This window comes from Nonomuraea solani (assembly GCF_900108335.1).
Lineage (GTDB): Bacteria > Actinomycetota > Actinomycetes > Streptosporangiales > Streptosporangiaceae > Nonomuraea > Nonomuraea solani.
The window spans coordinates 285,786-342,252 of the sequence record NZ_FNVT01000006.1 but is presented as its reverse complement, the minus strand read 5'-3'; the positions used below and the strand labels follow the sequence as shown (position 1 = coordinate 342,252).

Below are 56,467 nucleotides of genomic sequence, written 5' to 3'. Positions count from 1 at the left end.
ACCACGAACGCGGTACGGCACGGCGGCGGCAGCGGCCGGCTCCTTCTCTGGTACGCCGGTCACCGGCTGCACTGCCGGGTCACCGATCGCGGACCGGGGATGCCCGAACAGCTCGCCGACCGGCCGGCGCCACCGGAGAGCCCCAGCGGCCGCGGCCTCTGGCTCGCCCGCCACAACGTCGGCCGGTTCACCGTGCACTCGGACGCCGACGGAACCACGATCACCCTGGAGCATCAGGTGATGCCGGTGGTGTGATCGCCGCACGAACCCGGAAGGATGTAGCCGGTGCGCGCCAGACCCAGGCAGGCCTTGAACGTGATGTCCTGGCCCTCGGCGACATCGCCATAAGAACGCTCGGTGCACCCACCGGCACCGCCCGTGTGCCATTTGTCCGGCTGGTCGCTGTGACGCCGCTGGCCCGGCCGAGGCCGAGGGCCCGCGCGGCCCGGTTGGGGCGGAAGCCCAGCCGGTCGATCGCGGCCAGGACCGCCGAATCCTCAACCCCTGGATTGAATTGTGCTGTCCATCCGCGGTACATGGTCACAGCGGAAAGGACGCCGCCACCTCGTAACCCCCTTGCGGAAGCGGGCCCGCGGTGATCGTGCCGTGGTAGAGCCTCACCCGTTCCGCCATGCCGAGCAGGCCGTGCCCTCCCGGCGCCGCCGCCGGGGTGCCGTGCCCGTCGTCGGTGATGCGCAGGGCCAGGTCGTCCGGGTCGTAGGTGACCACGATCCGGACACGGGCGTCGTCGCCAGCGTGCTTGAGCACGTTCGTCAGCGCCTCCTGCACGATACGGAACGCGCACAGATCCAGGCCCGGCGGCAGCGGCCGCGCCGTACCCTCGACGGTCATGTCGATGGACAGGCCCGCCAGCCGCATCCGCTCGACCAGCGCCGGCAGGCGTTCGAGGCCCGGAGTGGTGGTGTAGAGCTCCTCGTCCTCGCCGGCGGGCTCGACCCGCAGGATCGACAGCAGCCGCCGCATCTCGGTCAGGGCCGCGCTGCTGGTGCGGGCGATGACGTCCAGAGTCTGCCGCGCGGTCTCGGGTTCGGAGAACGCCACATAACGCCCGAGACCGGCCTGTACCGAGATCACCGACATGTGGTGGGCGACCACGTCGTGCAGTTCGCGGGCGATCTGCATGCGCTCCAGCGTCACCGCCCGGTGCGCGGCCGCCTCCTGCTCCTGGTGCAGCCGGTCGGCCAGCTCCGCGAGCTGCCTCGTACGCGTGTCCAGCAGCCGCACGCTCGCGCCGATGCTCACGGCGCAGCCGGCCACCACCAGCGCCTGCCCCAGCGCGGACCAGACGGCCACCCCCGGCGCCAGCGAGGAGGCGTGCGTCCACTCGGCGATCACGGGCACCGAGCAGGCGAACGCGGCGCGCAACGGCCGGTGCGCGGCGACGGTGTAGAGCGCCAGCAGCGGGCCCATGCTGTTGAGCCCGCGGTGGTAGCCGAGCAGGTGGTAGACCACCGCCCCGGACACGCTGACCACCAGCACGAGGTACGGCACACGACGGCGGGCCGCGAGAGGGGCGTTGACCAGCAGGATCAGGGCCAGCGATGGCGGGTCGGCCGGAAGGCGGCCCTGGTCCGGCTCGGCCAGGGCCCACAACCAGCTCGTGACGATCAGGAAAAGGGCCAGTGCGGTGTCGGCGATCGTGGCGTTGATCTTCGACAGCCGCTGGATCGCGGGGGGCGCGCCGTTGAGCATCCGCCAATGTAACTCCGCGTGGTCCCGGCACGCATTCACCCATGAGTGGAGATGGCATACCGCGGAAGTCGCACTTTCAGGGGCGCCGGTGGCGGAAGCACCGGCGCTCCGAACTCAGCAGGGGGTGAGGTAGAGCTTCATCACGCCCGCCAGTGTCCCCCACTGGCCGGCCGGCTGGCCGCAGCCGAACCAGCGCTGCCCGACGAGCTGGTCACCCTCGAAGTAGGCGATGACGACGAGGTTGTCGCCCCCCGGCGGGGGCGGAGGAATGGCCTGGGCCGGGGTCGAGCCGAGGGCGAGTGCGCCGGCGATCAGTGCCGCCGCTAAAACGCCGTGTTTCATTTTCATGCAGTCTCCTCCAGATCTGCTGATTTCCGGAACAGAGCGGGCCCCCACGTCATTATGCGCGGAGTCTGGCTTTGAGCGCCGCAGCCACTACCGCGCTTTTTTCGGCGGCGGTCATCAGCCCGGCGCGGACCCATTCGTCCGCGGTGTTGCTCACCGCGGCCAGGAAGGCGCGCTGGTGCTCGAAGGGCGCCAGGGCCCAGACCGCGTCCAGGTACGTCATCGAGTCCGCCCGCGCGGAATTCGGTACGCCGGAGTCCGCCGTGCCGAAGACGATCTTCGGTTCGACGCGATGGAAATAGGCGTGGTAGCGGTCGGTGTCGCCGAGGTAAAAGGGCACCAGGGGCAGGCCGTGCGTGGTGAAGGTCATCGGGGCGGTGGACGTCATGGTCCGCGCGAGATCCCCGGCGAGCGTGAAGTCCTTGTAGAAGGAGAATTCGCGGAACGTCGTCTCGTTGCTCTTGGCGACCATCGGCACGGGGCCGTACGCGATGCTCTGGGTGGTCGGGATGTCCAGCGCCTTCTCCACCCGCAGGGAGAACGGCATCGAGATCCTGATCTGGTCGCCGCGCTGCCAGGTCCGGTCGATTGTTACGTATTCGCCGGGCTTGGCGTTGACGTGCTGGTCGCCCCCGTTGACCCGGACCGTGAAGCCCTTCTCCACCCAATAGGGCACGCGCAGTTTCACGGCCAGCCGGCCGGTGCCCTCGACGGTGAGCGTCGTCACCCCGGCCGGGTCGGTCGGATAGTTCGTGGTCTGCTTGATGGTGAAGTTCTTCTCCGGCCAGTTCAGTTCGGAGGCCAGATAGAGGTTCACGTAGAGCGCCGAGTCGTCCGCCGACCGGAAATAGATCGAGTCCTGGAACTTCGTGAGGCTTTCCAGGCCGGTTCCGCCGCAGCAGGTGCCGAGGTTGCCGTAACTCCGGGCGGCGCCGGGCCGCATCGGAATGAAGTAGGTGAGCAGCGGATCCGTGGTGCTGTCGATGTTCCGGCGCGAGGCGAGAATCTGGCCGTAGAGGGCCCGCTCGTAATACTGCATGTACTTCGGGTTCGCCGTGTGGAAGAACAGGTGCCTGCTCAGCTTCAGCATGTTGTAGACACAGCAGGTCTCGGCATTGTTGGTGCCCAGGGTGCCGACGATGACGTCGCGGGCGCCGAACAGCTCGCCGTTGTCGGTCGGTCCCGCCGTGCCGCCGTCGGTGAACGTGCGATGGGGCACGACCATGTCCCAGAAGTTCACGGTGGCGTCGAAATAGCGGCGTTCCTGGGTGCGCTCGAAAACGGACAGGTAGCCGATGAACTGGGGAATGTGCTGGTTGGCGTGCTTCCTGTTGAGCGTGTCCTCGTTGTTGACGCTGGCCGTGAGGAGCGCGGTGTTGTCGAAGCACTTGGCCGTCGTCAGATATTCCTCCTTGCCGCTGAGGGCGTGGAGGTCGGCCATCACGGTGTTCATGCCGTTGTACTCGCCCGCGATGTAGATGCCCCACATACGGTCGAGCTGCGCCCGGGGCAGTTTGCCGAGCCGGCTGTGCACCCAGTCGCCCATCTTCAGCGCGATGGCGAGCGCCTGCTCGTTGCCCGCGTACTGGTAGGCGTCGAGCAGCCCACGCATGATCATGTGGCAGGTGTAGTAGGGCGCCCAGATCGTCGGATAGGTGGTGTACTGCTCCAGCAGGATGAACTGCGTCTCGGGGTAGGCGGCCAGGAAGCCGGGGTGGCTCGGGCCGGGGCTTCCGGCGGACTCGGAGATCAGCCGGGCGTCCTTCCCATTGCCCGAGGAGTCGCCCGCGACCTCGCCGCCGTCCTCGTCGAACGCGTACCGGGCGACGTTGCCGCCGTTCGCGTCGTTCGCCAGGGCCGTGATCTCCGCCCCGGACAGCGCGCGGTCGTAGATCTGGAACTCGTCCACCGACGCCCGCAGGTACGGGTCGCCGTACCGCGACTTCCCGATCCAGTTGTCCCCGGTCGTTCCGAGGCTCGACGGCTTGAGGGTCATGGCGGTGTTCGTGCCGGCCGCCGTGCCGTTCACGTACAGGGTTCCGGTGCTTCCCGACAGGGTGACCGCCACGTGCGTCCACTCGCCGGTGGGTAACCGGCCGCTGCCGTTGATGCGCTGCTCGCCGTTGCCGCCGGTGGTGGTGATGGCGAATCTCGGCGCGGAGCCCGCGCTCACGGTCAGGAACATGTTGCTTCTCGTACCGGTGCCGAAGTCGAAGATCCGGGCCCAGGTGGTGATCGCGGCCGGGTTCAGCCACACGGCGATGGTGAAGTCGTCGAGGCCGCTCACGATGCCCGCCGGCAGTGACACGTACTGGGGGCCGTCGAGTTTCGCCGCCTTGCCGGCCCTGCCCGCCACCCTGGCGACCGGGGGCGCGGGAGGCGCGGGCTGCCCGACCCTGGCGGCCAGCGCGTCCTGGCACTCGCCGAGCGCCTTGACCATGTAGTCGACCTTGTCCTTGTAGAACGCGTCGCCGGAGCCCGCGTACGCCAGGGCCAGCGCGCTGAGGAAATGCCCGCTGTAGTGGCCGCGCAGGTTGCCCGTGGCGTCGTCCCAGCTACCGGGCGGCTGGGCGCCCAGCGTGTCCAGCCCGGCGTTGGCCCGGAAGTTGGCCAGCATGCGGTCGGCGGGATAGGCCCGCAGGAAGGTCAGTATCCGGTCGCGGTTGACGCTGAACAGGCTCGCACCCAACGTGACCTGGCTGTTCGCGAACGGCCGCACGGTCCAGGCGCCGGGCACCGGCGGGTCGTGCTGTGGTGGCGGCGCGGTCGCGGCGGCGGCGGTGCCGAGCTGGATGGAGGCGAGTGCGGACGGGGTGGCGGCCGCCAGCACCGCCAGTCGCAGAGCCTCACGCCTGGGAATCATGTTCGACATATCAACGTCCCGTCCGCCGGATGATAGCGCTAACATTCCCGGGCCGAGCGCGCCGGTCAGGCGCACTCGGTCATATTTGGGGAGTGTTGACGATCTCGACGCACCCGTCAAGGCTCAGGATGTCGTCATGAGAGTCAGGCTTTCGTCCTTCACGGAGGCCGCGATGTCGCGGGTCACGCGGTACGGCGCGAGGTCGGGGCCCTCGCCGTCGATGATCTCCTGAGCCGCGAGCCGGCCCAGCTCGGGCGCGAGGTTGACGCCGCTGTGCGAGACGAGGTGGTAGAGGCCGGGGGCGCCGGGGTGCGTGCCCGCCAGCGGCAGGCCGTCCGCCGGCACGGGCCGGACGCCGAGCCGTACGCCGGCCAGCCGGGCGGTGCGCAGCGCGGGCAGAATGCGCTGGCCACCGGCGTGCAACCGGTCCGCCAGGGCGTCGTCGCTCTGTTCGGAGAGCAGCGCGTCGACCGGCCAGGAGATGGAGCAGATCCGGTCTCCCGGGGCGGGACGCAGGTCCACCTGGGGCGTGGCCAGGATCGCGTCGAGCCGGAGACCGGGCACGGGGGTGCTCTCTCCGACCAGCCCGGGGATCTGGCTCATGGGGAGATCGCTGCCGGCCAGCGCCGCGATACGGTCGGCGTCCGGGCCGGTGCAGTTGACCACCAGGTCGGCCTCCCAGCGCCGCGCACCGGTCTCGACCCCGGCGACGGCGTCGCCGCGGCGGATCAGCGCGTGGGCGCGCAGGCCGTACCGGATGTCGGCGCCGAGCGTGGCCGCGCGGTCGAGCAGGCGCTGGACGAAGAGCGGGGCGTCGTACCACGCGCTCTGGTCGTGGACGACGAGCTCGCTCGCCGTGCACGACGCCGGATCGACGGCGGGGGCGAGTTCGCGCAGCTCGGACGGGTCGGCGAGGCGGCAGGGATGCCCCCACGACCTGAGGCGGACGGCCCGCTCGCGCAGCCCCCGCCGGCTCTCCTCGCTGTCGCCCCACTGGATGGCGGGCATGGGGTGCCGCCACGACGGGCCTTCGAGCTCGTCGGCCAGCGTGGCGTGCAGGGCGGAGCTGGCGCGGTTCAGCTCGTAGTAGGTGCGCGGGGTCTTCAGATGGGTGACGTCCATGGAAAAGGTCGCGCTGGAGGTGCCCGCGGCGGGGCCGCCGGCTTCGATGACGACGACCTGGGCCCCTGCGACGGCCAGGTGATAGGCGACGGAGGCACCGAGCACTCCGGCGCCGAGAACGATGACGCGGGACACGTGGATATCTACCCTTCGGGGCTGTTTCAGAGGACCTTGCTGAGGAATGCCCGGGTGCGCTCGTGCCGGGGCTCGCCGAGCAGGGCGGCGGGTGGCCCGGACTCCACGACGACCCCGTCGTCCATGAAGACGATGGTGTCGCACACCTCGCGGGCGAATCCCATCTCGTGGGTGACGATGATCATCGTCATGCCGTCCACGCTGACCAGGTCGCGCATGACGTCGAGGACCTCGCCCACCAGCTCGGGGTCGAGGGCCGAGGTCGGCTCGTCGAACAGCATGAGATCGGGCCGCATCGCCAGGGCGCGGGCGATGGCGACGCGCTGCTGCTGGCCGCCGGAGAGCTGGTCGGGGCGGCTGTTCGCCTTGTCGGCCAGGCCCACGCGGGTCAGCAGGGCGTGGGCGCGTTCTCGTACCTCCGCCTTGGGCTCTTTCTTGACCATGATCGGCGCCATCATGATGTTCTCCAGCGCCGTCATGTGCGGGAAGAGGTTGAAGCGCTGGAAGACCATGCCGATGTCCACCCGCTGGGCGGCGATCGCCTTGTCCGGCAGCTCGTAGACCTTCCCGTCGCGCTCCTCGTAGCCGATCAGGCGGTCGCGGAAGTAGAGGCGGCCGGCGTCGATGCGTTCGAGGTGGTTGACGCAGCGCAGGAAGGTCGACTTGCCGGACCCCGACGGGCCGATCACGGCCAGCACCTCGCCCTCCGCGACCTCCAGGTCGATGCCCTTGAGCACGTCGAGCGTCCCGTAACGCTTGTGCACGCCTTCCGCGCGGATGAGGGCCTTCATCGGCTGAACCTGCGTTCGATGTAGTGCTGTCCGGTGTTCAGGACGGTCGTGGCCACGAGGTACCAGAAACACGCCACCGTGAGCAGGGGGACCTGCTGGAAGTTCCGGGAGTAGATGCCCTGGATCGAGGTCAGCAGCTCCGGTACGGCGATGGCGAACACGAGCGAGGTGGTCTTGAGCATGGAGACCACCTGGTTGCCCGTCGGCGGGATGATGACCCGCATGGCCTGCGGCAGAATGATCTTGCGCAGGGTCTGGAAGCGGGTCAGCCCCAGGGCGTTGGCCGCCTCCGTCTGGCCGGGGTCGACGGAGGTGATGCCGGCCCGCACGATCTCGCCCATGTACGCCGCCTCGTGCAGGCCGAGCCCGAGCACCGCCGCGGTGAGCTGAGTGATGATCATGTTGGTGTCGAACGACACGAACGTCGGCCCCCACGGCACGCCGAGCCCGATCGTCGGCACCACCGCCGACAGGAAATACCAGAACAGCAACTGCACCAGCAGCGGCACACCCCGGAAGATCCAGATGTAGAACGCGCTCAGCGACGACACCACCGGGTTGGGCGACATGCGCAGCACGGCCAGCACGATGCCGCCCGCGATGCCGACGACCATGGCGAGCAGCGTGAGCAGCAGTGTGGTGCCGAGCCCGCTCAGGACCGCGGGCGAGAACAGGTATTCACCGACGACCTCCCACTGCATGCGCGGGTTGGCCAGCCATCCCTGCAGCAGGAAGATCGCCAGGAAACCGAGGACGGCCGCGCCGGCCCAGCGCCCCGGATGACGGAGCGGGACGGCCTGGATGCGCGCCTGCGCGTCCTGGCCGGTGGTCACGACTCGCCGCCGTTGATCATGGCCTTGTCGAGCGCGCCCGACTCCATCTTCCACTTGGCCAGGATCTTGGCATAGGAGCCGTTGTCCATCAGCTTCTGCAGGGCCTGCTGTACGGCCTTCGCCAGGTTCTGGTCCTCCTTGTTGACGAGGATCCCGTACGGGAGGAACCGGTACGGCTCGCCCACCTGCTTCATCCGGCCACCGGACTGGCCGGCCTGGTAGTTGACCGTGGGCGTACCGCCGATGAAGACGTTGGCCCGGCCGGTGGAGACGGCCTGCAGGCAGCCGACCGTGTCGGGGAACACCAGCACCTGGACCGCGGGCTTGCCCGCCCCCGCGCACTTCTTGTTCTGCTGCTCGGCGTCGTCGGCCTGGGCGGTGCCCTGCTCGACGGCCACGGTCTTGCCGCAGAGGTCGTCGAGCGACTTCACCGTCTGCGCGTCCTTCTCCTGCACCAGCAGCGAACTGCTGGTCTTGAAGTAGTCGACGAAGGTGACCTTCTCGCGGCGCTCCGGCTTGTCGAGCATCGCCTGGATGGCCAGGTCATAGCGGCGTGCCTGCACGCCGGCGATGAGGCTGTCGAAGCTGGCCTGGCTGAACGTCACCTCGACGCCGAGCACCTGGCCGACGCCCTTCATCAGCTCGGGTTCCAGGCCGATGACCGACTTGTTGTCGGTGTCCAGGAAGACCAGCGGCGGGTAGTTGTGACCCGCCGCGACGTTGAGCGTGCCACTCTTCTTGATCTTGTCGGGCAGAAGGTCGTGGAGCTCTTGACTCTTCTGCTGTGCCGGGGCGGCAGCCTGGGAGGTGCCACCTCCGGAACAGGCTGTCAGGGACAGGAGTCCCGCCAGGCCGAATGCGGTGGCTGCTTGGGTGAGCCGCATCGCGCAGGACACCCCCTCTCGGGCTTGGTGCTACGTTCCGTAAACACCAATATTGGGGGTCCGTTTCGATACGGCAAGGTGAGCGAGCATGCGCGTTGGTGCACAGACTGTTCATCTCTCCTTATCCTTTTCACGCTTTCACCAGCCAGCAGGGCCTGGCCGATGATCCAGATCGGTGGTGGTCTGGTGATGCTCGGTGCCCGACTGTTAAGTTGAGTCGATGCTCACCCCGGCCCAGTTGCAGGCCATCCGTGAAGTGGTCGCCACCGGTTCGCTCAGGACCGCCGCCAAGCGACTCGGCTTCACTCCGTCGGCCATCTCGCAGCAGGTCTCCTCGCTGGAGCGGACGCTGGGCGTCCAGCTCTTCGAGCGCCTGCCGCGCAGCATCCGGCCCACGGCGGCGGGGGCCGAGCTGGCCCGCAAGGCCGCCCGGCTGCTGGCCGACCTGGAGGCGGCGGAGGAGGAGATGCGCTCCTTCGCCTCCGCCCACCGGGGGCGGCTGCGGCTCGGCAGTTTCTGGTCGGCCGGATTCCGGCTGGTGCCCGCCGTCCTGGCCGAGTTCCTCCGCGACCGGCCCAACGTGGACATCCGGTACGAAGAGGGCGACCCGCACAGGACCATCCCGGCGGTGAACGAGGGGCGGCTCGACCTGGCCGTCGTCTTCGAGTACGGCATGGTGCCGCACAGCCGGCCGAAGGACCTGAACATGACGCTGATCATGGAAGAGCCGCTCTATGTGCTGGTGCCGCCCGGTCATCGGCTGGCGGCCCGCAAGCGCATCCAGTTCGGCGAACTGTCCGCCGAGCGGTGGATCTCCTACACCGAGGGGATGGACGCCTCGCTCAACCTGTCGCACATCTGCGCGGCCAGCGGCTTCGACCCCGACGTGCTGTTCCGTACCAACGACTACAACCTGCCCTTCGAGCTCGTACGCAAGGGGCTGGGGGTGGCGATCGTGCCCGAGCTGGCGATGATCGAGTCGCACGACGTGTGCGTGTTCCGGCTCGGCGACACCTCCCACATCCGCAGGGTGTTCACCGCGTGCCGCGCCACCGACCCGAACCCGCTGCTCGGCCACGCCACCAACATGCTCATCAGCGCCGCCGAAGCCCTGCACCGGCGCACGGACCTCCCCATCGCCGTATAAATCATGCGATTCGGTGTTCTGGGAGCCTTGGGCGTGTGGTCCGCCGACGGCGAGGCGATCGCCGTCGGCGGGCCGCGACTGCGGGCGCTGCTGGCGATGTTGCTGCTGCACGCGGGCCGTCCCGTGGACGTGCGACTGCTCGCCGAGGGCCTGTACGGCCCCGAGGCGCCGGGCGACGCCGCGCACGCCCTGCAGTCCCAGGTGTCCCGGCTGCGGCGCCGGCTCGGGGGCATCGAGTTCGGGGCCGCCGGATACCGGCTTGTTGTCGATCCCGGCGACATCGACGTGCACCGGTTCGAGCGGCTCGCCGGCTCGGGACGGCAGGCGCTCGCCTTGGGAGACCACGGTGGCGCCGCCCGGCTCCTGGGGGAGGCCCTCGACCTGTGGCGGGGGCCGGCGCTGGCCGACGTCATCGACGCGCCCTTCGCCGGGGAGCAGGCGGCCAGGCTGGAGGAGGCGCGGGTCGCCGTACTCGAAGACCTGGCCGAGGCGCGGCTGGCGGGCGGTGAGCACCGGGACCTGGCGGCGGAGCTGCCGCAGATCGTGGCGGCGCATCCGCTGCGGGAACGTCCGCGCGGGCAGCTCATGCGGGCCCTGTACGGGAGCGGCCGCAAGGCCGAGGCGCTCCAGGTCTTCGAAGACGCGCGCCGCACCCTGGCGGAGGAGCTCGGCGTCGATCCCTCGCCGGAGCTGGGCGGCGTGCACCTGGCCCTGCTGCGCGCCGGGCCTTCGCCCGTTGGCGTGAGAGGAGGCGTTCCGGCCCAGCTCACCAGCTTCGTGGGGCGCGACGGCGACCTCGAACGCGTCCGCGCACTGCTCGCCGAGCACCGCCTGGTCACCCTCACCGGGCCGGGCGGCGTCGGCAAGACCCGCCTGGCCATCGAGGCCGCCACACAGGCACCGGCCGAGGCCGCCGGGCAGGAGGGGGGCGGGTCCGGCCGGAGGGAGTGGGGCGAGGTCCGCTTCGTCGATCTGGCGCCGCTCGCCGACGGTGCGGCCGTGCCGCAGGCGCTGATCAACGCGCTGGGCCTGCGCGAGGCCGGGCTGGTGCCCGCGTTGTCCGGTCCGCTCGACCCCGTGGAACGCCTGGTCGCGGGGTTGGCCGAGCGGCGGGTGCTGCTCGTCCTGGACAACTGCGAGCGCGTCGTCACCGAGGTCGCCGCGCTCGTCCGCCGGTTGCTGGCGGCCTGCCCTGACCTGCGGATCCTGGTCACCAGCAGAGAGCGGCTGGGCCTCACCGGAGAGACGCTGCACCCGGTCCCACCACTGTCCCTGGACGGCGGTGGCCCGGCGGCGGTGCGGTTGTTCGCTGATCGGGCCGCTGCTGTGCGGCCTGGGTTCGTGGTCGATGACGCCAATGCCGAGACGGTGCTGCGGGTTTGCCGGGCGCTTGATGGGCTGCCGTTGGCGATCGAGCTCGCGGCCGCGCGGTTGCGGTCGTTGACGCTGGAAGAGGTCGAGGCCCGGCTGGACGACCGGTTCCGGCTGCTGTCGCGGGGGGATCGGTCGGCGGCGCCCCGGCACCGTACACTCCGCTCGGTTGTTGAGTGGAGCTGGGATCTGCTGAGCCGTCCCGAACAGGAGCTGGCCGCCCGGCTGACCGTCTTCAGCGGCGGCGCGGCGCTCCAGGCGGCCGCCCGGGTGTGCGGTCCTTCCGAGGGCGAGGCCGTCGAACTGCTCGCCGATCTCGTCGACAAGTCCCTGGTGGAGGCGGGTGCGGGACGGTACCGCATGCTGGAGACCGTTCACGAGTTCTGCGCCGAACGGCTGGACGGTGGCGAGCGGGAACAGGTGCGGGCGGCCCACGCGGCGTACTTCCTCGACCTGGCCCAGACCGCCGAGCCGCACCTGCGCGGCCCTGACCAGGTGGAATGGCTGGCCCGCCTCGACGCCGAACGCGGCAACCTGCACGCGGCCCTCCACTGGGCGGCGGCGGCCGACCCCGTGCTCGCCCTTCGCCTGCTCGCCGCCCTGTCGTGGCAGGGGCAACTACGGGGATTGCCCGGCGAGCGGATCGCGGTGGCTGCCCGGCTGCTCGGGACGATCGGCGACGAGCCGCCCGCCGGGCTCGACGAGGAGTACGTGCTGTGCCTGGCGCATGCCGCAGTCGCCGACAACACGCACGACCGGCGGCTGCGCGACCACCTGGAGCGGCTCGCCGATCGGCGGTTGCGCTACCCGTTCCTGCGGGTGCTGCGATTCATGATGAACGGCCCCAGTGGGGGTGGGGAGGTCCTTGCCGATCCGTGGTCCCGGGCGTTCGCCCTCCTGGAGTCAGGGGTTGCGAGTCTTCTCGATGGTGAGCGGGCCGCCGCCGGGCGGGCGTTCCGCGCCGCGCTGGAGGGGTTCCGCGCGACCGGAGACCGGTGGGGCATCCTCACCGCCCTGGAGCAACTGGCCGGGGTCGCGGACGAGAGGGATCTGGAGCGGTTGGCCGGGGTCGCGGATGGGATGGACCTGGGGCCGGTGATCGGGGTCGCGGATGAGACGGGGGCCGCCGCGCTGCTGGCTGAGGCCATTGACCTGGCGGGACGGCTGGGCGCGGTGGAGGACCTGACCAGGCTGCTCGTCAGCAACGCCGACAGGCTGGTCAATGCCAACGGGCTGCCCGACGCCGACGGGGTGGCTGGCGCCGACGGGTTGGCCGACGTCAGCAGGGACGTCAGCAGGGTGGCCGACGTCGGGTGGCTGATTGCCGCGCGCGCCGAGTATGAGCGGGCCGCCGAGTTCGCCCGCCGTACCGGAACGCCCGAAACCCAGGCCGGCGCCCTGCGCGGGCTCGCGGACGTCGCGCGCCTGCGTGGCGAGTTGCCGGTCGCCCGCGAGCTGTACGAGCGGGCGCTGCGCGGCTGCGGACGGGCGTCGATGGGCGCCGCGCTGACCCGCCGCCGGATCCTCATCGGACTCGGCCGGATCGCGGAGGCCGAGCGGGACACCGATGAGGCCCGCGCCCACTACCGGCAGGCCCGCGCCATCGCGCACGAATACGGAGACCGCCCAGCCGCCTCCGAGGCCACCGAGTTCCTGGCCGCGCTTGAGGTCGACGGCCGGTGAGAGTGACCACCTGGCTCGGTTGGATGCCGATGGCCGGTGAAGGGGCGGTGTGCGGGTGGTGAGTGGGTGGTGAGCGGGCTCCGTCACGCTCGTGGTCATCGCCTCACACATACGGGAGACCGAAATGACGGACCTGAAGGGCAAGACCGCGCTGGTGACCGGCGCCTCGAAGGGGATGGGCCGGGCCATCGCTCAGCGGCTGGCCGGTGACGGTGCGCTGGTGGCGGTGCACTATGGCCGTGACGCCGAGGCGGCCAAGGAGACGGTGGCCGCGATCGAGCAGGCCGGTGGTGAAGCGTTTCCGGTCCGGGCGGAATTCGGTACGGACGGCGACGTGCGGACGTTGCTCACCGGCCTGACCGCGGGCCTGCAAGGGCTGTCGCTGGACATCCTGGTCAACAACGCGGCCTGCGGAAACCAGGAAACGGTGCGGGCCGGGTCGGTCGATCGGCTGACCCCCGAGCAGTTCGACGAGGTGTTCGCGATCAACGTGAAGGCGCCCCTGTTCCTCGTCCAGGCGGCACTGCCGCTGATGGCCGACGGCGGGCGCGTCGTCAACATCTCCTCGCTCGCCACGCGGGTCGCCCTGCCGTACCAGATCGCGTACGCGATGACCAAGGGCGCCCTGGAGGTCATGAGCCGCACGCTGGCGAACGCGCTCGGCGCCCGCGGCATCACGGTGAACACGGTCAGCCCCGGCGCCACCGACACCGACGTGACCGACACCCTGCGCGACCCCGAGATCAGGACCGTCCTGACGGGGCTGACCGCGCTCGGCAGGATCGGCCGGCCGGCCGACATCGCCGACGCCGTCGCGTTCCTCGCCTCCGACGACGCCCGCTGGGTCACCGGCAACGTGATCGACGCCACCGGCGGCGCGTACCTCGGCCCCATGTGGGCCCGATAGCCGAGGATTGTGACTCCAACCGTTGGTTTGGGTGACGTATTCGGTACGGACCGAATACGGTGGCTTGCGGACTATCGGTCAAGCCCGTAAGCCACCGGGAGCTTTCTTTGCGCACCGCAGCGGCCATCCTCTCCTTCGTGCTCGCTTTCACACTCATGCCTTCCCAACCGGCCACCGCCGCGTCGCTACCGGGTGGGAAGGCCACTTATGTCGTCTCACAAGGTCATCTGAAGGCCTCCTCCCAGCAGAACTGGGTGCGCCTGGGCAGCTACCGCTTCGCCGCGAACGGCACGGTGACCGCCTCCCTCCATCTGTGGTGGCAACGTAATCCCCAGGCCAGGCAGCGCACCGGCACCGTCCCCGACACGGGCTGCACGACCAAGGCGGGCGGTGTCCAGAAGCGGCCCCGTACCTGCGAGGTCCTCACCGCCGGGGGCTACACCGGCGCTCCCGACGAGACCCGCACCGGGACGTACACCGTGTCGGGCGGCGTGCTGAGCATCCGCTGGAAGATCGCCCAGACCTGGACGGAGCAGTGGTACGTCAAGCCGTCCTCCGACGGCAAGCTGGCCCGCCTCGACCTGAAGCAGAGCTCGCTGGCCACCCACGGCTACGCCTACGGCAGCAACGCCGCGCTCGGCACCCGGCGCGCGATGAGTTCGGTGAAGGCGTTCCCCGGCTCGCTGCGGCAGGACCTGACGAGCTGGGCGAGCGGCACGATCGTCAACTCCGCCAACCAGCCGTTCGGCCACTCCGCCTTCCGCTCCTGCGCCACCAGCACCTCGTGCCTGACCTACCTGCAGCCGTCCTCGAACGGCGCCTGCCAGAAGTCCGGCGGATGCCCGAAATACGGTGGCGGGACGAAGGCCAACATCAGCTCCATCCAGTACTACCTCACGACGATCTCCAAGACCGACCGCCGCGACACCCTGTGGCACTGGTGCACCTGCCTGGCGATGGAGCGCGGTGAGTTCTGCTACACCGGCAACTCGCACGTCAAGCCGCTCATGCAGATCATCGACGACTCGGGCGCCTTCCGCGGCTGGGTCGGCGCGGAAGCCTCCTTCTCGACCGGCTCCCGGGCGACGGACATGATGGCGGTGCTCCGCATCACCGACTTCCGCTGATCGGCGCGAGGCCCCGGCCAAAACCCCACCGAACCGAGCAGGAACCGAGAAGCGCCGGTCACAGGGCCACGGCTACCGTTATGGCCATGGACATCACGATTCACACCAGCGTTCTCCCGCACGAAGACCCGGACGCATCCCTGGGCTTCTACCGCGACATCCTCGGCTTCGAGGTACGCAGCGACGTCGGGCACGGCCAGATGCGCTGGATCACGGTCGGCCCCGTCGGTCAGCCCGGCACGTCCATCCTGCTGGCGCCGCCGGCGGCCGACCCCGGGATTACCGAGGACGAGCGCCGTACCATCGCCGAGATGATGGCCAAGGGCACCTACGGCTGGATCCTGCTGGCCACCCGGAACCTCGACGACACCTTCGAGAAGGTGCAGGCCGGCAACGCCGAGGTCGTCCAGGAGCCGACCGAGCAGCCGTACGGCGTGCGCGACTGCGCCTTCCGCGACCCCGCGGGCAACCTGATCCGCATCCAGGAAGTCCGCTGAGCGGCCGGTCGTAGAAGGGAGTCCTGTCATGTGTCACCCCTCATGGGGGCACGCACGTGCCGCCGCACAGCGCCTGAGCGACCTCGCGCGGCTGCGCCGCGTCCGCGACCGGATCGACCGGGAGTACGCGGAGCCGCTGAACGTCGAGGCGCTCGCCCGCGGCGCCAACATGTCGGCCGGGCACCTCAGCCGCCAGTTCCGGCTCGCCTACGGCGAGTCGCCGTACAGCTATCTGATGACGCGGCGGATCGAGCGCGCGATGGCGCTGCTGCGCCGTGGCGATCTCAGCGTCACCGACGTCTGCTTCGCCGTCGGCTGTTCGTCGCTGGGCACGTTCAGCACCCGCTTCACCGAACTGGTCGGCATGCCGCCCAGCACGTACCAGCGCATGGTGGCGGGCGCCACGGCGGGCATGCCGTCGTGCGTCACCAAGCAGGTCGCCAGACCGGTCAGGAATCGAGAAGCGCAGGTCATAGAGCCGCAACTAACGTCTTTGTCATGACCTCCATCGCATCCGTCACCCTCGAAGTGGCCGACGTCACGGCCGCCCAGCGCTTCTACACCGCCTTCGGCCTGGACACCCAGGTGCTCCTGCGGGCCTCGGAGGCGCCGACGACCGGCTTCCGCGGGTTCTCGATGTCGCTGACGGTGTCCCAGCCGGCCGACGTCCAGGCCCTCGTCGGCGCCGCCCTCGACGCCGGCGCCACGCCGCTGAAGCCCGTCACCAAGTCGTTCTGGGGAGTCGGCGGCGTCGTCCAGGCTCCCGACGGGACGATCTGGAAGGTCGCGACGTCGGCCAAGAAGGACACCGGCCCGGCGACCGGCAAGATCGACGACATCGTGCTCCTGCTGGGGGCCGCGGACGTGGCCGCGAGCAGGCGGTTCTACGTCGAGCGCGGCCTCGCCGTGGCGAAGAGCTTCGGCCGCAAGTACGTCGAGTTCGCCACACCGTCGAGCCCCGTCAAGCTGGCTCTGTACGGCCGCCGCGCCCTCGCCAAGGACGTCGGCGTCCCCATCGAGGGCACCGGCTCGCACCGCCTCGTGCTCGGCGGCGACGCCGGGCCGTTCACCGACCCGGACGGCTTCGCCTGGGAGGCCGCGTCACTGGCCCCCACGGCAGCCTGATCTACCTGAAAGGAAAACAGCCATGAACAACTCCACCGAGAAGAACTCCACCGAGAAGTACGACGGTTTCACCGACGAGGAACGCGACGCGATGAAGGAGCGCGCCAAGGAGCTGAAGAAGACCGCGCGGCGCGGCGCCAAGGCGGACCCGGAGGCCGAGGTGCTCGAGAAGATCGCCGAGATGCCCGACGACGACCGCGTCCTCGCCGAGACGATCCACGCCATCGTCAAGGCCAGCGCGCCCGCCCTCACCTCGAAGCTCTGGTACGGGCAGCCCGCCTACGCCAAGGACGGCAAGATCGTCTGCTTCTTCCAGGGCAAGTACAAGTTCAAGGCGAGATACGCCACGCTCGGCTTCAACGACCCGGCGAACCTGGACGACGGCACCATGTGGCCGACCGCCTTCGCGCTGACGAAGCTGACCGCCGACGACGAGGCGCGGATCGGCGAGCTGCTGAAGAAGGCGGCGAGCTGAGGCCCGCCGCCCGGCACGCTCCGCTGGTCAGTTGCGCGCCTGGTCGAGAGGCTCGGCGCTCTGGCGCTCATCGCGCCGGGACTTGACCAGGCTGGCCACCGTCGTGACCGCCAGCACGGTGACGATGACGGCCAGCGAGACCCAGTTGTTGATCTCGGGGACCCAGGTGACGTGCTCGCCGCCGTTGATGAACGGCAGTTCGTTCTCGTGCAGGGCGTGCAGCACGAGCTTCACGCCGATGAAGCCGAGAATGACGGCCAGGCCGTAGGTGAGGTAGACGAGTTTCTCCACCAGGCCGCCGAGCAGGAAGTAAAGCTGTCGCAGCCCCATCAGCGCGAACGCGTTGGCCGCGAAGACCAGGTAGGCGTCCTGGGTGATGCCGAAGATGGCGGGGATCGAGTCGACGGCGAAGACCAGGTCCGCGCCGCCGATGGCGATGATGACGATGAACATCGGGGTCAGCAGGCGGCGGCCGTCCTGCTTGATGGTCAGCCGTGAGCCGTGATAGTCGTCGGTGACCGGGAACATCTTGCGCACCAGCCGTACGACGCCGCCGTTGGGGTCGTAGTCCTCTTCCTCGTTGTTGTTGAAGGCGAACTTCCACGCGGTGTAGATGAGGATGCCGCCGAAGAGCCAGAAGATCCAGCTGAAGTTCTGTACGGCCTGCGCGCCCACGCCGATGAAGATCCCGCGCATGACCAGCGCCATCATGATCCCGATGAGCAGCACCCGGTGCTGGTGGATCGCGGGCACGGCGAAGTTCGCCATGATCAGCATGAAGATGAACAGGTTGTCCACGCTCAGCGTGTACTCGGTGATGTAGCCGGTGATGTACGAGGCCGCGTGGTCATCGCCGCCGAAGATCCACACGCCCGCGCCGAAAGCGATGGCGCAGCCGATGTAGAAGGCGATCCACCGGGCCGACTCGGCGATCGTGACCTTGTGGGGTCTCCTGTTGACGATGACCAGATCGAGGAGAACGAGACCCAGCAGGGTGGCGATGGTCGCCGCCCACAGCCAGGCGGGCACAGACATGGGTGGGGGCATGAAAGCTCCTCCGACTTGGCGTTGACACGTCCGTCGGAGGTCTTCTCCGCCCGCGAATCACGCGGACCGACCGCACCGGGCCCCGAGGCGGGTCCGTGATGACGACGCGGCCGCGAAGGAGTACTCCCCTCCACTTCGCCTGTGATCGTACATACTGAACGCACCATCCGAAAACCCCCCAATGTGGAAGGGAATGCCCATGGTCGCAGGTGCGGAGGACGTCATCACCTTGGACGCCGGGCAGGCCGGCGAACTCGGACTGTCCGAAACCGACCGAGTGCTCCTCACTGAGACCGGGCTGCCGAGGGTCGCGGGCGGGCCCTTCTGGGCCGACATTCCGGACGGGCCGCTCGGGCTGTTCACCGTTCTTCCGCTGGACGGAGACAACCGGGCCCTGATCCTGGGCGGCACCGGGCCGGACGGCGACATGCTGTACTTCCTCGATGTGCGCGAGGGCGTCGTCGTGCTCCTCTCTCAGGGGGAGCGGCCCGAGTTCGAGATCGTGAACACCTCGCTGACGGCCTTCGCCGAGTTCGTCCGCCGGCTGGGCGCGTACACGCGCTCGGAGCGTCCCGCCGACGACAAGGCCCGCCTCGCGGAGATCGCCGCCGGGCTGGAGCGGCTCGACCCCGAGGCGTTCCGGCATCCGCACTGCTGGTGGGCGCTGGTGGTCGCGCACCACCGGCGGGAGGCGGCCAGGCGGGAACGGGCGCTCGCGCCCGCGCGGTCGCGGCGCGAGGCCTTCTACCGGGCCCTCGACCGCTTGGACGAGAAGGGGCGGCGGCTCGTCACGGACAAGGAGTTCGCCTCCGAGACGGGCGAATACGGCCTGCTGACCCTGCCGGACGACGTCCCGGACGCGTTCTCGGCCGACGGAGCCCTGCTCCGGGACGTGGACGTCCGCTGGCGGGGCGGCCTCGAGTCGGAGATCCAGTCGGCCTTCGCCTGGGAGGGGCTCGTGGTCCACGTCCCCGAGGACGAACCGGAGGACGACGACGAGAGCTTCGACGCCGCGATGGAGCGGCTGATGGCGGCGGCCAACGGCCCTCAGGAGCCGGGCGAGGGCATCGTGACCTGCCTGGCGGCCGCGGAGACCTCCGACCTGTGCCGGATCCTGCGGGCCTTCGAGCGCCTGGCCGCCAAGGGGTACGTCGCCGAGCCCGCCCTCTGGCCCACCACGTCGGGATGCTGGGAGCGGGTGGCCGAACGGACCGCGGACGGGGAGCCGCCGAGGGCCGTCTTCTGGAACACGCAGAGCCACGACAGCGCCTTCGACACCAAGGGCGACCTGGTCGGCGAGCTGTACCTCGGGTGGGCGGGCGACCCGGAGGAGATCGCCGCGGTCCTGGCCGGGACGGAGCTCGTGGTGAAGACGCCCGAGGACGAGGGGACGACCTTCATCCTCGCTCGCGGCTGATCCACTCGTCGGTACGGCGGGCGGCGGGTGCGCGGGCCGAGGCCGGGACGCGCGGTCAGCGTCCCGGCCGGCTACGGCGACCAGGAGCGGGCCGTGATCTACGACTTCCTGAGCCGTTCCGTCTCGATGACCTCGCTGGAGACCGGGAAAGTGCGGCGCTGAGGGTTGAGTACGGGGATACTCAGCCGCTTCGCTCGCCGCCGGTTCACTCTGAACGGAGCAGGCAACCGAGGGGAGCGGGCTCCATGACCGGCAACGAGACGTACAAGGCGGTCGCCGACGCGAAACGGGCGGAGATCCTCGCCGACACCGATTCGCCCTTCACCATCGAGGTGCAGTTCCTGGGCGGATTGTCGGATGCGCAGAAGGCGGCGTTCAAGGGCGCGGCCGATCGCTGGGCGCAGGTCATCGTGGGCGACCTGCCCGACATGCTGATGCCCGGCGTCAGGCCGATCGACGACCTCCGGATCCTCGCGTGGGGCATGCGCGTCGACGGTCCCCAAGGGGTGCTCGGCGCCGCCAAACCGCTGGTGATGCGCCCGGCGTCGGCGCGGCCGAGCTCACTGCTCCCGGCGCTGAGCTACATGTACTTCGACGTCGGTGACCTGGACACGATGGAGGCCAACGGCTCGCTCCGGCACGTCATCACCCACGAGATGGGTCACGCGCTGGGCCTCGGCGCCACCGTCTGGCAGCTCAAGAACCTCATGCGGGGTTTCGACACCGACAATCCCGTCTTCACCGGGGCCACGGCCATCGAGGAGTACCGGCGGCTGCGCGGCTCGGAGGTGGCCGAGCCGGTGCCGCTGGCCAACGTGGGGCAGGCGGGGAGCAGGAACTCGCACTGGCGGGAGAGCGTGTTCGACACCGAGCTGATGACGCCGCGGGCCGACCCGGAGCCGCCGCTCAGCCGGTTGACCGTGGCCGCCCTGCAGGACCTCGGGTATCAGGTCGACTTCGAGGCCGCCGATCCGTACGTGCTGCCCGAAGAGCCGCCGGACGCGGACAAGGCGACCTTCACCTGCGCCGTGGACCATTAGACGGCGCCGCGCCCTCGCCGAACACGGCTGCCACCCGTGACCCGAGCGCCGCCTCGGCGCGCTCGTCGCCGTTCAGGCCGAGTACGTGGTCGGCGAGGTCGCCGGCTCGGCGGGCGGTGACGAGGTCGCGGACCCGCGCCCAGGCCGTCGGGGAATCGGGGATCACGGTCATGAGCGGGACCCTAAAGATCGACTCCGACAAATCCGGGAGCGGCGGATGTGCGGTGATGTCCAGCCAGGTGATGGCGGGAACGGACGATCTCCGTTGCCGTGTGTGCGGGGGTGTTGCGGGCCGCCACTGGACGATCTCGGACAAAACCCCCTGGCTGGTCAACGTGTGGGGCCATAAGCAGGGCTTCAGGAAGGTCCAACGGACCCAGGTCCCTCACGGAGGCACTCATCATGCATATTCGCTCAAGGCGCGGCATCACGTACGCCGCTCTCGCCGGCGTGCTGGCGCTCGGCGGAACGGGGCTCACCATTGGAGCCGCGACGGCGCAGCTTGATAACGACGACCCGGATCTCACCATGGTCGCGGAGGCGGCGGCGAAGAAGGGCGACGCCCTCACGTCCGCCGCCGCCAAGCCCGATCCGGCGGAGGACAGTGAGTCGGAGGAGATCACCGTCGCGGACGAGGCGGACGACCCTGAGGAGGGGGAAGAGTCCACCGAATCCGACGAGTCCTCGGAGAACACTGAGACCACTGACGACGAGAGCGGCACTGAGGACGAGACCAGCACCGAGGACGACTCCAGCACCGAGGACGACTCCAGCACCGAGGACGACTCCGGCACCGAGACCGACGAGAAGGCCGACGACGAGAAGACGGGCGACACCGAGGAGGCCGAGTCCACGGACGACGCCGACAAGACCGTCGCCGAGGTCGAGGCCGACGAGGTCGAGGAGGGTCCCGGCGAGACGGAGACCGGCGAGGAGCAGGCCACGACCGAGCTCACCGAGGAGCAGGCCCGCTGCCCGTTCACCACGATCTACAAGGGCAGCGTCAAGCAGATGCTGATCAAGCGTGAGGGTGGCGCGCGGACGAAGGCGTACAACGCCGGCGAGAAGACCAAGAAGGGCAAGAACCGCAACATCGTCACCATCGGGATCGGCTTCAACATGAGCCGCGGCGACGCCAGGACCATCGTCAACCGCATCCTGAGCGAGACCAGCCCGCAGTCGGAGCAGGCCGACATCAAGTCCGGCCGGGCGTTCGACGACCTCAAGGCCGGGGTGACGGAGCTGACGGAGGAGCAGGTGGCGATGCTGTTCGAGGTCTCCTACGACGAGGCCAAGGAACTGGTCACGCGCCGGGGCATCGAGAGCTTCGACAAGCTGCCGCGCGCCGTGCAGGCCGCGTTGATCGACGTGGCGTTCATGCGGCCGGGCAACATCAACGACATCGCCGACGAGGTCAACCTGGCCACGCAGGCGGCCATGGCCAAGAAGCAGTCGCTGAGCAGCGCGAACTACGGACCGGCCGCCAAGCGGCTGGAGACGTTCGGCAAGATCGCCGCGAAGCGGGGCCAGGCCGGCAACAAGATCCGGTTCGAGCAGGACGCCGCGATGCTGCGCAACAAGTGCTGAACACGTACTGAGCGCTGATGGAAGTAGTCGGGGTCGTGCCCGGGTTTCTCTGGAACCCGGGCACGACCCTTTTCCATGGGCGCCGTGGTGAAGGACACCGCCAGGAAAGGCCGGCGTACTGATTCCGGCGAGGGGCGGGGCGGAGTGCCGTCCATTGAATGACCAGTGAGCCCCCGTGTGGTCAACACATTGGGGCGATGGACAACGTCCCCATCTGGATGGTCATTGATGAGCCCCGTAATCAGGAATGGCACGAAACATTCCGACGCGCTTCGGCAACCCGGGCGGCTCCAGAAAAGAGCGAACCCGCCGATCGCGTCACCATGAGAAGGGGAAAACAGTGAGAGCACCTTCGAAGCTTCGTCTTACGGTCGCCGGGCTCGCGGTCGGCGGTGTGCTGGTCGGGAGCGGCCTCACCGGCGGGGCGGCGCACGCACAGACGGCGGACCCGTTCGGGTTCGGCGGTGGGTCGGGCAGCTCGTTCGACTTCGGCGGCTCGTCAGGCGGCGGCTCGTTCGACTTCGGGCTCACTCAGCCGCGGCAGACGGACCCGGGCACCGGCTCCAGTGGTTCCGGGCTCGGCGACTTCTTCAAGGATCTGGGCAAGGACCTGGGCAAGGAGCTCGGCAACCGGGCCCTTGACTCGCTGCTCAACCGCAACCGGGGCGGCGGCAACAACACCAACACGACCCAGCCGAACACGGGCGACGGCACCGTACAGTCCGGTGACCCGAGCCTGACCCAGCAGCTTCCCAGCACGACCAGCGCGGGCAGGCGCATCCCCGAGTCGATCGAGCGGGTCCTGCGGGACGCCGGGGTCAATTTCGTGGACTGGCTGGTCAAGCGGCAGCCGGGCAGCAAGCGCGACGGGTTCGGCTCGTTCAAGTCGCCCGAGAGGTACTTCCGGGCCGAGCTGCAGCGGCAGAACTGCCGGGTGCCCGGCTACGTCCGCCTGTTCGGTACGACGGTCGGCAGGGGCCGGTTCACGCCCTCGAACTTCATCGGCGGCGACAACCTGGGCAGGACCCTCGTTCTCGGCCGGAACTCGTTCCTGGCCCCGTTCGGCGACAAGCTGAAGAGGTTCAGCACGGTCAACTTCGTGTTCCTGTCGAAGAAGGGCGCTGAGGTCCTCCGTCCGCAGCCCCGCGTCGCCAGGAACTCGGTTCTGGAGGACCGCGTGCGGTACTCCACGGACTTCCTGAAGAGGGGCGTCAAGTACACCGTGATCGTCCGTTACACCAACACCTGCAACGAGCCGGTCGTGGACGTTCTCGGCAAGGTCAGGCGTCGATAGTTCCGGCTTTTCCGGATCGCCGCGCGTGGGTGGCCCCCGACCTCGGGGGTCACCCATTGGCGTGTGATTTAGGGACGGCAACCGTCTGGTCACAGTCAATTCCGAAACACAAAGATTCCGTCCACCGGCCGGGTGCCGACGAATAGGGGCCGACAGTTCATCTCGTCAGGGGGCATGATGATCCACCAAGACACCACCACCCGAGGCAGGCGGGAACGGCCGGTCCCGTCAGGACCACTTCAGGAGTTCGCCCAGGGTCTGCGCGACCTGCGATGGGCGGCGGGCAATCCGAGCTACCGGGCCATGGAGCGCAAGGCGGGCTACTCGTCGTCGGCGCTGTCCGCGGCCGCGTCGGGGGACAGGCTGCCGAGCCTGGCGGTCACGAAGGCGTACGTGGGGGCGTGCGGCGGTGACCAGGACGCGTGGGCCGGAAAGTGGAACACGCTGAGGGCGGAGCTGGACAACAAGACCAACGACGACGAGGCGTTCGCGGGACCGGCGGCGCCCGCGCACCGCCCACAGCGGGTGCGGGCACGGGCACGGCTGAACCGCCGTGTCATCAAGCTCTCGGCGCTCCTCGTCGCGCTCGGCGTGACCGGGCTGGCCACGGCCGGCGCGTTCCGCCAGGACGTGCTGTTCCGGTTCCTGTCGACCAAGGACGGCGAGACGAAGCAGACGACGCAGACCGCACAGACCGCACAAACGACCCGTCCCACGTTCACCGCTGTCGCCGGGCCGAGCTGCCCGCGCGACACGATGCGGAGCGTCCGCATCGACGCCATGCCGGGCCGGGACGGCTGGAAGGACGCCGGCGCCTCCGGCTGGACCGGCGCGGGGTGCGGCGACAGCTTCCTGTTCTCGGAGCTGAAGGCGGGCACGCGGGGGGCGGCGCGTCCGCGCAACGCCTTCCAGTGGCGCTTCACCACGGGACTGCGCGGCCCGCACCAGTGCACGCTGACGGTGTACGTGCCGAAGTCGGGGCTGGCCGGGCAGCGCGTCTGGTACACGGTGAGCGACGGCTTCGACGAGGAGGCGCGCACGGTCGGGGAGTTCACCCTCGACCAGCGCATGCGGCAGGGCCAGTGGGTTCCGGCTCCGGTTCCCCTGATCATCACCAGCGGCCTGGTCATCGTGGAGATCACCGACACCGGCCGCGGCAACACCACAGGCAACCAGGCCATGGCAGCCGGCCCGGCCCGGCTGTCGTGCCCTTGACCACGGACCGATGACCACGGACCGATGACCACGGACCGATGACCACGGACCGATGACCACGGACTGATGACCACGGGCCGACGACCACGGGCCGAAACAAATCGCTGGGGGGCACGATGACGAGTAGAGAGACGATCCGGGAATTACCGCGTGGCAGCAGGTCCCGGGGGCGGCACGCGCGCGCGGCGGCGCCCGATCCGGTGAAGGAGTTCGCCCGCGGGCTGCGCGAGCTGCGGGCGGCGGCGGGCAATCCCAGTCACCGCGCGATGAAGCGCAGGACGGGACATCCGGCCGCCGAGCTGGCGGCGGCGGCGTCGGGGGACGCGCTGCCCAGCCTGGAGGCCACGCAGGCGTACGTGACCGCGTGCGGCGGCGACCAGATCGAGTGGACCAGGAAATGGCACGTGGTCAACACCCTGCTGCGGGTACGGCAGAGCGACCGCGTCTACGAGACCGTGGAGTATCCACGCGTCGGACCGGCCCCGGAACCGCCACCCGCGGCCAGAAGGCGTACCTCCATCAAGACGTGGGTGATCGTCGGGGTGCTCGCGCAGATCGCGGTGCCGGCGGCGCTGCTGATCTACCAGAACCGGGCCCCCATGGCCGTGTCGGTCGCGGGCCGTCAGGAGGTGTCCGCCACCACGTCGGCGTCCGCGCGCCCGGTGCCGCGCGGCACGAAGGCCGCCGCCGTGAAGCCCGCCTTCATCGCGGTCGCCGGCCCCGGCTGCCCGCGTGACGCCAAAAGGAGCGTCCGCATCGACGGGCTGCCGGGCCGGGACGGATGGAAGGACGCCAGCGTCCCCGGCTGGACGGGCGCTGGCTGCGGCGACGGCTTCCTGTTCTCCGAGCTGACCTACGACGCGACCAAGACCACCCATCCGAGCAACAGCTTCCAGTGGCGCTTCACGACCGGACTGGACGGCCGGCACCAGTGCTACGTGGGCGTGTACATCCCCAAGACCGGCTTCGCCGGCCAGCGGGTCTGGTACACCGTCATCGACGGCTTCGACCAGGACGCCCGCACGGTCGCGGAGTTCACCCTCGACCAGCGGATGCGCCAGGGCAAATGGGTCGCGGGCCCGGCTCCCGTCACGATCACCAGCGGCCTGGCGATGGTGGAGATCACCGACACCGGCAAGGGGAACACGACGGGCGACCTGGCCATGGTGGCCGGCCCGGTACGGCTCGCCTGCCTTTGAGACCGCCTCTGATACGTGGCGGATACATGACCGAGCGCCCGCCGATACCCGGCGAAGACCGGGCGGACGGATAAGGGCTCCAAAGTGGCCACGGCGCCGCGAAAGGCGGCGCCGTCCACGGAAGGAGTCTCGATGCGTGTGCTGACCCACGGTCTGCTCGGCCTGGCGGTGCTGACCGGCTGCGGAGGATCCCCGCCCCCCGCGGCCGTCAGCGCTCCTTCGGACAAGGCGCGCGAACGCGAGACCGTCATCGCCACCTGCATGAAGCAGAAGGGCTTCACCTACACCCCCTCGGTGAGCCCGCCCAGGAAGCCCGAGGCGAACCCCGCCGACTACGCGGCGATGAAGGCGGACAGAAGTAAGAACGGCTTCGGCATCTTCTCCGCCATCGTCTATCCGAAGCCGCCGGAGACACAGGCGCCGGACCCGAACCAGGCGGCGATCGAGGGCCTGTCCGGCGCCAAGCGGGACGCCTACGTCAAGACCATGAACGAGTGCAGGGTCACCGCTCTCCAGCAGGTGAACGGCCTGAAGGTCACCTCGGTCGCCGACTACCAGGACCAGATGAGCACCGAGATCGAGAACATCGACAAGACCCTCGACGGCGACCCCAGGCTGCTGGAGCTCGCCGCGCCGTTCGCCGAGTGCCTGAAGTCCAAGGGCGAGCGGGTGACCTCCGCGAAGCCGGTCGCGCTGAGCGCCCGCGGCATGGTGGTGTGGAGCGAGCAGGCGGACAAGCTCGGCAAGCCGGGCACCGTGACGGCGGCGGAGGCCCGGCCGTACCTCGCCAAGGAGATCACGTCGGCGCTGGCCGACCTGGAGTGCGGCAAGGACTTCTACGCCGCCTTCCTGCCCCTGCAGCAGCGCCTCACCAACGAGGCCAGGGTGAAGTACGGGTTCCAGGAGCGGTGACCCGCACCCCTCGCTGCAAGCTGCTGCTCGTCCTGGCCGTGGTCCTGGTGATCGCGGGGACCGGCTGGGGCGTGGGCACCCTGCTGCGCTCCCCGGCCGACGAGGCGGCGGCCCGCAAACCGCCCAAGCCGTCGCTGGTCACCGTCGCGGTCGAGCGGCGCAGGCTGGTCTCCACCGTCGTGGTCAGCGGCACCCTGGAGTACGGCTCGCCGCACCCGGTGTCGCCGGCCGGCGTGGTCGGCGGCGGCGAGACCGCTCAGCGCGCCACCCGCGCTCCCCGCCGGGGCACCCTCGCGGAGGGCGCGGTGCTGATGGAGGTGAACGGGCGCCCGGTGTTCGTCTTCGCCGGCAAGGTGCCGATGCACCGCGGCATCGTCGCCGGGGCCAAGGGCGCCGACGTCGAGCAGTTGCAGAAGGCGCTGCGCAGGCTCGGCCACCGTGCGCCCGCGACCGGCGTGTTCGACCCGGCGACCGCCGCCGCGGTGACGCGCTTCTACGCCGAGCGCGGTTACGAGGCGCAGCAGCCCACGTTGGAGCTGCGGCAACAGCGCGACGAGCTGCGCCGGGCCGTACGGACCGCGCAGGACGTGCTCGCGACCGAGCGCAAGGCCCTTGACCAGGGCAGGGACGTGCTGCCGCTGAAGGTCAAGCTGGCCGGCGCCCGGCAGGATCTGACGGAGGCCGAGCGGGCGCTGAAGAGCGCGCGGGCACAGGAGCTCACCACCGAGGACGAGGCCAAGATCGACGCCGCCGAAAGTGCCGTACGCGCCGCCGAGGAGAAACTGCTGGCGGCCCGGCAGGAGCAGACTCAGGCCACCCCCACTCCCACTCCCAGCCCGGCCGATACCCGCCTTTCTGAACTCCGGATCGACAACGCCGAAGCGGAGCTGGCCGCCGCCAGGTCGGCGCTGGAGCGCGTACACGAGGAGGCCGCGACCGCGCGGGCCGCGCGGCTGACCGAGCTGGCCAGGAACGTCCGGGTGGCGCGCGAGGCGGTCGTCACCGCCGAGCAGACGCTCCGGCAGGCCAGGCGACTCTCGCCCGTCAAGCTGAAGGTGGCCAACGCCCGGGCCGACCTGGCCGCCGCGCGGGCGCTGCTGGCCGAGTTCGAAAGGACCTACGGCACCACCGTCCCGCCGGGGGAGATCGTCTTCCTGCCCAGGCTGCCCGTCCGCCTGCACAAGGCGAAGATCAAGGCGGGCGAGCTCGTGGATGAATCGGTCGCCACGGTGACCGGCTCCACGTTCGTGGTGGCGGGCTCGGTGGACGTGGCCGAGGCCGAGCGGCTGAAGACGGGGCTGGACGCGAGCATCGAGACCGAGGCCGGCAAGACCGTCCGCGGCACGGTGACCTCACTGGGCGGACGAGACGCCAAGGGCGCCGTGCCGGTGACGATCACTCCCGCCTCGATGAAGGGGCTCAAGAGGCTCGCCGGCGCGCCCGTCACGGTCCGCGTGACCATCGGCGCCACCGGTCGCGAGGTGCTCGTGGTCCCCGCCGCGGCGGTCGTCACCGCCGCCGACGGCAAGGCCCGGGTGCAGGTGGAGACCGCGCCCGACCAGGTCAAAGAGGTCGAGGTACGCACCGGCCTGTCCGCCGACGGAGCCGTGGAGGTGACCGGCGACCTCGACCCGGGCGACCTGGTGGTGATCAACAGTGCCTGAGCCGGTCATCGTGCTCGACGAGCTGACCAAGGAGTTCCCCGCCGACCCGCCCGTCAGGGCTCTGTCCGCAGTCAGCCTAAGAGTTGAAAAATCGGATTATGTGGCTGTCGTCGGCCCGTCGGGGTCCGGGAAGTCCACCCTGCTCAACACGCTCGGCCTGCTCGACCGGCCGACCAGCGGCGGCTACCGCCTCGACGGCATCGAGACCGTCTCACTGAAGGACGGCGCGCGGACCACCATCCGCGGCAGCCGCATCGGTTTCGTCTTCCAGTCCTTCCACCTGCTGCCGCACCGTAGCGTGCTGGAGAACGTCATGCTGGCCGAGGTCTACGGCCCGGCACCGCGCGCGGGCCGCCGCGAGCGCGCGACGCGAGCCCTGGAGCGGGTACGCCTGTCGCACCGGCTGGACTTCCCGCCCGGCAGCCTGTCCGGCGGCGAACGGCAGCGCGCCGCCATCGCCCGCGCCCTCATGGGCGACCCGTCGCTGCTGCTGTGCGACGAGCCCACCGGCAACCTCGACAGCAGGAACACCGAAGCCGTGCTCGACCTGTTCGACGACCTGCGCGCCCAGGGGATGACCATCGTCGTCATCACCCACGAGACCGACGTGAGCGACCGGGCCGGGCGCCGGGTGCGGATCACCGACGGCGTCCTCACGGAGGAGTAGACGTGCACCCTCGCGACCTGCTGACCGAGGCCGTGGCGGGGCTGCTGGCCCGCCCGGTGCGCTCGGCGCTGACCACGCTCGGCACCGTGCTGGGCATCACCACGCTCGTGGTCACGCTGGGCGTCGCCGCGACGGCGGGCAACCAGATCGTCGGCCGCTTCGACGAGCTCACCGCCACCTCCGTCACGGTCGAGGTCCCTGAGCACCCCTTTCCCCTGGTCGGCTGGGCCGACGTCGGCCGGGTGACCCGGCTGCGCGGGGTGGTCTCGGCCGCCGCGATCGCCGAGTCGAAACAGAGCGCCAACCTCGTCGTCCGCTCCAACGACATCGTGGACCCGACCCGGGTCACCGACCAGACGCTGACCGTGCTCTCCAGCAGCCCCGGCCTGCCCGCCGCGGTCAAAGGCCGGATGATCGAGGGCCGCTACTTCGACGCCGGGCACATCGCCCGCGGCGACAAGGTCGTCGTCCTGGGCCGGCACGCGGCCGAACTCCTGGGCGTCACCCGGCTGGCCCGGGCGCCGGCCGTCTTCATCGGCACCCAGGCGTACACCGTCATCGGCGTGCTCGGCGACCCGCAACGCGAGAAGAGCCTCACGAGCGCGGTCATGCTGCCACCGGCCGTCGGCGAGCGCTACGGCCTGAGCACCGTGACCCGGGTCCTGGTCAACACCGGTCTCGGCGCCGCCGAACTGATCGCGAAGCAGGCGCCGGCCGCGCTCAGCCCCGGCAACGAGGCGCTGCTCCAGGTCATCTCGCCGCCCAGCCCCACCCGGGCGCGCGACGCGGTGGAGGGCGACGTCAACGCCCTGTTCCTGATCCTCGGCCTGGTCTCCCTGGTCGTCGGGGCGGTCGGCATCGCCAACGTGACGCTGGTGACCGTGATGGAGCGCGTCGCCGAGATCGGCCTGCGCCGCGCCCTCGGCGCCGCCCGCCGGCACATCGCCGCGCAGTTCCTGCTGGAGTCCACGCTCACCGGGCTGACCGGCGGCGTCATCGGTGCCTCCGGCGGGATCGTGGTGATCGTCGCGGTCTGCGCCGTCAAGCAGTGGACGCCGGTCATGGATGTACGGTTGGCCGTCATGGCACCCGCCGCCGGTGCGGTCGTCGGGCTGCTCGCGGGGCTGTATCCGGCCCTGCGTGCCGCCCGCATGGAACCGGTCAACGCACTTCGATAGATATGGCGCCACATGAATCCGGCATCGCTGCGATGGAAGATCGCCGCCCTCGTCACCCTCGCCGCCACCGTCGTCGCCGCCGTGGTCGGCCTCCTGGTGCACCGGGCGACCTGGCAGCGCGCGCTGGACCTGGGGGAGAGCCGCGCCGAAGTCGCCCTCGACCGGTCACTGGCCGGCGGCACGGACGTGGTGAGCGTCGGGTCACTCCCTGACGCCCTGGCCGCCCAGGTGCGGCCCGGCGGCGGGCGAGTGGTCTGGTACGGGCTCGACCACCGGGACGAGCCGTGGGTATGGGCGGTCCAGCCCCGGGGCGGCCAGGCGGTGAGCGTACAGATCTCGATGGGGTCCGACCTGCTCGGCCTGCACGCGCTGGACCGCGACATGATCAAGGCCGCCCTGCTCGCCCTGGCCGGGGTGGTGCCGCTGTCGATGCTGGCGGCCGAGCTCCCCAACCGGCGGCTGCGGCGCATGGCCCGCGTCGCCCGCCGGATCGCCGACGGCGACCTGGCCGCTCGTACCGACGCGCGGGGCCGGGACGAGATCGCCGAGATCGGCGCCGGGCTCAACTCCATGGCCGCCGGCCTGCAACGACGGCTGCTGGCGGAGCAGCGGTTCACGGCCGACGTCGCGCACGACCTGCGTACCCCGCTGATGGGCCTGCTCACCGCCGGCCAGTTGCTGCCAGAAGGGGAGGCCACCGACCTGGTCCGCGACCGGATCGGCGTGCTGCGGGGCCTGGTCGACGACCTGCTGGAGATCTCCCACCTGGACGCGCCCGGCGGGGAGCCGGACCTTCAGCCGGTGCCGCTGGCCGGCCTGGTGCGGGAGTCGCTGCGCCGCGTCGACGTTTCCGCCGAGCTGCGTGCCGACGAGGACACGACGGCCGTCACCGACGCCCGCCGCCTGGAGCGGATCGTCGCCAACCTGCTCCTCAACGCCCGCACCCACGGCGCCGCCCCGATCACGATCACCGTGCGCCCTGGTCGGATCGTCATCCGCGACCACGGGCCGGGTCTCCCACCCGACCTCCTAACGCTCCTGAACGAGGGAGAGGCGCAGCGCTTCCGCACCGGCCGGGCCGAGCGCGGCGGCGGCCACGGGCTCGGCCTGACCATCGTGCTCGGCCACGCCCGCGTCATCGGCGCGACCCTGCGGTTCGCCAACCCGGCCGACGGCGGCGCGAGCGTCACCGTCACCCTGCCAGACCGGTGACACCCTTTCCCGCCGGCAGCCGGTACGGCTCGCCGCAGAAGTAGCGGTTGAGCGCGTCGACGGCGGCCAGCAGCATCGTCCCCACCTTCGGGTCGTTGCGCTGCACGTTGATCGACAGCGTCATCCGCCGCGCGCCGGACGCGTCGGCGAAGCTGAAGGTCATGTAGCCGGGGATGGAACCGGTGGCGCCCCACGTCTCCCCGCACGTCAGCCCGGCCGACTCCAGCCCGAGCCCGTACCGGGGAAAGATCGGGGCCTGCGGCGTCGGCACGCCGGTGCGCATCTGCGCCAGGAGGTCCGGGCCGACGAGCCGGCCGGAGAAGAGCGCCCGGTAGAACCGGTTCATGTCGCGGGCGTCCGACACCACCCCGTACGCCGCCCACGCGAACGACGGGTTCAGCCGGGTGATCGGCCTGAGCGCGCCCGGCGTGCCCGGGTCGGCGCCGGCGGGGAGGTGGTAGCCGGTCGCGTGCGGGCCGCGGATGTCCTGCCGGGTCAGGGGCAGGTGGGAGCGCGTCATCCCGGCCGGTCGGAAGATTCGATTCTTCAGCTCGGTGCCCAGGTCGTGGCCCGTCACCTTCTCCACCAGCAGCCCGAGCAGGATGTAGCCGGTGTTGGAGTAGGCGAAGCGGCCCTGCTGGGGGCGGGGCAGGCGTTCGGCCTCGGCGATGAGCCGCCGCGGGGTGTAGGTGCGGTCGCGGTAGTGCTCGGGGTCGGCGAACTCGGGGGCTCGCACGTAGTCGGCCAGGCCGCCGGTGTGGTTCAGCAACGCGCGGACGGTGATCTGGTCGCCCTCCGCGACCAGGCCGGGCAGGCGGTTCTCGATCGGCTCGTCCAGGCTCGTCTTTCCCTCCCGTACGAGCTGCAGGACCACCACGGACACCATGCTCTTGGTGAGGCTGGCGACCCGGAAGCGGGCCTCGCGCGGCACCGGCGCCCGGGTGCCCAGGTCGGCGACGCCGCTGGTGCCGATCCACGTCCCGCGCTCGTCGTCGATCCGCGCCAGCACCCCGGGCGCGCCGGCGGCCACGGTCGCGTCGAGCGCCTGCCGCACGCCGGGCGGCTCGCCGTGCCCCGCCTGCGCGTTCACCTGAACGGGGGACAGCAGCCCTGCGGCGATGAGGGCGACGGTCGCGATTCTGCGGCCGTTGAGCTGCGACATGCGGTCTCCTAACGATGAATGATCTCCATCATCGGGAGGCCGATGGCCGCTCTCGTCCTCATTCGGGACGAACTCCGTCGTGCGTGGTAGTCGCACCTGGGTACGACTCAGGTCTGATCCAGCGGTGCACGACGATCTTGCCGCCCGGCCCCGGGTACGCCATCAGCAGCAGCCGCTGGGTGGGGCGACCCAGACCGGGCGCCGTACAGGAGGAGCAGGAGGAGGGCGGAGGCGGCGAGCGCGGCGCCGTACCACAGCGGGGAGAGGCCGAAGAGGATCTCGCCGTTCTTGCCCGGGGTGAACAGCCCGCCCGGGTACAGGCCCAGCCGCTCCTCCGTCATCTCGGGGATGAGCAGCCAGTCCGGTTCGGGGATCGAGGTGAGCGCGGTGACGACGCCCGCCACGGCGGCCAGGGTCAGGGCTGCCATGGTGGCGCGCAGCAGCCGCCGGGTCCTGCGGACGACGGCGACGAGGATCAGGACGGCCGGGGCGCCGACCCCGACGAGCAGGTCCACGGCGAACCAGAGCAGGGCCGCCGGGTGACTCACGTACCCGTGGAAGAACTCGTCGACCGCGCCCCTGGGACCGATCCACACGGGCATCCCACCCGCGAGATTGACGGCCGCGGGGATCAGCGGAAGCGCCACGACCACGGCGGCGAGCGGCCACGGGCGCGCCGCCGCGACCTGGACGGGACGCGCCGGAGCCGGTACGGGCACCGGACCGCCCAGGTCGTGCGCGGAACGCGCCATCCACACCATCCCGAAGACGCCCACGAAGCCCAGGCCCACCACCACCAACAGCCTGTAGTCGATATCCCCGCCGCCGAAGGAGAAGGTCGAACCTCCTCCCGGCGACAGCAGCCACACCACTGACGCGGCCATGCCCATCCGCACCGTGCCCCGGGACCAGCGCGGGTCCCTGGCCTGACCGATCAGGACCGGCACCACCCACAGCAGGAGGACGGTGTTGCCGAGCCAGTACGGGGAGAGGTTCTCCGCGACCGGCCAGCTCCCGGCGCCCCAGGCGAGGGTGGAGGCCGTCTGCATGGCGGCGTTCGCCAGCCCCGCCACGAGCCCGGCCACCCGCAGCCACCGGGGCAGGACCCCGGCGAGGACCACGAAGAACAGCCAGACGATGGCGAAGCCGACCAGGTCGCCCGGCAGGCCGAACCACCACTGGTACGGGATCGGCAGCCGGATCAGCAGCGAGCAGGCGACGCTGATGTACAGAGCCGCCCGTAACAGCCGGACCGGCCGGGCGTTGACCGCCGCCGGGCCGGCCGGCCGCCCGCGCAGCATCTGCCAGTAGCCCCAGCCCAGCAGGATCCCGCCCGCGACGATGAGGAGCTCGATCCACCAGGTGAAGGGCAGGAGGTCCGCGCCCCATCCTCGGGTGACGATCTCGCGCAGCAGCGTGGGGTCGCCGGTGGTGAGCGCGAGAACGCCGGACCCGACGACCACGGTCACATAGACGGCGGCGAGCAGAGCGGCGATTCTGCCGAAACGATGACGGCGCACTGGGACGTCCTCGGGAAAGGGAGCCGGACAAAGGCGCCCAACCTTAGCGACGCACCGCGGAAACGATCAAGCCTCGTCATCAGATCAATATTCATTGCGTTATGGCGGGCGACGCGGAAAAGCCCTGGGAATCGCCGGGGAAAGAGATTTTCCTCAACCGGCGGCGGCGGTCGGTGGCGCGCCGCTGCCCTCCAGGCGGGTGGTGATCGCGATGCGGTTGTGGGTGTTGATCACTGTCACGATCCAGATCAACGCCGCGAGCTGGGTCTCGTCGAAAAGGCAGGCCGCCTCGGCGTACACCGAGTTCGGCACCTGACCCGCGAAGACCAGGGTGATCGCCTCCGTCAGCGCCAGCGCGGCCCTTTCCTTGCGGTCGAGCACCTTGCTGTTCCGCCAGGCCCGTACGTCGCGGATGCGCTGCTCGCTCTGGCCCATGGCCCGCGCGGCCGCGGTGTGCTGGACCAGTGAAAGGGAACAGCCGTTGATCTGCGACGTGCGAATTCTGATCAGCTGCAGTAATTCCGGCTCGATGTCGGCGGCCTCCGCCGCGGACTGAGCGGCGTCGTTCAGGGCGATCATTGCGGTGGAGACATCCGGGGTCACTTCTTTGATCGCGAGCCGGGTGACGATCGAGGCTTCAGGCATGTGGTGACTCTCCTTCTGGACCGTGGCGAATCCGCACCTCTGGACGGGATGGGATACGGATGATCGCCGATCCCGGTTCGATCGGACGGCCCGGCGCCGGTGGCGGCTGCTCGCCGGGGTCGCGGCCGTCGCGGCAGTCGCGGCAGTGGCCGCGGCCGCGACCGCCTGGGCGACCGGTCGAACCGATCCGCCCCCGCGTCCGTGTCGCTGATCGCCCAGTCCGCGTTACCCGCCGCCACCGGCCACGACGCTGGTTCCCTCGTGCCGGCTCCGGCCGACGGCGGTCTCGAACCGCCAGCGGCCGGAGCCGACGTGGAATTCGGCGGCCGTCTCCCGCGAGCGGACCGGCAGGAGGGCGGCGTCGTCGCACACCGGCGTCCGGCCGCCGAACGTGGGCACGTGGACGGTCGCCGTCGCGCCCACCGGCACGCCGACGTCGAGGACGAACCGGTCGTCGTGGCGCTCCCACGCGACGTGGACGTCCCCGTACGGGACGCGCGTCGTGTAGGTCATCGAGCGCAGCTCGTCCCGTACGACCGGGGCGATGACGAGCTCCCGGTAGCCGACGGAGTCGTCGGCCTGGTCCACCCCGCCGACGTACCGGCTCAGCCAGGTCTCGACGGCGCCGAGCATGAAGTGGTTCTGCGACAGGCCCCGGGTCGGCCCGTCCCACGCCTCGGCCAGTGAGGTGGCCCCGGCCAGCACCTGGTGGCCGTAGCTCGGCGGGGTCGTCTGGGTGATCAGCTCGTGGACGACGTCGTGCCGGCCGGCCGTGGACAGCACGCGCAGCAGGGCCGGCAGGGCGATCTCGCCGACGGTCACGTGATGGCCGGCCGCCCTGATCCCGTCGATCAGCCGCTCGAGGGCCGGCTGACGGAGTTCCGGGGCGAGGCCGAGGTCCAGGGCGAAGGTGTCGCACGCCTGGCTGCCGCTGCCGTAGCGGCCGGTCCCCGGGTCGAAGAAGCGGTCGTGGAAGGCGGCGGCGATCCGGGCCGCGAGAGCGCGGTAGCGCCGTGCGTCGCCGTCGGCGCCGAGGGCGGTGGCGATCTTCGACAGGGTGTCCGCCGCGCGGTGGTAGCCCCAGGTGGCGGCCATCGCGACGGGGGTGGACTCGTCGATGGCGATCCAGTCGCCGAGCCCGTGCTCCAGGGTGTCGCCGGTGGCCCGGCCGGCGAGATGCTCCAGGTAGCGCCGCATGGCGGGGTACGCGCGGCGGGCGGTGCCGAGGTCGCCGTACTCCTTGTACAGCAGCCAGGGGAGCATGATGATCGCGCTGCCCCAGTTCGGGTCGTCGCGGAAGCGGTCCTCGAAGATCACGTACTCGGGCGCGATGTTCGGCACCAGGCCGGTCTCCGTCTGCGCCTCTGCCATGTTGCGGACCAGCTCGCGGCAGTAGGCGGCGACGTCGTAGCCGCGCGCCACGGCGTCGAAGACCAGGTGGGTCTCCTCCAGCCAGCACAGCTTCTCCCGGTGCGGGCAGTCGGTGAGAACGCTGAACATGTTGCCCTGCACCGCCCGGTCCACGATGCGGTGGATCTGGTCGATCAGCGGGTGGGAGGTGTGCAGGCGGCCGATCGGCTCGTTCGCGGCGCGCAGGACGAGCGCCCGTACGCACCGCGCGGCGGCGTCGTCGGGCAGGCCGGTGATCTCCAGGTAGCGGAACCCGTGGTAGGTGAAGCTCGGGTGCCACCGCTGCCGGCCGGCGCGGGTGACGTAGGTGTCGGCGATGGGTGTGCCCGTGGTGTGCTCGTCCTGCATGACCCGCCCGGCCGGGGTGAGCTGCTCGCCCGGCCGGATCCGGATGGTACGCCCGGCCTCCAGATCGACGTCGAGCAGCGGCCAGCCGGCGATGTTGGTGCCCACGTCGAAGACCAGCACACCGGGGGCGGGCCGGGTGACCTCGCGGGTGGGCAACTCGTCGATGACGCGGATCGGGGGGCAGGCGCGGGCGGTGAGCCGTACCGCCGGCCGGTCCGCCGTCACGACCGGCCGCCACCCCGATCGGTCGTGGCCGGGCAGGTCCCAGCCGGGTGATTCCAGCCGGGCGTCGTGGTCCTCGCCGCCGTACCAGTGCGCGGCCAGCGTCGGGCCGGGCGCGGTACGCCAGGCGGGGTCGCTGACCACGCGGGTCCGCGTACCGTCAGGGGCTTCGAGTTCGAGCTGGACGAGCGCCGCCGGGAGCGCCCGGGTGCCCGCGAACTTGGTGTAGCGGCCCGGCACGTCCTCGACGTGCGCGATGCCGGGGCCGAGCCGTACCCCGATGGCGTTGGCGCCCGGGCGGAGCAGCGCGGTGACGTCGGCGGTGGTGTAGACGACCCGCTGGGCGAAGTCGGTGTTCGGCGGCTCCAGCACCGCGTCGGTGACCGGCAGGCCGTTGATGGTGGCGGTCCAGACGCCCACGCCGGTGATGTAGAGCCGGGCCCGCGCCACCGGGGCGGCCACGGAGAAGTCCCGCGCGAACAACGGCAGCGCCGGCTCCGGCCCGGCCCCTGCCTCCGACCAGCACGGATGGGTGATCCACGCCGCCGACCACTCGGCGGGGTCGAGCAGCCCGAGTTCGAAGCGCGCGGGAACGCTCCATGGTCCCGGGTGTTCCTCGTCGCCCCAGCAGCGCACGCGCCAGTGCGCCCGCGCGCGTGAGCGCAGAGGTACGCCCCCGTACGGGACCCGCTGCTCCGGCCCCGCCAGTCGGCCGGTGTCCCACAGGTCGGCCCGTCCCCGCTCCAGCAGGGCGCCGGAGCTCGCGACCTGGATCTGGTACGCGCACTGACGTGCTCCACGCCGATCCGAGGCCAGGTGCCAGCTCAGGTGAGGTCGGTCGTCGTCGATACCGAGCGGGTCGGGCAGATCGGCCGTACGGGTGCGGATGACGTGAAGCGAGTCAGTGTCGGTCATGAAACTCCTTATTTGACCGCGCCGGAGAGCAGTCCGCTGACGATGCGTTTCTGGGCGACGAGATAGACCGCCACGAGCGGCAGGCTGACGACGATCACGTCCGCGAAGATGAGCTGCCAGTTCGTCCGGTACAGGTTTCCGCTGACGAAGCCGAACAGCCCCAGGGGAAGGGTCTGGCGTTCACTGCCGTGGAGCAGGAAGAAGGCGTAGAAGAAGTCGTTCCAGATCTGCAGGGCGAGGAAGACGCCGGCGGTGAGCAGCACCGGGCGCAGCGACGGCAGGACGATGCGCAGAAAGACCCCCAGCGTGGAGCACCCGTCGAGCCGCGCGGCCTCCTCCATCTCGTACGGGATCCCGCGCACGAACCCGGTCATCAGGAAGATCGCCAGACTCATGTGGACGCCCGCGTAGAACAGCACCGCCCCCAGCCGCGAGCCGTCCAGCCCGGCGGCCTTGAGCACCTGGAGCGTGGTGACGATCGCCGGCGGCAGCAGGATCCCGCTGATCGCCAGGTAGTACAGCGCACGAAGGCCCCGTTGCCGCGCGCGGCCGAACACCCAGGCGGCCATCGCCCCGAAGAACAGCAGCAGCGCCAGGGCGGGCACGGTGACCAGGCAACTGTTGACGAAGCCCCGCACCGCCGCGCCGTCCGCGAAGATCGTCTCCAGGTTCTCCGCCACGTGCCAGGTCCTCGGCGGTGCCAGGGAGAGCCGCTGCGCCTCCGCGTAGGGTTTGGCGGCCGTCACCAGGACCAGCCAGAGCGGAACGCCGACGGACACCGCCGCGTACGTCCAGAGCGCGGCCTGCCGGAGGAGGTTCACCAGGACACCTCACGGCGGCGCAGGTAGACGACGAGGGGCACGGCGACCACGGCCACCGTCAGGAACAGCACCAGGCTCATGGCCGTGGCCTGGCCGAACGCGCCCGTCCCGAACTGCTGGAAGACGTAGACGTTCAGGACCTCGGTCGCCCGGCCCGGCCCGCCGCGCGTGGTGGCGAGGACGATGTCGAAGGTGTTCAGCGCGCCGATCAGCGTCAGCGTGACGTTCACGGTGACGGCGGGCGCCAGCAGCCGGAACGTGACGTGGCGGAACGCCTGCCAGGCGGACGCGCCGTCGATCCGGGCGGCCTGCAGGATCTCTCGCGGCACGGCGGCCAGGCCGGCGATGTAGATGAGCACGGTCAGCCCGGCCCATTTCCACGCGTGCACCAGGGCGACCACGCCGAGGGTCCAGTCCACCGAGCCCAGCCATTCGACCCGCGTCCCGAGCAGCCGGTTGAGCAGCCCGTCGTAGGCGAGGACGGCCTGGAAGACGTACCCGACGGCGAGCGGCGCGAGCAGGACCGGGAGGAACAGCAGGACGCGCAGGACCCGGTTGCCGCGCGTCGGGCGTTCGAGGCCCAGGGCCAGCAGCAGCCCGACGACGTTCTGCGCCAGCGTCACCACCGCCGCGTAGACCACGGTGCGCCGCAGGTCGGCCCAGAGCGTGCCGTCGCCGGCGAGGTCACGGAAGTTGTCCAGGCCGGCGAACTCGATCGCCGTGCGGAACGCGCTCCAGCCGGTGAAGGCGTAGCCGAAGTTCAGCAGGTTCGGCAGCAGGAAGAACGCGCCGAACAGCCCGAGGGGGACAACGAGCAGCGCGAGATCCCCTCGCCGTCCGCGCCCCCCGGCCACCGCCCTCGGAACCATCGCCTTCAGCAGCATCGCCCTCAGAACCCCTCGACGCCGATGAGCTTCGCGTTCTTCTCGAATTCGGCCTGCATCGTGCGGGCCACGTCCGCCGCGCTGGCCCGGCCCGCGACCAGCTCGCCGACCAGCGCCGGGAAGTCGCCGAAGCTCGCCGCGGCCTGCATGTCCACGCTCGGGATCGAGCCGGCGGCGTACGCGTCGGCGACCGTGCGCTGCAGCGCCGACATGCCGGGCGGGTCGGCGATCCCCTCGATGACCGACGGCTCCTTCGCGACGTCCAGGTAGGCCCGATAGCCCGTCGTGGTGGCGTACGTGACGTAGTCGCGGGCGGCCCGCTCACTGGCCGGGTCGCCGGTCTTCGGCAACATCACCGAGGCGTTGTTCGACGACTGCCACATGACCTTGGCGGAGGCGGTGGGCCAGGGCACGAACCCGATGCTCCGGTCGACCTCCGCGGCGCCGGCCGTCTCCGCCAGCGCCGAGAGCATCCACGACGCCTGCGCGACCATGGCGGCCCTGCCCTCCAGCAGCGCGGACTGCTGGTCGGCGTAGGTGGCGGTCTTGTGGTCGGCGTTGGCGTACCCGCTGTCGATGTAGGACTTGAAGGTGCTCAGCGCGCTCACGACCGCCGGGTCCTGCCACGACGCCGCCCGGGTGTTGATCTTCTCGACGAGCCCGGCCGCGACGGGGTCGGTGAACAGCTCGTAGACCGGCACCTGCATCGTCCAGGCGTCGCCGCCCGCGATCGACATCGGCGTCACCCCGGCGGCCTTGAGCTTCTTCGACGCCGCCAGCAGTTCGGCGTAGCTTTTCGGCGGCGTTATCTTGTTTTCGGCGAAGACGTTCCGGTTGTAGAAAAGACCGAAAATCGAGGGAAAGCCGACGGTCGCGATGTAGGTCCTGCCATCCGCCGCGCCGGATTCGGCGGCCAGCCGGTGCTTGGCCTTCTTGACGAAGTCCATGCCGGACAGGTCCTGCAAATTCACCCGCGGTACGAGCTGGGCGAAGAACTTCTTGGCGGGCTGCCAGTAGAGGACGTCGGGACGCTCACCGGCGGTCCATTTCGTGAGGGTGTTGGTCTCGAAGGGGTCGGGGATCGTGACGATCTCCGCCTCGACGCCGCCCTGCTCGCCGAAGGCGGCGATCCCGTCCTTGACCGACTGCGGCGTCTGCTGGGAGATCCAGAACGTCAGCGGCGCGGGCTCGGCGCTTCCACAACCGGACGCTCCGATGGTCAGTAACGTTGTCAGGATGATGAGCGATAAACGGTTCTTCGATGACATGGGGGCTCCCCTGAAATCAGTGGCCCGCAGCAGGCATTTCGCGAAATTTTCGCGGGACCGTTCGCCTTGAGACTAGGCGGACCTCCGGCGTGCGAAGTAGCATCCCGTCGTCCTCGATTAGCACAGAATTCGCCTGTGGATTGAGCGGAGTGGTGGCTTTGTCGCCCATCGGAGAGGTCGGCTTCCCGGTCGACACCGGTGAGGGTTGCAGCTTCTTCGGCGACCACGCCCTCGCGGTGGCGGGGCGTTTCCGGCACGACGGCGCGGTGCCCTTGCACGGGCACGGGTGCGTGGAGATCGTCACGGTGATCGGCGGCGAAGGCTGCCACGTGTCCCCGCTGGGAAGCCAGCGCCTGGTGCCCGGTGACGTCGTCGTGCTCCGGCCGGGGGCCTGGCACAGATACGAGGACTGCCGGGCGCTGGAGGTCTTCAACCTGCGCCTCGACCCGGCCCTGCTGCGCCAGGAGCTGAGCTGGGCCTGGGAGGATCCGCTGCTCGGCTACCTCCTGCGCGACGGCCCGTACGCGCCGAAGAAGCACGGCATGCTGGTCTTCCGGCTCGACGAGGACCCGCTGGAGCGCTGCGCCGGCCGCATGGACGCCCTGGCGAAACTGCGCGGGGAGCCCCTCCTGCGCTACCGGGGCGACGTCATCGGCCAGTTGACGCTCGTCCTCAGCGAGATGGCCCGCGCCGCCGACGACGCCCGCGACCCTCGGGAGCTGCTGTCGACCAGCCACTGCCACCCCACGGCGATGCAGGCCATGCGGCTGCTGGAGTCCCGTCTCGGCTATCCGTGGACCCTGGCGGTGCTGGCCGAGACACTCCACCTGACCCCGAACTACCTCATCCGGATCTTCAAGTCGGCCACCGGCCTGCCGCCCATGACCTACCTGACGCGCTACCGCGTGGAGACGGCGGCCATCCTGCTGATCAACACGCACGACTCCGTGGCCGAGATCGCCGCCACCGTCGGCTGGCCGGACCAGAACTACTTCGCGCGGCGCTTCCGGGCGCACTTCGGGTCGACCCCGTCGGCGTACCGCGCCCGCAGCATCCGCAACGGAACGCCTTGAACGCGAGAGATTGCTCGTGTTCTTGGTACGCTGTCAGACGTGACGACCGAAAGCGCGCCCGTGACCGCCGGCCGGCCCCGAAGGATCGCCTGGGGCGCCTGCGCGCTGTTCCTGGCCGCCTTCGCGATCTTCGAGAGCCTCAAGTACGGCCTGCCGACCACGGCCGCCGCCGTGGCGTTCTTCGTGCTCCCCGACCTCGCCAGGCTCGCCGGGGTCCGCCCGCCCGGCCCGCTCCACCAGGCCGTGCACCGCGTGTGGATCCCGCTCGCGGTGCTGGTCGGCTACACCTTCGGGCCGATCGTGTGGCCGCCACTGTTCACGGCGGGTCTCGGCTGGCTCACCCGTATCGCCCTCGAACGCACGCTCGGCCGCCGGCCCGCCGCCACGTGAATCAGGCCACCTTGGACGACGGCGCGGCCCAGGTGTTGCAGGAGCCCGGGTCACCGGTCTTGAAACCGGCCCGCATCCACCGCTGGACGGTGGCGGTCTTTCCCCACTCGGGAGTCTGGCCCGGCCAGTCGCCGTAGGAGAGCGCCACGAGCTTGTCCCACTCGGCCTTGGTCCTGCCCTTGATCGGCCAGACGCTCTGCATGAAGACGCCGCCCAGGCACTCCATCTGCAGGTGGTGGCGCCGGCTCTGCTCATAGTGCTCGGCCTTGCTGCCGGCCCTGAGGTCCTCGCCGGCGTCGTAAATGCCGACCAGTTTCTGGACGTGATAGCCGTACATCGACGAGGCCAGGCTGAAGAGATTGAGGTCGGAAGGGTCGGTGAGCCATGAACTGCCGAGCTGGAAGGTCAGCATGCGGTCCCAGTCGCAATACCACGCCTGGGAATCCGCCAGGCTGACCTCGGTGTCGCCGCAATAGTTCTTGGGCATGCGCTTCACGTACCGGACCTTGACCGGCTCATAAGGCAGGCCGGCCTTCTTCAGGTGCGGCCCCCACGCGTTCTCCAGGCAGCGCAGGACCTCGGTGATATAGGTGCGGGCCTGGCTCTGGTTCTGGGGCTCGACCGGCAGCTCGTCGCAGGTCGTGAGGGGCAGCCGGCCCGATTCGTACAGCGCGTTCTTGGTGAGCACGGGGTTCTTCACCGGATATGCCGAAGCGTGCGCGGCCGTCGTTGCGGCGAAAGGCGTGATGAGGGCGCAGGCGAGCGCCGCGATCTTTACGGGTTTCACGTCGGGCGACATTAGGGCTTCCGGGTTGAAAGCGCCAGCTCAATCAATAACGTAATTCGAACAATGAGGGCGCTCGGGGTTCAGGAGCAGGCGGCGTCCATCGGTTGCGGGTCGGATTTCCGCGCGGGGCTCGCCACCATGACGACGTAGTAGCCGCCCTCCTGCACGATGTCCGGCGCCGAGGCCGGCGCCGTGCCGACGCCGCCGGGACGGACGATCAGGGCTGTCTGCCGGCGAGCCGCCGCAGGATCGTGTTGAGGCCCGCCGTGTCCGGCACCGCGCGGAAGAACTCGGCGTCGGCCCGCTCCACCTCCTCGACGGCCCGGCGGATCAGCTCAGCGCCCCGGTCGGTGACGCGCAGCAGGCGGGCCCGGCTGTCCACGGGGTCGAACGCGCGGACGAGCAGCCCTTTCTCCTCCAGCTTGCGCACGACTTGAGAGGTCATCTTGACGTCCGTGTCGGCGAACGTGGCGACGGCGAGCTGGTTGGGCAGCTCGCCCTGCCGGTTCAGCCAGTCGGTGCAGGCCAGCAGCACGAACTGCACGTGCGTCAGATCGAACGGCGCCAGCGCGGCGGCGACGGCCCGCTGCCAGCGCAGCGTGGCCCGCCAGAGCAGCAGCCCCGGGCTGTCGTCGGGCCCGAGGGGCATCTCAGGACTCCTCGGCCAGCTTGACCAGGGCGGCCATGGCCTCGGGGACGTCAGAGGTGACCGCCGGGCCGATCTGCTCGGCGCCCGGGCCGGTGATCTCGACGCGGTGGACGACGCGGGTGCCGGTTTCGGTCTCCGTCAGCCGGTGGATGAAGCGCAGGGTCATTCCCGCGACGACGGTCTCGTCGGTGAACAGCTCGTTGGTGACCAGCTCGACGATGCGGAACCGGACGGTGTGCTGGCCCGCGGGGGTCATGGTGCCCTCGGTGCCCACCTCGAAGGGGCCCTCCAGGTCGACCTGGAGCAGGCCGGTGTCCCAGGCGGTCCAGTCGTTGACGGCGGCGTAGCGGGCCCAGACGGCGGCGGCGGGGGCGGTGGTGTCGAGGGCGTGTTCGTAGGCGTACATCTCGCGCTCCTTCACGATTAATCTGTGCGCAGATTATCTGCGCGCAGTCTATCTCGGCAGGCGCGTCGCCCGACATCCTTCGGCCGGTCGCAGAAACGCGGGTCAGGAGCTGAAGAGATTGAGCAGTGCGGTGCCGCGCTCGGTCCGGGAGACGTAGATCTCCCTGCCCTCGCGCCGCCGGTTGACCAGTCCCGCCGATTCGAGGCGGTTGCAGTGGTAGGTGATCACGCTGGGATGACACTTGATGCGCCGGGCCAGCACGCCCATCGACAGCGGCTGGTCGACGCTGATCAGGATGGTCGCCCGCGCGTCGCCGAAGAGGAAACCGAGCTGTTCCTCGGTGGCCCGGGGTGTCGTCGGGTGGGGTAAGGAGTAGCCGATCCACACGAAGTCCGGGCCGTCCAGATGGGCCATGATCGCGTTCGGCCCGGCCAGCATCGGCATCAGCACCAGGCCCTTGCCTTCGATGGAGTACTCCTGCGGTTCGTAGTCGGGCAGGCTCCACGTGCCCTCGCGGAAGGTGCAGTCGACGTGCAGGTCGTCGAGCACGACGTCGAGCGCGCCGCGGGCGCTGGCCACCGCGACCCGCTCGACCTCGCGATCGAACAGGGCGCGGGCCTGCTGCCACTCCGGATGCATGGCCGACCACGCCTGCTCCACGAGATCGGCGTAGCCGTGCACCCAGCGGCGGGGGGCCTTCAGCGCGGGCTGCCAGTGGGGCGGCGGCTGCCCGTTCGACATGGACTGCAGCTCGTGTCGTAACGTGTCGGCCGGCAGGTCGCGCAGCATTTCGAGCTGCGTCGGAACGTCCAGATCCCGGCTGACGTCACCGGGGAGCAGGAAGTCGGGCAGCACGCTGGAGCCGGGTGAGGCCAGCGACTGCACCACCATTTCGTCGGGTGACAGCACGGCGGAGCGCAGCCGTCGCCGCCATCGCTCGGGCGCGCCCCTTTCCCTGCCCGACAGCGCGTCGCTGATCAGCGCCAGCATGGACAGTCCTGGGGCCAGCGACACCTTCACGGGAACCCGATCAAGCCGCTCGATGACCAGGTGCGTGCGCATGGGTGCGTCTCCCTTTCATGATTCAGTTGGCAAGAAGCAGTGATGCTAGCCCTGTCGGGTCGCGCCCGCAGGCTCGCATTCAGATCACCTGGTCAGGCTGGCACGCAGATGATCGCGTACGGCCGGAGTCAGCACCTGGCCCGTGCGGTCCGCCATGAGCGTCATGTGGTACGCGACGAGCGCCAGGTCGCTGTCGGGCTCGGCGAGCACGGCCAGGCAGGCCCCGTCACTGATCGACATGGTGATCAGCATCATGCCGTTCCCCATCTCCACCACGCTCTGGACGACCTCACCCCCGCTGAGCGCCCTGGCCGCGGCCCACGACAGGCCCACCAGCCCGGCCGTGATCGCGGCCAGGTGGTCGGCCCGGGCGACGGGAAAGCCCGAGGACGCCGCCAGCGGCAGGCCGTCGCAGGAGAAGACGACGGCGTGCGCGATCCCCGGGACCATGCCGACGAACTCGCTGATCAGCCAGTCGACCTCGTACGCCATGTAGCTCAGGTCGTTCATGTGCCCTGGCCTCGGTTCGTCGGGTCGGACGTGGTCTTACCCATGCTGATGTCGTCGCGAGCCGACCGGTAGCCCTGCTGGAAGCTGGCCAGGCGGCTGCGGACCCGGTCCGCCGAGACGGGCGGCATCGGCGTGACGTCACCGGTCGCGGCGGGGCCGGCGGACGCGGCGGCGGGGCCGGGCGTGGAGGCCGCGCCGGGCACCAGGTTGGCCTTGGGGACCCGCTTGGGCAGCCCGGTGGAGGTCACGCCGTCGCGTACCGGCTCCGCGGCGGCCTTGGCCGCGTGCCATCCGGCGTCGGCCGAGCCCCAGCTCGCCGCGCCCTGCTCGAACCAGGCCGACTCGATCGAGGCGTAGATCGGCAGGTACTCGTCGGAGCCCGCCTTGGCGGCGGGGATGGGGCCGGTGGCCGCGGACGCGGTCTCGGGGAAGTCGTAGCCGGACGGCCGCTGCTGCGGCTCGCTCAGGTTGCGGCGCCTGGGGAGGAAGGTGTCGTCGCCGGGCAGGTTCTGCCGGTTCCTCGGTGGCGTCCACGTGTCGGCGGAGCCGTACGAGCCGCTGTCGGCGTACCCGTACGGGCTGGGCTCCGCGGTGCGCGGGACGGACGGCCAGTCGGACGGCTCGGGGGCGCGCGGCGCCGGCTGGGCGGTGCGCGGCACGGACGGCCAGTCGCCGGATTCCGCCCCGCGCTCGGGCGCGAGCCAGGAGCCGGACGGGCTGGACGGATACGACGGGTGCCCCGGGCCCATCTGGTACGAGCCCCACTGCGGCGGCGGGGCTTGGAAGGCGTCGGGGGAGCCACCGGCGTAGGCGGGCGCCTGCGTGGCGAGCAGCGTCTCGGGCATCAGGACCATCGCGGTGAGCCCACCGGACTCGTGCGGGCGCAACTGCACCCGGACGCCGTGGCGGTGCGCCAGACGGGCGACCACGAACAGGCCCATCCGCCGGGACACCGAGACGTCCACGGTGGGGGCGTTCATGAGGCGGTCGTTGGCGTGGGCCAGCTCCTCCTGCGTCATGCCGATGCCGGCGTCACTGATGGCCAGCATCACGCCGCCGCCGTCGATCCGGCTGCCCGACACCGTCACCTGGGCCTCCCGCGGCGAGAACGACAGCGCGTTCTCCACCAGCTCGGCCAGCAGGTGGATGATGTCGTTGACGGCCTGCCCGGCCACGGAGACGGCGTCGGGCACCTGGAGCACGACGCGCTCGTAGTTCTCGACCTCCGACAGCGAGGCGCGCACGACGTCCACGAGCTGGACGGGCTTGCTCCAGCGGCGGGGCGGCTCCTGGCCGGCGAGGACCAGCAGGTTCTCGCTGTTGCGCCGCATGCGGGTGGCCAGGTGGTCCAGCTTGAACAGGTTGCCGAGCCGCTGCTCGTCCTGCTCGCCCTGCTCCAGGCCGTCGATCAGGGTGATCTGCCGCTCCACCAGCGTCTGGCTGCGGCGCGACAGGTTCACGAACATGGCGTTGACGTTGCTGCGCAGGTGGGCCTCTTCGCCCGCCAGCCGGACCGCCTCGCGGTGGACCTCGTCGAACGCCCGCGCCACTTCACCGATCTCGTCCTTGGAGGAGATGGCGATCGGCGGAACCTGGAGCTGCTTGGCGTCGACCTCGCTGGTACGGAGCTGCTGCACGAGCTCGGGCAGGCTCTGGCTGGCGATCATGAGCGCGTCCCCGCGCAGCCGCCTGAGCGGCCGGACGAGCGAGCGGGCCATGACCGCGGTGATGCCGAGGACGAGGAGCAGCAGCGCGGCGACGACGATGATGTTCAGCGTGGCCGCGGACCGGTCGCTCGACTGGATGTCGGCGCTCCGGGTGCCGACCTGCTCCAGCAGCGACCGCTGCACGGTGTGCAGCCGGTTGACGGTGTCGCTGATGGCGTTGAACCACAGGGTGACGTCGTTGGAGGTCGAGGCGTCGAGCCGCCGGAGGGGCAGACCGGCGTTGGCGAGGAAGACGGCCCGGTTGATGTAGAACTCGCCCCGGCCGACCTCCACGCTGGTGACCGTGTTGTCGTGGAACTGCCGCTGCGCCAGCGTGGCCACGGCGCGGAACGCGGCGCGCTCACTGGCGCGGTTGGAGCGCGCGTCGAGGAACGCCTTGAGCTCGGGCTCTTCGAACGCCCCCTTGACGAGCGCGATCGTCAGCAGCCCGCGGAGCTTGGCGGCCTCCTCCTCGGAGCGGGCGACGGCCCGCAGCGCCGCGCTGGTGGCGATCAGTTGCTCGTCCGTCGAGCCCTGCGCCACCTCGTCGTACAACTGCAGCATGTCGTCGATGACTTCGGAGTACTTCTCCATCGTCGGCAGCGGCGGCAGTTGCGAGGCGTTCCCGGACACGGTGTCGCGCAGCGAGGCGAGCTGGGTCAGCCGGGTGCGGACGATGGCCAGCTTCCTGCGGCCCAGGTCGGACAGCGAGTCCTCGGCCTGCGTGGCGGCCGCGGTCGTGCGCTGCACGCTGGCGTCGACGATCTTCCGCTGGTCCGTGAGCCGCTCAAGCTGCGTCGGCGCCCGGTTGGAGGCGACGAAGTGCGCGGAGAGGTCACGTTCGAGCGCCACCTCGCGAGACAGCTCGCCGAGCTGCGCCACGAGGGAGCCCACGTTGCTGATGCGCTGGTTCTGCTCCGCGCTGCTGATCGAGATGCCGACCCGCATCGCGCCGAGGATCACGGCGACCAGGGTCGGAATGGCGATGAGCGTGATGAGGCGGGTGCGCACGCGCCAGTTCCGCAGCGCCATCCGGTTCCCGTGCGTGGGAACCGGCTCCGCCGGCTTCTCGTCGGCCTCGAACCGTTCCTGCTGAACGGGAACGCTGGCACGACCAACTTGGGTCATCTTTGTCCTTACCGATGGCAGACATCTCCCGACGGCCCGCCTCGGGAGACTTCACACCGCTGACTGAACGCTCCGGCGCCGCTGAAATGAACGCGGGCAAGCTCCGGCGCAATTCGACCACAAACCTCATTAATTGGCCAACAGTCCGGAGGTACTAAAGAAATAAACCTTTTCAGATCTCTCCAATCGTCACGCACGGTGACCAAAAGGTTCGTCCCCGGGGTCGCCGGTCCATTAGGCGGTATGCGGGCCGTTCCGCCTGGTGACGAAATACATTTGCAGAGAAATGCAAGAGAACGTCGTCCATCGCGCTTCAGCATCGTCCTCACCTTCGGTACTCTTCACGCTCGTTGCCGCGATACCGACCACCACCGGCATCCTCTGTTAGGAGAACCCTCAAATGACCCGCAAAGTGCGGCGCCGCACCCTCATGCTCGGCATCGCAGCCACGCTGTTAATCGCCGGCTGCAGTGGAAACGGCGGGTCCGCCGCCTCATCGGGTGGCAATGGCTTGGAGAAGCCCACCATCAAGGTCGGCGCCATGCCGATTCCCGACCCCGCCTCCCTGCACATCGCCATCGCCAAAGGCTTTTTCAAGGATGAGGGCCTGACGGTCGAGGCGATCCCCATCACCGGTGGTGCGGCGGCCGGCCCGCAGATCGAGAGCGGTGCGCTGGACATCTCCCAGACCAACTATGTCTCGACCTTCCTGGCGGTGAGCCAGGGAAAGAAGTTCAAGCTCGTCGCGGACATGTACCAGGCGGGGCCGAACGCGTACAACATCATGGTCCCGAAGGATTCGCCGATCAAGACGGTGGCGGACCTCAAGGACAAGACCATCCTGGTGAACAACTTCAGGAACATCGCCACGCTCGCAGTCGAGACGCAGCTGAAGGTGGCGGGTCTCACCGAGAAGGACGTGAAGTACGCCGAGAAGCCTTTCCCTGAAATGGGCAACGCGCTCCAGACCGGGCAGGCCGACGCCGCCTGGATCACCGAGCCGTTCATCACCGCCACCCAGAGCAAGCTGGGCTTCCGCAAGATCGCCGACACCATGACGGGCCAGACCGAGGACCTGCCGATCGCGGGCTGGATGGCCAGTGACGACTGGGTCCAGAAGTATCCGAAGACGCTGGCCGCCTTCCAGCGGGCCATCGCCAAGGCGCAGGAACTCGCCTCGAACGACCGCAAGGAGATCGAGGCGATGCTGCCCAAGTACACGAGGATCGACGCGAAGACCGCCTCGGTCATCACCCTGGGCACCTACCCGAGCGCGCTGAGCGCCAACAGGCTGCAGAAGGTGGCCGACCTCATGCTCGAGTACAAGTACCTGAAGAGCCCGATCGACGTGAAGTCGGTCATCGCGGCGCAGACGGACGGCTGAGCGAATGCCGTCATCTGACAACCTCCTCTGGGAGGCGGTTTCCGGCATTTCCCGCTTCGCCGCCCTGTTGACCATGGCGGAGCTGGGCGTGGCCGACCAGCTCGCGGACGGGCCGCTCGACGCGGAAGAGCTCGCCGCCAGGTGCGGCGCGCACACCCCGGCGCTCCGCCGGGTGCTGCGCGAGCTGGAGAGCATCGGCGTCGTCCGTGCCGCCGGCGCCGGCCGCTATGAACTCACCGGTGAGGGCGCGGCGCTCCGCTCGGACGCGCCCGGCTCGATCCGCTCCGGGCTGCGCATGCTGGGCGAGGAGAGCTTCTGGTACGCGATGGGCAAACTCCCGGAAACGGTACGCCACGGCAAGTCCGCATTTATCGCGAAATATGGCGAGCTGTACGACCACCTGGCCGGAAATCCCGAGATCAGCCGCATTTTCGACGACTACATGACCACCAGGGCCGAGGTGTTCACGAGCGGCCTGGTCGCGCGCCACGACTTCACCGGCGTCGGCACCATGGTGGACGTCGCCGGCGGCAAAGGCTCGATCCTGGCCACCGTCCTGCGCGCCAACCCCGGCATGCGGGGCATCCTCTTCGACCTCGACCACGTGGTGGGCCACGCCGGGGAACTGTTCGCGGCGGAGGGCCTGGCCGACCGGTGCGAGACGGTGGCCGGGAGCTTCTTCGACTCGGTGCCCGCGGGCGGCGACGTCTACCTGCTGGCCAGCGTCCTGCACAACTGGGGCCAGGACGACGCCGTACGGATCCTGCGGAATGTCCGGGCCGCGATGAACCCCGGCGGGCGCGTCCTGGTCCTGGAGGTGGTCCTGCCCGACGACGCGGAGCCGCACCTGGGCAAGGACCTGGACCTGCGGATGCTGGCCATCTTCAACGGCGGCTCGGAGCGGAGCCGGCGGGAGTACGCCGAGCTCTTCGCCCAGGCCGACCTGGAACTGCGCGAGGTCACGGAGCTGGGCGCGGGCGCGAGCCTTCTCCAGGCTACCGCCCGATCATCGTGAGCAGGGCGGCGTGCGTCTCCTGATCGGCCGCCGCGACCAGCCCGCCCGCGCCCGTGTGCGGTGGCCGGCCACGCAGGTCGGTCACCACGCATCCGGCCGCCTGGCACAGGGCGATGCCGCTGGAGAAGTGCACGCTGTCGCGCAGGTGGCCGTCGGTCACGTAGGCGGCCCGCCGGCCGGCTGCGACCCAGGCCAGCGCCAGGGTGGTGGACACGACGCGCGGCCGGAACCGTTCGGCGAACGCCGGGCCGGCGAGCAGGTGGGCCGCACGGAAGCCCGGCGCGTTCGGGAACGGCAGATCGAGGTTGACGTCCACCAGCCGTGACTCGGGCGACGGCGTGAGGTCCACGTCGCCGTCGCCCTCGCGGAGGCAGGCGCGCTCACCGTCCGTCCAGAACACCTCACCGGCGAACGGATCGGCGGTCGCCGCCACGGTGACGCCGTTCCCGGTCCGCAGGGCGACGTTCACCGCGACCAGCATGTTCCGTACGGCGTAGTTCAGCGTGCCGCACAAGGGATCGACCAGCCACATCCGGTCGATCCCCGCCGCACCCGTGCGCCCGCTCTCCTCACCGGTCACGGCGTCCGCCGGCCGGGCGGCCCGGATGACGTCGAGGATGACCTTCTCCGCCTCGACGTCGGCGGTCGTGGCGAAGTCACCGGCGGACTTCTCGAACCGTGCCAGCGAGGTCCCGTACAGGTCGCGCACCACGGAGGCCCCCGCCCGGGCCGCCCGCACCGCCAGCTCCGCGTCAGTGATCACGCGAGCAGAATAGCCACCGGCCAAGGTGGTAGCCCGCGCCGGCGTGGTGCGAGCACCCAGGAGCGGCTCTGGGAAGACCTCATTCAGAGGGGGAGGACCGCCGACAGGGCGGTCAGCGCGGCTTGCAGAATAACGATGCTGACGACCGGGCGAAGGAGCAGGAGTTTCCAGTGAAGGGCTCGAATGGCCCCCTGGGAAATGTCGTGTTCATTCGCGACCGGGTTCAGCAGGAATGTGCCGGAGCCGGGCCGCCGCCAGAGTGCCGCGAGCAGCAGGAATGCCGCGCCGACGGCACACGCCTGCGCCATCAGGTTCAGCACCGTCGCGATCCGGCCGATGGCCGGCACCTCGCGAGCGGCCAGGAACAAAGCGCCGGTGCCGGCCAGTAAGAGCGCGGCGACAATGTCCGCGTACAGAATCTTGCGACGATTCGGCTCGGCCACCTCGCGACCGTAGCACGCGTCAGGTCAATGGTGGTCGGCGTAATGATGGGCGAGCAGGTCGCCGCCCCAATCATGGCGCAGGTCGCGCCACACGGAATGGATGTGGTTGGCGTCGTCCTGGGTGTTGTCGTATTCCAGCAGGAACGTGGGCCCGACGACGCAGTAGTAATGGCCCTCGCCGCGCCGGTCGGAACCCGTCCAGGCGAAGGTCACCTTGTCGAGGCCGGCGTCGAGGGCGTGCCGCCAGCAGGTCTCGCCGTACCAGCCGGGGGCGCGGTCGAAGTAGCGGCGGACAAGCCGTTCGAGCAACTCCCGCGACGACGCCGGCATGTCGGCGTGGGACAGCCCGCGCGGGATGCGGTCGAGGTCGGCCACGGGGTCGTTGCGGGTGAGGACATCGTCGGGGGCCACCTCGCCGGTGATCGCGATCGATCGCTGGTGCGGCGCGAGGTCGGCGAGCAGGGCCCGGCCCATCTCCTCCTCCTCGACGAGCAGTCGCAGGCCCCGCTGCGGCCCGGACAGGACCAGGGCCGGTTCGGCGCCCAGGAAGCTCGGCGTGACGGTGATCGCGTCGCCCACGACCGTGATGTGCACCGCGAGGTGGTGGCCGTTGACCCGCCACGCCCACGGGTCCGCGCCGCCCGGCTCGCCGAACACGCGGAACCAGTAGCGGTCGCCGTCGATCTCGTCGACGCCGGTCACCAGGCGGCGCCGGACGCGTTCGAGCTCGATGACGCCTCTCGCGGTGCGCGCGCCGGTCGCGCCGCAGCCGAGTTCGAGCAGGGCGAACGCCAGATCCTGCTGCGGAGAGGTCATCTCGACCAGCGGTAACCCCGGGCGGGCGCCGGGGAGATAGGACCACTCGGTGCGTTCGGGAGAGCCGAACGGCGCCGTCGCGGCCGCTCTCCGCTCGGTGTCGAGGGAGCCGAGAAAGCGCAGCACCGCCTGCCGCATCACCTGAACGTCATGGGGACTCATGCCTACCATCATGCGGGCAGCCGGATGGTGCCGATCCGCTTGAGGGTGCGCAGCACGGGCCCTGTCTCCATGGTCTGGACGGCGTCCAGGGTGCTCACCCGCTCGGTCAGATAGCGGTAGAGGTCGGCGTTGTCCCGGCAGATGACCTCGGCCATGAGGTTCGTGGCGCCGGTGGTGACGCCGACGAACGAGACCTCGGGATGGGTGGCCATCGTTTCCGCGACCTGGACCAGGCGCGACGGCCGTACTGACATCCAGAGCCTGGCCTGCGCCCGAAACCCCAGGGCGCGAGGGTCGAACTCCAGCTGGATCAGCAGCGCGCCGGAGCCGCGCAGGTGGTCGAGCCGCCGCCGGACCGTCGATTCCGACCAGCCGGTCGCGACGGCGAGATCGGCGTGGCTGGTACGGCCGTCGGCGGCCAGCGCCGCCAGCAGCGCGTGATCGGCCGCGCCGGCGGTGACCCGGCTCTCGGGGGCGGGGGTGTACCTGAGCAGGGCGGCGCGCTCTTCCTCCAGGGCGGCCAGGCCGGCCCAGCCGCCGGGGATGGCGAAGCCGTGCAGGAGCGAATGCGCGCTCATCCCCAGCACCTTGCCGGTTCGCGGCAGTCTGTCCAGGAGTGACGCCTCGCCGGTTTCGAGGCGGGCCTGGGTGAAGCAGGAGATCTCGGTGCCGCCGGAGAGCAGGTGCACGTAGAACGTGTCGGCGCGCCGGGCCAGCGCGCCGCCGAGCGTTTCCGACGCATCTGGGGTCGTCCGCAAGCGGATGGTCCACGAGGTGTAGCCGAGCCGCGCCCCGTCGACGCCGCCCACCACGCGGATCGCCCCGGCGGAGCGCAGTTTCCGGTAGCGGCGCGCGACCGTTTGCTCGGACACGTCGAGCACCTTGGCGATCTGGCTGAACGGCGCCCGGCCGTCCAGTTGGAGGGCGTGCACCAACGCTCGTTCGATCGGATCCACCGCACAAGAGTAGCGAGGTGGCGGAATCCGTCACTCGATGCGTAATCGCTGGCAGGCCCATGCCGGTGCGGGTGAACCTTTTCCGAAACGAGTGGAAGGCGGAGAAATGATTCTGGTGACAGGTGCCAGTGGCAATGTCGGAGGCCAGGTGCTGGCCCGGCTTCTGGAGCGCGGCATCCCCGTACGGGCGATGACCCGCAGTCCGGAGACCGCGAACCTGCCCGAGGGCGCCGAGGTGGTGCGCGGCGACCTCGCCGATCCGGCCGGCCTGGAGGCGTGCCTGGACGGGGTGGAGACGGTCTTCCTCATGTGGCCGTTCCACGACGCCGAGCCGATGGCGGCGATCATGGACGTGGTCGAACGGCACGCCCGCCGGGTGGTGCTGATGTCGTCCGGCGCCGTACAGGACGGGCTGCCCCCCGACCGGCACACCGGCCGGGTGGGCCGCTCGCACGCCGAGGTCGAACGGCTCCTCGCCGCGTCCGGCCTGGCCTGGACCGTGCTACGGCCGAGCACGTTCGCCGCGAACGCGCTGTGGTGGGCGGACCAGATCCGCGCCGGCGACACGGTCGCCGGGCCCTTCGGCGCGGTACGGATGGCGATGCTGCACGAGGCCGACATCGCCGCCGTCGCGGTGTGCGCGCTGACCGAGGACGGCCACGACCAGGCGTGCTACCTGCTGACCGGGCCACAGGCGCTGACCCAGGTCGAGCAGGTGCACGTCATCGGCCAGGCGCTCGGCCGGCCGCTGCGGTGGCGGGAGCTGTCCCGCGAGGCGGCGAGGCGGCGGTTCGCGGCCGACGACTCCTTCGCGGACGTGCTGCTCGACGGCTACGCGAAGATGCTCGACGGGCCTTCGCCCGCCCTCACCAAGACCGTGGAGATGGTGACCGGAAGCCCGGCGCGCACCTTCCACCAGTGGGTGCTCGACCACGCCGGCGAGTTCGCCCCGCAGGGGGTCGTCCATCCGTGCTAATTAGGACCGGCCGGGTGAGTGACCTGTCGCGCCGGTGGCTGCTCGGCCCGCGGGCACAAGGCGGCGGGCCGCCACCGGTGGCGCCGCCCGCCGCGCCCAGCTCTCCGAGGCCCTGCGGGCGATCACGGGGCTGACTCCAGCGCCGTCAGGTCCCGTTCGGCGTAGAGCCGGTGCTCCCACTCCTCGTTGAGGACGATGCTGAGACACTCCGCGAAGGGGAAATCCTCCATCTGAGGCCAGCCGGGCTCGTCGCGCGTCACCTGGGAGGCGAGCCGCTCGTCGGTGAGCGACTCCATGACCTCGCGGACCATCGCCTGGCGCTCGCGCCGGACCGCGAGCACCTCGTCGAGCGCCGGCCGTGCCTCGCGGTCCCACGGGATGCCGTCCCACCCGGGCGCCTCGTCCCACGGCAGGTCCAGCGGGTGCCAGGGCGAGGCGTTGCCGAGGATCATCCGGCCCACCCAGGCGGCACCGGCGAAGTTGAGGTGCCGCAGGGTCTGGATGAAGGACCATTCGTCGTCGACGCCCTGGTGGAGCGCCTCTTCGGGGAACGTCCGCGCCCGCTCGACGGTGCCCGCCCACAGCCGCTCCAGGGTCGCCCACGCGGTGCGGAACCCGTCGGCGTCCTTGGGGCGCATCGTCGCCCGCTCGGGCATGCGGCGGTCCAGCTCGGCCTCGACGAGAGGCGCGATGTCGACACCGTTGACGACGACGTTGCGCAGCTCGCCGCTGATCTCGACGTCGACCAGCTCCACGCCGCGCAGACGGCTCCGGTGGAAGGAGGCGCCGCGGATCCGCGCGCCGGTGAAATCGACTGACCGCAGGTGAGCGTCGCTGAGCGACACGTGGTCGAAGGTGGCGCCCTGGAGGTTCGCCCGCTCGAAGCGCGCTCCGGCGAGATCTTGGTCACGGAAGTCGGTCATGGGCCTCACGGTACGACCGGCCTCCGACATTTCCCGTGGAAGAGCGCGTCATAGACTCGCCCGCATGCTGATCGTGGAACGCGCCGCCGCGGACGAACGCCCGAACGGTGCCGCGGGGCGTGCCTGGCAGCCGAAGGCGATCAGCAGGACCGCCCCCATGACGACGCCGAGCGCGCGGTGATCCACATGAGGTTGGACGCGCCCGGCGTTGTCATGGTTCGGTGGATGATCGACTCGTCAGCCGGTCGATGGCCTCGTGCGCGGTCAGGTCGGCGCCCAGGCGGTAGGCGCGGTCGTAGCCGGCGCGGCCGAGCCGTTCCACGAGAGCCTCCGAGAGCGCTCGCAGCTCGACGTCGCCCTGGTCGAAGGTGCCACGGATGGCCCGGCTCAGGCCGAGCGCGGTCGCCGCGCCCGCCGGATCGTCCTCCAGGAACAGCAGCCGGGCCAGGAGCTGGGCGGCCGACGGCGGGTCCATGTTCGCCCGCGCCGCCTGGAGGGCTTGGGGCAGCAGCTCGCGGGCACCCGCGGTGTCCCCGGCGGTGAGGAGGTTCGCCATCCTGGCGGGGGCCACCAGGTGCCGGGTCGTCTCGGCCGGGAGGGGCAGTCGGCGGGCGAGCGTCTCCAGCCGGTCGAGCGCGTGGCCGGCGCGTTCGACCTCGCCGGAGCGGCGGTA

General features: G+C 70.3%; 54 protein-coding genes (2 of these 54 only partly in view). 26 read left to right on the top strand and 28 right to left on the bottom strand.

Annotated features, from left to right (window positions below; translation table 11 throughout):
* Window positions 1-255, top strand: partial view of an ATP-binding protein gene (locus C4V41_RS24400; RefSeq protein ID WP_103958232.1) — the 3' portion only. It extends 135 nt beyond the left edge of the window; the window shows 255 of its 390 coding nt (coding positions 136-390); the start codon falls outside the window, past its left edge; the stop codon is at window positions 253-255.
* 285 nt (window positions 256-540) lie between these two features.
* Here C4V41_RS24400 and C4V41_RS24395 read toward each other — a convergent pair whose 3' ends face one another.
* From C4V41_RS24395 to C4V41_RS24365, 7 genes are all read right to left on the bottom strand, one after another.
* Window positions 541-1,713 (bottom strand): sensor histidine kinase, encoded by a 1,173-nt coding sequence (locus C4V41_RS24395; RefSeq protein WP_103958231.1) that lies wholly within the window; start codon window positions 1,711-1,713, stop codon window positions 541-543.
* Window positions 1,714-1,827: 114 nt separating this feature from the next.
* Window positions 1,828-2,061 (bottom strand): hypothetical protein, encoded by a 234-nt coding sequence (locus C4V41_RS24390; protein WP_103958230.1) that lies wholly within the window; start codon window positions 2,059-2,061, stop codon window positions 1,828-1,830.
* 52 nt (window positions 2,062-2,113) lie between these two features.
* On the bottom strand, window positions 2,114-4,921 hold the full coding sequence (locus tag C4V41_RS24385) for a beta-L-arabinofuranosidase domain-containing protein (protein WP_200824189.1): 2,808 nt from the start codon (window positions 4,919-4,921) through the stop codon (window positions 2,114-2,116).
* 123 nt (window positions 4,922-5,044) lie between these two features.
* A complete protein-coding gene (locus C4V41_RS24380) occupies window positions 5,045-6,178 on the bottom strand; it encodes an NAD(P)/FAD-dependent oxidoreductase (RefSeq protein WP_160150377.1) in 1,134 nt (377 codons plus the stop codon).
* 26 nt (window positions 6,179-6,204) lie between these two features.
* On the bottom strand, window positions 6,205-6,969 hold the full coding sequence (locus C4V41_RS24375) for an amino acid ABC transporter ATP-binding protein (RefSeq protein WP_103958227.1): 765 nt from the start codon (window positions 6,967-6,969) through the stop codon (window positions 6,205-6,207).
* Window positions 6,966-7,802, bottom strand: a complete 837-nt coding sequence (locus C4V41_RS24370) for an amino acid ABC transporter permease (RefSeq protein WP_103958226.1) — start codon at window positions 7,800-7,802, stop codon at window positions 6,966-6,968. The genes C4V41_RS24375 and C4V41_RS24370 overlap by 4 nt, the downstream gene beginning before the upstream one ends.
* Window positions 7,799-8,686, bottom strand: a complete 888-nt coding sequence (locus C4V41_RS24365; RefSeq protein WP_146103766.1) for an ABC transporter substrate-binding protein — start codon at window positions 8,684-8,686, stop codon at window positions 7,799-7,801. The genes C4V41_RS24370 and C4V41_RS24365 overlap by 4 nt, the downstream gene beginning before the upstream one ends.
* 220 nt (window positions 8,687-8,906) lie before the next feature.
* Here C4V41_RS24365 and C4V41_RS24360 point away from each other — a divergent pair, with 220 nt between their 5' ends.
* From C4V41_RS24360 to C4V41_RS24325, 8 genes are all read left to right on the top strand, one after another.
* Window positions 8,907-9,833 carry a LysR family transcriptional regulator gene (locus C4V41_RS24360; RefSeq protein WP_103958224.1) on the top strand — a complete coding sequence of 309 codons (927 nt, stop codon included), beginning with the start codon at window positions 8,907-8,909 and terminating at the stop codon, window positions 9,831-9,833.
* A gap of 3 nt (window positions 9,834-9,836) precedes the next feature.
* Window positions 9,837-12,887, top strand: coding sequence for a BTAD domain-containing putative transcriptional regulator (locus C4V41_RS24355; protein WP_146103765.1), 3,051 nt, complete (start codon window positions 9,837-9,839; stop codon window positions 12,885-12,887).
* 124 nt (window positions 12,888-13,011) lie between these two features.
* Window positions 13,012-13,794: an SDR family NAD(P)-dependent oxidoreductase gene (locus C4V41_RS24350; protein WP_103958222.1), complete on the top strand. Its 783-nt coding sequence runs from the start codon at window positions 13,012-13,014 to the stop codon at window positions 13,792-13,794.
* 137 nt (window positions 13,795-13,931) lie between these two features.
* Entirely contained in the window at window positions 13,932-14,921 is a 990-nt protein-coding gene (locus C4V41_RS24345) for a hypothetical protein (protein WP_146103764.1), read from the top strand.
* 86 nt (window positions 14,922-15,007) lie between these two features.
* Window positions 15,008-15,418, top strand: coding sequence for a VOC family protein (locus tag C4V41_RS24340; protein ID WP_103958397.1), 411 nt, complete (start codon window positions 15,008-15,010; stop codon window positions 15,416-15,418).
* Between the two features lie 28 nt (window positions 15,419-15,446).
* Window positions 15,447-15,920, top strand: coding sequence for a helix-turn-helix transcriptional regulator (locus C4V41_RS24335; RefSeq protein ID WP_103958220.1), 474 nt, complete (start codon window positions 15,447-15,449; stop codon window positions 15,918-15,920).
* Entirely contained in the window at window positions 15,917-16,543 is a 627-nt protein-coding gene (locus C4V41_RS24330; protein ID WP_103958219.1) for a VOC family protein, read from the top strand. Before C4V41_RS24335 ends, C4V41_RS24330 begins: the two co-directional genes overlap by 4 nt.
* A gap of 22 nt (window positions 16,544-16,565) precedes the next feature.
* Window positions 16,566-17,018 carry an iron chaperone gene (locus C4V41_RS24325; RefSeq protein WP_103958218.1) on the top strand — a complete coding sequence of 151 codons (453 nt, stop codon included), beginning with the start codon at window positions 16,566-16,568 and terminating at the stop codon, window positions 17,016-17,018.
* Between the two features lie 27 nt (window positions 17,019-17,045).
* On the opposite strand, the gene C4V41_RS24320 is transcribed toward C4V41_RS24325, so the two are convergent.
* The gene (locus tag C4V41_RS24320; RefSeq protein WP_235030353.1) at window positions 17,046-18,065 is read right to left on the bottom strand and encodes a TerC family protein; all 1,020 of its coding nucleotides are present in this window, start codon (window positions 18,063-18,065) and stop codon (window positions 17,046-17,048) included.
* Window positions 18,066-18,264: 199 nt separating this feature from the next.
* On the opposite strand from C4V41_RS24320, the gene C4V41_RS24315 reads away from it, so the two are divergent.
* The 3 genes from C4V41_RS24315 (at window position 18,265) to C4V41_RS61980 (ending at window position 20,522) form a co-directional block, all read left to right on the top strand.
* Complete coding sequence (locus C4V41_RS24315; RefSeq protein WP_160150376.1) at window positions 18,265-19,482, top strand: SUKH-4 family immunity protein; 1,218 nt, start codon at window positions 18,265-18,267, stop codon at window positions 19,480-19,482.
* Between the two features lie 27 nt (window positions 19,483-19,509).
* On the top strand, window positions 19,510-19,644 hold the full coding sequence (locus C4V41_RS65370) for a hypothetical protein (RefSeq protein ID WP_268808644.1): 135 nt from the start codon (window positions 19,510-19,512) through the stop codon (window positions 19,642-19,644).
* An 83-nt stretch (window positions 19,645-19,727) separates the two neighbouring features.
* Window positions 19,728-20,522, top strand: coding sequence for a leishmanolysin-related zinc metalloendopeptidase (locus tag C4V41_RS61980; protein WP_160150375.1), 795 nt, complete (start codon window positions 19,728-19,730; stop codon window positions 20,520-20,522).
* Here C4V41_RS61980 and C4V41_RS24305 read toward each other — a convergent pair.
* Window positions 20,500-20,694: a hypothetical protein gene (locus tag C4V41_RS24305; protein WP_103958214.1), complete on the bottom strand. Its 195-nt coding sequence runs from the start codon at window positions 20,692-20,694 to the stop codon at window positions 20,500-20,502. The genes C4V41_RS61980 and C4V41_RS24305 overlap by 23 nt on opposite strands.
* A 230-nt stretch (window positions 20,695-20,924) precedes the next feature.
* Between C4V41_RS24305 and C4V41_RS24300 the strand changes: the two genes are divergently transcribed.
* The 9 genes from C4V41_RS24300 (at window position 20,925) to C4V41_RS24260 (ending at window position 31,450) form a co-directional block, all read left to right on the top strand.
* On the top strand, window positions 20,925-22,109 hold the full coding sequence (locus C4V41_RS24300) for a lysozyme family protein (protein WP_103958213.1): 1,185 nt from the start codon (window positions 20,925-20,927) through the stop codon (window positions 22,107-22,109).
* A gap of 340 nt (window positions 22,110-22,449) precedes the next feature.
* Entirely contained in the window at window positions 22,450-23,403 is a 954-nt protein-coding gene (locus C4V41_RS24295) for a hypothetical protein (RefSeq protein ID WP_103958212.1), read from the top strand.
* Window positions 23,404-23,577: 174 nt separating this feature from the next.
* Window positions 23,578-24,618, top strand: a complete 1,041-nt coding sequence (locus tag C4V41_RS24290; RefSeq protein ID WP_103958211.1) for a hypothetical protein — start codon at window positions 23,578-23,580, stop codon at window positions 24,616-24,618.
* Window positions 24,619-24,734: 116 nt separating this feature from the next.
* Entirely contained in the window at window positions 24,735-25,817 is a 1,083-nt protein-coding gene (locus tag C4V41_RS24285; RefSeq protein ID WP_146103763.1) for a hypothetical protein, read from the top strand.
* A gap of 132 nt (window positions 25,818-25,949) precedes the next feature.
* Window positions 25,950-26,729: a hypothetical protein gene (locus C4V41_RS24280; RefSeq protein ID WP_103958209.1), complete on the top strand. Its 780-nt coding sequence runs from the start codon at window positions 25,950-25,952 to the stop codon at window positions 26,727-26,729.
* On the top strand, window positions 26,726-28,393 hold the full coding sequence (locus C4V41_RS24275) for a peptidoglycan-binding protein (protein WP_103958208.1): 1,668 nt from the start codon (window positions 26,726-26,728) through the stop codon (window positions 28,391-28,393). The genes C4V41_RS24280 and C4V41_RS24275 overlap by 4 nt, the downstream gene beginning before the upstream one ends.
* Window positions 28,386-29,060, top strand: coding sequence for an ABC transporter ATP-binding protein (locus tag C4V41_RS24270; protein WP_103958207.1), 675 nt, complete (start codon window positions 28,386-28,388; stop codon window positions 29,058-29,060). The genes C4V41_RS24275 and C4V41_RS24270 overlap by 8 nt, the downstream gene beginning before the upstream one ends.
* Before the next feature lie 2 nt (window positions 29,061-29,062).
* Complete coding sequence (locus tag C4V41_RS24265; RefSeq protein ID WP_103958206.1) at window positions 29,063-30,238, top strand: ABC transporter permease; 1,176 nt, start codon at window positions 29,063-29,065, stop codon at window positions 30,236-30,238.
* 12 nt (window positions 30,239-30,250) lie between these two features.
* Complete coding sequence (locus C4V41_RS24260) at window positions 30,251-31,450, top strand: sensor histidine kinase (protein WP_103958205.1); 1,200 nt, start codon at window positions 30,251-30,253, stop codon at window positions 31,448-31,450.
* On the opposite strand, the gene C4V41_RS24255 is transcribed toward C4V41_RS24260, so the two are convergent.
* The 7 genes from C4V41_RS24255 to C4V41_RS24225 all read right to left on the bottom strand — a co-directional run bounded on the left by C4V41_RS24255 (window position 31,431) and on the right by C4V41_RS24225 (window position 40,645).
* Window positions 31,431-32,612, bottom strand: coding sequence for a serine hydrolase domain-containing protein (locus C4V41_RS24255; protein WP_103958204.1), 1,182 nt, complete (start codon window positions 32,610-32,612; stop codon window positions 31,431-31,433). The two genes, C4V41_RS24260 and C4V41_RS24255, sit on opposite strands and share 20 nt — an antisense overlap.
* Window positions 32,613-32,719: 107 nt before the next feature.
* Window positions 32,720-34,132 carry a hypothetical protein gene (locus C4V41_RS24250; protein ID WP_103958203.1) on the bottom strand — a complete coding sequence of 471 codons (1,413 nt, stop codon included), beginning with the start codon at window positions 34,130-34,132 and terminating at the stop codon, window positions 32,720-32,722.
* Window positions 34,133-34,285: 153 nt separating this feature from the next.
* On the bottom strand, window positions 34,286-34,777 hold the full coding sequence (locus C4V41_RS24245) for a carboxymuconolactone decarboxylase family protein (RefSeq protein ID WP_103958202.1): 492 nt from the start codon (window positions 34,775-34,777) through the stop codon (window positions 34,286-34,288).
* A 225-nt stretch (window positions 34,778-35,002) separates the two neighbouring features.
* On the bottom strand, window positions 35,003-37,672 hold the full coding sequence (locus tag C4V41_RS24240) for an alpha-L-rhamnosidase (RefSeq protein WP_103958201.1): 2,670 nt from the start codon (window positions 37,670-37,672) through the stop codon (window positions 35,003-35,005).
* An 8-nt stretch (window positions 37,673-37,680) separates the two neighbouring features.
* Window positions 37,681-38,493, bottom strand: coding sequence for a carbohydrate ABC transporter permease (locus tag C4V41_RS24235; RefSeq protein WP_235030352.1), 813 nt, complete (start codon window positions 38,491-38,493; stop codon window positions 37,681-37,683).
* Complete coding sequence (locus tag C4V41_RS24230; protein WP_200824188.1) at window positions 38,490-39,377, bottom strand: carbohydrate ABC transporter permease; 888 nt, start codon at window positions 39,375-39,377, stop codon at window positions 38,490-38,492. The genes C4V41_RS24235 and C4V41_RS24230 overlap by 4 nt, the downstream gene beginning before the upstream one ends.
* A gap of 5 nt (window positions 39,378-39,382) precedes the next feature.
* Window positions 39,383-40,645 (bottom strand): ABC transporter substrate-binding protein, encoded by a 1,263-nt coding sequence (locus tag C4V41_RS24225; protein WP_103958199.1) that lies wholly within the window; start codon window positions 40,643-40,645, stop codon window positions 39,383-39,385.
* A 158-nt stretch (window positions 40,646-40,803) separates the two neighbouring features.
* Here C4V41_RS24225 and C4V41_RS24220 point away from each other — a divergent pair, with 158 nt between their 5' ends.
* The gene (locus C4V41_RS24220) at window positions 40,804-41,718 is read left to right on the top strand and encodes an AraC family transcriptional regulator (RefSeq protein ID WP_200824187.1); all 915 of its coding nucleotides are present in this window, start codon (window positions 40,804-40,806) and stop codon (window positions 41,716-41,718) included.
* 39 nt (window positions 41,719-41,757) lie between these two features.
* On the top strand, window positions 41,758-42,108 hold the full coding sequence (locus tag C4V41_RS24215) for a hypothetical protein (protein ID WP_200824186.1): 351 nt from the start codon (window positions 41,758-41,760) through the stop codon (window positions 42,106-42,108).
* A gap of 1 nt (window position 42,109) precedes the next feature.
* On the opposite strand, the gene C4V41_RS24210 is transcribed toward C4V41_RS24215, so the two are convergent.
* From C4V41_RS24210 to C4V41_RS24185, 6 genes are all read right to left on the bottom strand, one after another.
* Complete coding sequence (locus C4V41_RS24210; protein ID WP_160150374.1) at window positions 42,110-42,895, bottom strand: neutral zinc metallopeptidase; 786 nt, start codon at window positions 42,893-42,895, stop codon at window positions 42,110-42,112.
* A 217-nt stretch (window positions 42,896-43,112) separates the two neighbouring features.
* A complete protein-coding gene (locus tag C4V41_RS24205; protein WP_103958196.1) occupies window positions 43,113-43,544 on the bottom strand; it encodes a MarR family winged helix-turn-helix transcriptional regulator in 432 nt (143 codons plus the stop codon).
* Between the two features lies 1 nt (window position 43,545).
* Entirely contained in the window at window positions 43,546-43,965 is a 420-nt protein-coding gene (locus C4V41_RS24200) for an SRPBCC family protein (protein ID WP_146103762.1), read from the bottom strand.
* 87 nt (window positions 43,966-44,052) lie between these two features.
* Entirely contained in the window at window positions 44,053-45,012 is a 960-nt protein-coding gene (locus C4V41_RS24195; RefSeq protein ID WP_103958194.1) for a helix-turn-helix domain-containing protein, read from the bottom strand.
* Between the two features lie 84 nt (window positions 45,013-45,096).
* Window positions 45,097-45,522 (bottom strand): roadblock/LC7 domain-containing protein, encoded by a 426-nt coding sequence (locus C4V41_RS24190; protein ID WP_103958193.1) that lies wholly within the window; start codon window positions 45,520-45,522, stop codon window positions 45,097-45,099.
* Window positions 45,519-48,356: a sensor histidine kinase gene (locus tag C4V41_RS24185; RefSeq protein WP_103958192.1), complete on the bottom strand. Its 2,838-nt coding sequence runs from the start codon at window positions 48,354-48,356 to the stop codon at window positions 45,519-45,521. Before C4V41_RS24185 ends, C4V41_RS24190 begins: the two co-directional genes overlap by 4 nt.
* Window positions 48,357-48,756: 400 nt before the next feature.
* Here C4V41_RS24185 and C4V41_RS24180 point away from each other — a divergent pair, with 400 nt between their 5' ends.
* Together C4V41_RS24180 and C4V41_RS24175 are read left to right on the top strand one after the other, a co-directional pair.
* Window positions 48,757-49,740: an ABC transporter substrate-binding protein gene (locus C4V41_RS24180; protein WP_235030351.1), complete on the top strand. Its 984-nt coding sequence runs from the start codon at window positions 48,757-48,759 to the stop codon at window positions 49,738-49,740.
* A 4-nt stretch (window positions 49,741-49,744) separates the two neighbouring features.
* The gene (locus tag C4V41_RS24175) at window positions 49,745-50,755 is read left to right on the top strand and encodes a methyltransferase (RefSeq protein WP_103958191.1); all 1,011 of its coding nucleotides are present in this window, start codon (window positions 49,745-49,747) and stop codon (window positions 50,753-50,755) included.
* Here C4V41_RS24175 and C4V41_RS24170 read toward each other — a convergent pair.
* From C4V41_RS24170 to C4V41_RS24155, 4 genes are all read right to left on the bottom strand, one after another.
* Window positions 50,736-51,518 (bottom strand): inositol monophosphatase family protein, encoded by a 783-nt coding sequence (locus tag C4V41_RS24170; protein ID WP_103958190.1) that lies wholly within the window; start codon window positions 51,516-51,518, stop codon window positions 50,736-50,738. The two genes, C4V41_RS24175 and C4V41_RS24170, sit on opposite strands and share 20 nt — an antisense overlap.
* Window positions 51,519-51,601: 83 nt before the next feature.
* On the bottom strand, window positions 51,602-51,961 hold the full coding sequence (locus C4V41_RS24165; RefSeq protein WP_103958189.1) for a hypothetical protein: 360 nt from the start codon (window positions 51,959-51,961) through the stop codon (window positions 51,602-51,604).
* A 24-nt stretch (window positions 51,962-51,985) separates the two neighbouring features.
* Window positions 51,986-52,939: a DUF3500 domain-containing protein gene (locus tag C4V41_RS24160; RefSeq protein WP_200824185.1), complete on the bottom strand. Its 954-nt coding sequence runs from the start codon at window positions 52,937-52,939 to the stop codon at window positions 51,986-51,988.
* Window positions 52,940-52,947: 8 nt separating this feature from the next.
* The gene (locus tag C4V41_RS24155; RefSeq protein WP_200824184.1) at window positions 52,948-53,895 is read right to left on the bottom strand and encodes an Lrp/AsnC family transcriptional regulator; all 948 of its coding nucleotides are present in this window, start codon (window positions 53,893-53,895) and stop codon (window positions 52,948-52,950) included.
* A 106-nt stretch (window positions 53,896-54,001) separates the two neighbouring features.
* On the opposite strand from C4V41_RS24155, the gene C4V41_RS24150 reads away from it, so the two are divergent.
* Window positions 54,002-54,871, top strand: coding sequence for an NAD(P)H-binding protein (locus C4V41_RS24150; RefSeq protein ID WP_103958186.1), 870 nt, complete (start codon window positions 54,002-54,004; stop codon window positions 54,869-54,871).
* 122 nt (window positions 54,872-54,993) lie between these two features.
* On the opposite strand, the gene C4V41_RS24145 is transcribed toward C4V41_RS24150, so the two are convergent.
* Window positions 54,994-55,794, bottom strand: a complete 801-nt coding sequence (locus C4V41_RS24145) for a DinB family protein (RefSeq protein WP_103958185.1) — start codon at window positions 55,792-55,794, stop codon at window positions 54,994-54,996.
* Between the two features lie 211 nt (window positions 55,795-56,005).
* On the bottom strand, window positions 56,006-56,467 hold the end of the coding sequence (locus C4V41_RS24140; RefSeq protein WP_103958184.1) for an AfsR/SARP family transcriptional regulator. It continues 2,919 nt past the right edge of the window; 462 of the gene's 3,381 nt are visible here — the last part of the coding sequence; its start codon lies off the right edge, out of view; its stop codon occupies window positions 56,006-56,008.

What these genes read in the sequence shown, in the direction of transcription:
- C4V41_RS24395 (WP_103958231.1), bottom strand. Translation starts at nt 1,713, where the DNA reads ATGCTCAACGGCGCGCCCCCCGCGATCCAGCGGCTGTCGAAGATCAAC.
- C4V41_RS24390 (WP_103958230.1), bottom strand. Translation starts at nt 2,061, where the DNA reads ATGAAAATGAAACACGGCGTTTTAGCGGCGGCACTGATCGCCGGCGCA.
- C4V41_RS24385 (WP_200824189.1), bottom strand. Translation starts at nt 4,921, where the DNA reads ATGATTCCCAGGCGTGAGGCTCTGCGACTGGCGGTGCTGGCGGCCGCC.
- C4V41_RS24375 (WP_103958227.1), bottom strand. Translation starts at nt 6,969, where the DNA reads ATGAAGGCCCTCATCCGCGCGGAAGGCGTGCACAAGCGTTACGGGACG.
- C4V41_RS24365 (WP_146103766.1), bottom strand. Translation starts at nt 8,686, where the DNA reads ATGCGGCTCACCCAAGCAGCCACCGCATTCGGCCTGGCGGGACTCCTG.
- C4V41_RS24360 (WP_103958224.1), top strand. Translation starts at nt 8,907, where the DNA reads ATGCTCACCCCGGCCCAGTTGCAGGCCATCCGTGAAGTGGTCGCCACC.
- C4V41_RS24355 (WP_146103765.1), top strand. Translation starts at nt 9,837, where the DNA reads ATGCGATTCGGTGTTCTGGGAGCCTTGGGCGTGTGGTCCGCCGACGGC.
- C4V41_RS24350 (WP_103958222.1), top strand. Translation starts at nt 13,012, where the DNA reads ATGACGGACCTGAAGGGCAAGACCGCGCTGGTGACCGGCGCCTCGAAG.
- C4V41_RS24340 (WP_103958397.1), top strand. Translation starts at nt 15,008, where the DNA reads ATGGACATCACGATTCACACCAGCGTTCTCCCGCACGAAGACCCGGAC.
- C4V41_RS24335 (WP_103958220.1), top strand. Translation starts at nt 15,447, where the DNA reads ATGTGTCACCCCTCATGGGGGCACGCACGTGCCGCCGCACAGCGCCTG.
- C4V41_RS24330 (WP_103958219.1), top strand. Translation starts at nt 15,917, where the DNA reads ATGACCTCCATCGCATCCGTCACCCTCGAAGTGGCCGACGTCACGGCC.
- C4V41_RS24325 (WP_103958218.1), top strand. Translation starts at nt 16,566, where the DNA reads ATGAACAACTCCACCGAGAAGAACTCCACCGAGAAGTACGACGGTTTC.
- C4V41_RS24320 (WP_235030353.1), bottom strand. Translation starts at nt 18,065, where the DNA reads ATGCCCCCACCCATGTCTGTGCCCGCCTGGCTGTGGGCGGCGACCATC.
- C4V41_RS24315 (WP_160150376.1), top strand. Translation starts at nt 18,265, where the DNA reads ATGGTCGCAGGTGCGGAGGACGTCATCACCTTGGACGCCGGGCAGGCC.
- C4V41_RS61980 (WP_160150375.1), top strand. Translation starts at nt 19,728, where the DNA reads ATGACCGGCAACGAGACGTACAAGGCGGTCGCCGACGCGAAACGGGCG.
- C4V41_RS24305 (WP_103958214.1), bottom strand. Translation starts at nt 20,694, where the DNA reads ATGACCGTGATCCCCGATTCCCCGACGGCCTGGGCGCGGGTCCGCGAC.
- C4V41_RS24300 (WP_103958213.1), top strand. Translation starts at nt 20,925, where the DNA reads ATGCATATTCGCTCAAGGCGCGGCATCACGTACGCCGCTCTCGCCGGC.
- C4V41_RS24290 (WP_103958211.1), top strand. Translation starts at nt 23,578, where the DNA reads ATGATGATCCACCAAGACACCACCACCCGAGGCAGGCGGGAACGGCCG.
- C4V41_RS24285 (WP_146103763.1), top strand. Translation starts at nt 24,735, where the DNA reads ATGACGAGTAGAGAGACGATCCGGGAATTACCGCGTGGCAGCAGGTCC.
- C4V41_RS24280 (WP_103958209.1), top strand. Translation starts at nt 25,950, where the DNA reads ATGCGTGTGCTGACCCACGGTCTGCTCGGCCTGGCGGTGCTGACCGGC.
- C4V41_RS24260 (WP_103958205.1), top strand. Translation starts at nt 30,251, where the DNA reads ATGAATCCGGCATCGCTGCGATGGAAGATCGCCGCCCTCGTCACCCTC.
- C4V41_RS24255 (WP_103958204.1), bottom strand. Translation starts at nt 32,612, where the DNA reads ATGTCGCAGCTCAACGGCCGCAGAATCGCGACCGTCGCCCTCATCGCC.
- C4V41_RS24245 (WP_103958202.1), bottom strand. Translation starts at nt 34,777, where the DNA reads ATGCCTGAAGCCTCGATCGTCACCCGGCTCGCGATCAAAGAAGTGACC.
- C4V41_RS24240 (WP_103958201.1), bottom strand. Translation starts at nt 37,672, where the DNA reads ATGACCGACACTGACTCGCTTCACGTCATCCGCACCCGTACGGCCGAT.
- C4V41_RS24230 (WP_200824188.1), bottom strand. Translation starts at nt 39,377, where the DNA reads ATGCTGCTGAAGGCGATGGTTCCGAGGGCGGTGGCCGGGGGGCGCGGA.
- C4V41_RS24225 (WP_103958199.1), bottom strand. Translation starts at nt 40,645, where the DNA reads ATGTCATCGAAGAACCGTTTATCGCTCATCATCCTGACAACGTTACTG.
- C4V41_RS24205 (WP_103958196.1), bottom strand. Translation starts at nt 43,544, where the DNA reads ATGCCCCTCGGGCCCGACGACAGCCCGGGGCTGCTGCTCTGGCGGGCC.
- C4V41_RS24195 (WP_103958194.1), bottom strand. Translation starts at nt 45,012, where the DNA reads ATGCGCACGCACCTGGTCATCGAGCGGCTTGATCGGGTTCCCGTGAAG.
- C4V41_RS24190 (WP_103958193.1), bottom strand. Translation starts at nt 45,522, where the DNA reads ATGAACGACCTGAGCTACATGGCGTACGAGGTCGACTGGCTGATCAGC.
- C4V41_RS24185 (WP_103958192.1), bottom strand. Translation starts at nt 48,356, where the DNA reads ATGACCCAAGTTGGTCGTGCCAGCGTTCCCGTTCAGCAGGAACGGTTC.
- C4V41_RS24180 (WP_235030351.1), top strand. Translation starts at nt 48,757, where the DNA reads ATGACCCGCAAAGTGCGGCGCCGCACCCTCATGCTCGGCATCGCAGCC.
- C4V41_RS24175 (WP_103958191.1), top strand. Translation starts at nt 49,745, where the DNA reads ATGCCGTCATCTGACAACCTCCTCTGGGAGGCGGTTTCCGGCATTTCC.
- C4V41_RS24160 (WP_200824185.1), bottom strand. Translation starts at nt 52,939, where the DNA reads ATGAGTCCCCATGACGTTCAGGTGATGCGGCAGGCGGTGCTGCGCTTT.
- C4V41_RS24150 (WP_103958186.1), top strand. Translation starts at nt 54,002, where the DNA reads ATGATTCTGGTGACAGGTGCCAGTGGCAATGTCGGAGGCCAGGTGCTG.
- C4V41_RS24145 (WP_103958185.1), bottom strand. Translation starts at nt 55,794, where the DNA reads ATGACCGACTTCCGTGACCAAGATCTCGCCGGAGCGCGCTTCGAGCGG.